Origin of the sequence: Serratia oryzae (assembly GCF_001976145.1) — a bacterium.
Lineage (GTDB): Bacteria > Pseudomonadota > Gammaproteobacteria > Enterobacterales > Enterobacteriaceae > Chania > Chania oryzae.
In genome coordinates, this window is the sequence record NZ_MOXD01000014.1 from 57,300 (window position 1) to 114,576 (window position 57,277).

At 55.0% G+C, this 57,277-nt stretch carries 55 protein-coding genes (2 of these 55 only partly in view); 22 read left to right on the top strand and 33 right to left on the bottom strand.

What is annotated here, in order from left to right; genetic code table 11:
- The 3 genes in view from BMI79_RS20245 to BMI79_RS20255 are tightly spaced (at most 1 nt apart) and all read left to right on the top strand, a layout consistent with a single transcriptional unit that may run on beyond the window.
- Positions 1–26, top strand: the end of a protein-coding gene (locus BMI79_RS20245; RefSeq protein ID WP_076943958.1) for a polysaccharide deacetylase family protein. It extends 940 nt beyond the left edge of the window; the window shows 26 of its 966 coding nt (coding positions 941–966); its start codon lies beyond the left edge, outside the window; its stop codon occupies positions 24–26.
- 1 nt (position 27) lies between these two features.
- Positions 28–1,152, top strand: a complete 1,125-nt coding sequence (locus tag BMI79_RS20250; protein ID WP_076943959.1) for a glycosyltransferase family 9 protein — start codon at positions 28–30, stop codon at positions 1,150–1,152.
- A 1-nt stretch (position 1,153) separates the two neighbouring features.
- Positions 1,154–2,236, top strand: coding sequence for a glycosyltransferase (locus tag BMI79_RS20255; protein ID WP_076943960.1), 1,083 nt, complete (start codon positions 1,154–1,156; stop codon positions 2,234–2,236).
- A gap of 41 nt (positions 2,237–2,277) precedes the next feature.
- On the opposite strand, the gene BMI79_RS20260 is transcribed toward BMI79_RS20255, so the two are convergent.
- The 5 genes from BMI79_RS20260 to rfaD are packed head-to-tail and all read right to left on the bottom strand — an operon-like array spanning position 2,278 to position 7,392.
- Positions 2,278–3,492, bottom strand: a complete 1,215-nt coding sequence (locus tag BMI79_RS20260; protein WP_076943961.1) for an O-antigen ligase family protein — start codon at positions 3,490–3,492, stop codon at positions 2,278–2,280.
- Entirely contained in the window at positions 3,480–4,403 is a 924-nt protein-coding gene (locus BMI79_RS20265) for a glycosyltransferase family 2 protein (RefSeq protein WP_076943962.1), read from the bottom strand. Before BMI79_RS20265 ends, BMI79_RS20260 begins: the two co-directional genes overlap by 13 nt.
- A gap of 1 nt (position 4,404) precedes the next feature.
- Positions 4,405–5,388, bottom strand: coding sequence for a lipopolysaccharide heptosyltransferase RfaC (rfaC, locus tag BMI79_RS20270; RefSeq protein WP_076943963.1), 984 nt, complete (start codon positions 5,386–5,388; stop codon positions 4,405–4,407).
- 2 nt (positions 5,389–5,390) lie between these two features.
- The gene (rfaF, locus tag BMI79_RS20275) at positions 5,391–6,437 is read right to left on the bottom strand and encodes an ADP-heptose--LPS heptosyltransferase RfaF (protein ID WP_076943964.1); all 1,047 of its coding nucleotides are present in this window, start codon (positions 6,435–6,437) and stop codon (positions 5,391–5,393) included.
- 22 nt (positions 6,438–6,459) lie between these two features.
- Complete coding sequence (gene rfaD, locus BMI79_RS20280) at positions 6,460–7,392, bottom strand: ADP-glyceromanno-heptose 6-epimerase (protein ID WP_076943965.1); 933 nt, start codon at positions 7,390–7,392, stop codon at positions 6,460–6,462.
- 240 nt (positions 7,393–7,632) lie between these two features.
- On the opposite strand from rfaD, the gene kbl reads away from it, so the two are divergent.
- Complete coding sequence (gene kbl, locus BMI79_RS20285; RefSeq protein ID WP_076943966.1) at positions 7,633–8,829, top strand: glycine C-acetyltransferase; 1,197 nt, start codon at positions 7,633–7,635, stop codon at positions 8,827–8,829.
- 9 nt (positions 8,830–8,838) lie between these two features.
- Positions 8,839–9,864 (top strand): L-threonine 3-dehydrogenase, encoded by a 1,026-nt coding sequence (gene tdh / locus BMI79_RS20290; RefSeq protein WP_076943967.1) that lies wholly within the window; start codon positions 8,839–8,841, stop codon positions 9,862–9,864.
- Between the two features lie 35 nt (positions 9,865–9,899).
- Here tdh and BMI79_RS20295 read toward each other — a convergent pair whose 3' ends face one another.
- From BMI79_RS20295 to gpmM, 3 genes are read right to left on the bottom strand one after another with little or no spacing between them, the layout of a single operon-like run.
- Entirely contained in the window at positions 9,900–10,850 is a 951-nt protein-coding gene (locus tag BMI79_RS20295; RefSeq protein ID WP_076943968.1) for a divergent polysaccharide deacetylase family protein, read from the bottom strand.
- 1 nt (position 10,851) lies between these two features.
- Entirely contained in the window at positions 10,852–12,180 is a 1,329-nt protein-coding gene (gene envC / locus BMI79_RS20300) for a murein hydrolase activator EnvC (RefSeq protein ID WP_076943969.1), read from the bottom strand.
- A 9-nt stretch (positions 12,181–12,189) separates the two neighbouring features.
- Positions 12,190–13,734, bottom strand: coding sequence for a 2,3-bisphosphoglycerate-independent phosphoglycerate mutase (gene gpmM / locus BMI79_RS20305; RefSeq protein WP_076944026.1), 1,545 nt, complete (start codon positions 13,732–13,734; stop codon positions 12,190–12,192).
- 295 nt (positions 13,735–14,029) lie between these two features.
- Between gpmM and BMI79_RS20310 the strand changes: the two genes are divergently transcribed.
- From BMI79_RS20310 to cysE, 5 genes are all read left to right on the top strand, one after another.
- A complete protein-coding gene (locus BMI79_RS20310; protein ID WP_076943970.1) occupies positions 14,030–14,464 on the top strand; it encodes a rhodanese-like domain-containing protein in 435 nt (144 codons plus the stop codon).
- A gap of 36 nt (positions 14,465–14,500) precedes the next feature.
- Positions 14,501–14,749, top strand: a complete 249-nt coding sequence (gene grxC, locus BMI79_RS20315) for a glutaredoxin 3 (protein ID WP_076943971.1) — start codon at positions 14,501–14,503, stop codon at positions 14,747–14,749.
- A gap of 96 nt (positions 14,750–14,845) precedes the next feature.
- Complete coding sequence (gene secB / locus BMI79_RS20320; protein ID WP_076943972.1) at positions 14,846–15,337, top strand: protein-export chaperone SecB; 492 nt, start codon at positions 14,846–14,848, stop codon at positions 15,335–15,337.
- Positions 15,337–16,356, top strand: coding sequence for an NAD(P)H-dependent glycerol-3-phosphate dehydrogenase (gene gpsA / locus BMI79_RS20325; protein WP_076943973.1), 1,020 nt, complete (start codon positions 15,337–15,339; stop codon positions 16,354–16,356). Before secB ends, gpsA begins: the two co-directional genes overlap by 1 nt.
- 100 nt (positions 16,357–16,456) lie before the next feature.
- Positions 16,457–17,278, top strand: coding sequence for a serine O-acetyltransferase (gene cysE, locus BMI79_RS20330; protein ID WP_076943974.1), 822 nt, complete (start codon positions 16,457–16,459; stop codon positions 17,276–17,278).
- A gap of 15 nt (positions 17,279–17,293) precedes the next feature.
- Here cysE and rhaM read toward each other — a convergent pair whose 3' ends face one another.
- The 5 genes from rhaM to rhaB form a co-directional block, all read right to left on the bottom strand.
- The gene (gene rhaM / locus BMI79_RS20335) at positions 17,294–17,608 is read right to left on the bottom strand and encodes an L-rhamnose mutarotase (RefSeq protein ID WP_076943975.1); all 315 of its coding nucleotides are present in this window, start codon (positions 17,606–17,608) and stop codon (positions 17,294–17,296) included.
- A 15-nt stretch (positions 17,609–17,623) separates the two neighbouring features.
- Positions 17,624–18,772 (bottom strand): lactaldehyde reductase, encoded by a 1,149-nt coding sequence (gene fucO, locus BMI79_RS20340; RefSeq protein ID WP_076943976.1) that lies wholly within the window; start codon positions 18,770–18,772, stop codon positions 17,624–17,626.
- A 165-nt stretch (positions 18,773–18,937) separates the two neighbouring features.
- The gene (gene rhaD / locus BMI79_RS20345; RefSeq protein WP_076943977.1) at positions 18,938–19,762 is read right to left on the bottom strand and encodes a rhamnulose-1-phosphate aldolase; all 825 of its coding nucleotides are present in this window, start codon (positions 19,760–19,762) and stop codon (positions 18,938–18,940) included.
- Positions 19,763–19,774: 12 nt separating this feature from the next.
- Positions 19,775–21,031: an L-rhamnose isomerase gene (locus BMI79_RS20350; RefSeq protein ID WP_076943978.1), complete on the bottom strand. Its 1,257-nt coding sequence runs from the start codon at positions 21,029–21,031 to the stop codon at positions 19,775–19,777.
- Between the two features lie 17 nt (positions 21,032–21,048).
- Positions 21,049–22,497, bottom strand: coding sequence for a rhamnulokinase (gene rhaB / locus BMI79_RS20355; RefSeq protein ID WP_076943979.1), 1,449 nt, complete (start codon positions 22,495–22,497; stop codon positions 21,049–21,051).
- Between the two features lie 322 nt (positions 22,498–22,819).
- On the opposite strand from rhaB, the gene rhaS reads away from it, so the two are divergent.
- On the top strand, positions 22,820–23,641 hold the full coding sequence (rhaS, locus tag BMI79_RS20360; RefSeq protein WP_076943980.1) for an HTH-type transcriptional activator RhaS: 822 nt from the start codon (positions 22,820–22,822) through the stop codon (positions 23,639–23,641).
- 84 nt (positions 23,642–23,725) lie between these two features.
- The gene (gene rhaR, locus BMI79_RS20365; RefSeq protein WP_076943981.1) at positions 23,726–24,583 is read left to right on the top strand and encodes an HTH-type transcriptional activator RhaR; all 858 of its coding nucleotides are present in this window, start codon (positions 23,726–23,728) and stop codon (positions 24,581–24,583) included.
- Here the strand turns inward: rhaR and rhaT are convergent.
- From rhaT to cpxR, 4 genes are all read right to left on the bottom strand, one after another.
- Entirely contained in the window at positions 24,580–25,614 is a 1,035-nt protein-coding gene (gene rhaT, locus BMI79_RS20370) for an L-rhamnose/proton symporter RhaT (protein WP_076943982.1), read from the bottom strand. The two genes, rhaR and rhaT, sit on opposite strands and share 4 nt — an antisense overlap.
- A 193-nt stretch (positions 25,615–25,807) precedes the next feature.
- Positions 25,808–26,281: a tRNA (uridine(34)/cytosine(34)/5-carboxymethylaminomethyluridine(34)-2'-O)-methyltransferase TrmL gene (gene trmL, locus BMI79_RS20375; protein ID WP_076943983.1), complete on the bottom strand. Its 474-nt coding sequence runs from the start codon at positions 26,279–26,281 to the stop codon at positions 25,808–25,810.
- Between the two features lie 57 nt (positions 26,282–26,338).
- The gene (gene cpxA, locus BMI79_RS20380; protein WP_076943984.1) at positions 26,339–27,709 is read right to left on the bottom strand and encodes an envelope stress sensor histidine kinase CpxA; all 1,371 of its coding nucleotides are present in this window, start codon (positions 27,707–27,709) and stop codon (positions 26,339–26,341) included.
- Complete coding sequence (gene cpxR, locus BMI79_RS20385) at positions 27,706–28,404, bottom strand: envelope stress response regulator transcription factor CpxR (protein WP_076943985.1); 699 nt, start codon at positions 28,402–28,404, stop codon at positions 27,706–27,708. The genes cpxA and cpxR overlap by 4 nt, the downstream gene beginning before the upstream one ends.
- Before the next feature lie 148 nt (positions 28,405–28,552).
- Here cpxR and cpxP point away from each other — a divergent pair, with 148 nt between their 5' ends.
- The 4 genes from cpxP (at position 28,553) to BMI79_RS20405 (ending at position 32,426) form a co-directional block, all read left to right on the top strand.
- The gene (cpxP, locus tag BMI79_RS20390) at positions 28,553–29,047 is read left to right on the top strand and encodes a cell-envelope stress modulator CpxP (RefSeq protein ID WP_076943986.1); all 495 of its coding nucleotides are present in this window, start codon (positions 28,553–28,555) and stop codon (positions 29,045–29,047) included.
- Between the two features lie 116 nt (positions 29,048–29,163).
- On the top strand, positions 29,164–30,066 hold the full coding sequence (gene fieF, locus BMI79_RS20395; RefSeq protein ID WP_076943987.1) for a CDF family cation-efflux transporter FieF: 903 nt from the start codon (positions 29,164–29,166) through the stop codon (positions 30,064–30,066).
- Between the two features lie 220 nt (positions 30,067–30,286).
- Positions 30,287–31,249 (top strand): 6-phosphofructokinase, encoded by a 963-nt coding sequence (gene pfkA / locus BMI79_RS20400; protein ID WP_076943988.1) that lies wholly within the window; start codon positions 30,287–30,289, stop codon positions 31,247–31,249.
- Between the two features lie 187 nt (positions 31,250–31,436).
- Positions 31,437–32,426 carry a sulfate ABC transporter substrate-binding protein gene (locus BMI79_RS20405; RefSeq protein ID WP_076943989.1) on the top strand — a complete coding sequence of 330 codons (990 nt, stop codon included), beginning with the start codon at positions 31,437–31,439 and terminating at the stop codon, positions 32,424–32,426.
- Positions 32,427–32,642: 216 nt separating this feature from the next.
- On the opposite strand, the gene tpiA is transcribed toward BMI79_RS20405, so the two are convergent.
- Together tpiA and BMI79_RS20415 are read right to left on the bottom strand one after the other, a co-directional pair.
- A complete protein-coding gene (gene tpiA, locus BMI79_RS20410; RefSeq protein WP_076943990.1) occupies positions 32,643–33,410 on the bottom strand; it encodes a triose-phosphate isomerase in 768 nt (255 codons plus the stop codon).
- A gap of 127 nt (positions 33,411–33,537) precedes the next feature.
- Positions 33,538–34,125: a DUF1454 family protein gene (locus tag BMI79_RS20415; RefSeq protein WP_076944027.1), complete on the bottom strand. Its 588-nt coding sequence runs from the start codon at positions 34,123–34,125 to the stop codon at positions 33,538–33,540.
- 226 nt (positions 34,126–34,351) lie between these two features.
- Here BMI79_RS20415 and BMI79_RS20420 point away from each other — a divergent pair, with 226 nt between their 5' ends.
- A complete protein-coding gene (locus BMI79_RS20420) occupies positions 34,352–34,771 on the top strand; it encodes a DUF805 domain-containing protein (RefSeq protein ID WP_076943991.1) in 420 nt (139 codons plus the stop codon).
- Position 34,772: 1 nt separating this feature from the next.
- Here the strand turns inward: BMI79_RS20420 and fpr are convergent, their stop codons facing one another.
- From fpr to BMI79_RS20445, 5 genes are all read right to left on the bottom strand, one after another.
- On the bottom strand, positions 34,773–35,519 hold the full coding sequence (fpr, locus tag BMI79_RS20425) for a ferredoxin--NADP(+) reductase (protein ID WP_076943992.1): 747 nt from the start codon (positions 35,517–35,519) through the stop codon (positions 34,773–34,775).
- 5 nt (positions 35,520–35,524) lie between these two features.
- Entirely contained in the window at positions 35,525–36,148 is a 624-nt protein-coding gene (locus BMI79_RS20430; protein WP_076943993.1) for a helix-turn-helix transcriptional regulator, read from the bottom strand.
- A 434-nt stretch (positions 36,149–36,582) separates the two neighbouring features.
- Positions 36,583–37,593: a class II fructose-bisphosphatase gene (gene glpX, locus BMI79_RS20435; RefSeq protein WP_076943994.1), complete on the bottom strand. Its 1,011-nt coding sequence runs from the start codon at positions 37,591–37,593 to the stop codon at positions 36,583–36,585.
- Positions 37,594–37,723: 130 nt separating this feature from the next.
- Complete coding sequence (gene glpK / locus BMI79_RS20440; protein ID WP_076943995.1) at positions 37,724–39,232, bottom strand: glycerol kinase GlpK; 1,509 nt, start codon at positions 39,230–39,232, stop codon at positions 37,724–37,726.
- A gap of 239 nt (positions 39,233–39,471) precedes the next feature.
- Entirely contained in the window at positions 39,472–40,317 is an 846-nt protein-coding gene (locus BMI79_RS20445) for an MIP/aquaporin family protein (protein ID WP_076943996.1), read from the bottom strand.
- A 550-nt stretch (positions 40,318–40,867) separates the two neighbouring features.
- Here BMI79_RS20445 and zapB point away from each other — a divergent pair.
- The gene (zapB, locus tag BMI79_RS20450) at positions 40,868–41,107 is read left to right on the top strand and encodes a septal ring assembly protein ZapB (RefSeq protein ID WP_076943997.1); all 240 of its coding nucleotides are present in this window, start codon (positions 40,868–40,870) and stop codon (positions 41,105–41,107) included.
- A gap of 61 nt (positions 41,108–41,168) precedes the next feature.
- Here zapB and rraA read toward each other — a convergent pair whose 3' ends face one another.
- The 7 genes from rraA to priA all read right to left on the bottom strand — a co-directional run bounded on the left by rraA (position 41,169) and on the right by priA (position 49,447).
- Positions 41,169–41,654, bottom strand: coding sequence for a ribonuclease E activity regulator RraA (gene rraA, locus BMI79_RS20455; RefSeq protein WP_076943998.1), 486 nt, complete (start codon positions 41,652–41,654; stop codon positions 41,169–41,171).
- Between the two features lie 75 nt (positions 41,655–41,729).
- Positions 41,730–42,647, bottom strand: a complete 918-nt coding sequence (locus BMI79_RS20460; protein ID WP_076943999.1) for a 1,4-dihydroxy-2-naphthoate polyprenyltransferase — start codon at positions 42,645–42,647, stop codon at positions 41,730–41,732.
- A 210-nt stretch (positions 42,648–42,857) separates the two neighbouring features.
- Positions 42,858–44,192: an HslU--HslV peptidase ATPase subunit gene (gene hslU / locus BMI79_RS20465; RefSeq protein ID WP_076944000.1), complete on the bottom strand. Its 1,335-nt coding sequence runs from the start codon at positions 44,190–44,192 to the stop codon at positions 42,858–42,860.
- Positions 44,193–44,204: 12 nt separating this feature from the next.
- A complete protein-coding gene (gene hslV, locus BMI79_RS20470) occupies positions 44,205–44,735 on the bottom strand; it encodes an ATP-dependent protease subunit HslV (protein WP_076944001.1) in 531 nt (176 codons plus the stop codon).
- A 104-nt stretch (positions 44,736–44,839) separates the two neighbouring features.
- On the bottom strand, positions 44,840–45,778 hold the full coding sequence (gene ftsN / locus BMI79_RS20475; protein ID WP_076944002.1) for a cell division protein FtsN: 939 nt from the start codon (positions 45,776–45,778) through the stop codon (positions 44,840–44,842).
- Between the two features lie 160 nt (positions 45,779–45,938).
- Complete coding sequence (cytR, locus tag BMI79_RS20480) at positions 45,939–46,967, bottom strand: DNA-binding transcriptional regulator CytR (protein WP_076944003.1); 1,029 nt, start codon at positions 46,965–46,967, stop codon at positions 45,939–45,941.
- A 284-nt stretch (positions 46,968–47,251) separates the two neighbouring features.
- A complete protein-coding gene (priA, locus tag BMI79_RS20485) occupies positions 47,252–49,447 on the bottom strand; it encodes a primosomal protein N' (protein WP_076944004.1) in 2,196 nt (731 codons plus the stop codon).
- Positions 49,448–49,679: 232 nt separating this feature from the next.
- Here priA and rpmE point away from each other — a divergent pair, with 232 nt between their 5' ends.
- The gene (gene rpmE / locus BMI79_RS20490) at positions 49,680–49,895 is read left to right on the top strand and encodes a 50S ribosomal protein L31 (RefSeq protein WP_076944005.1); all 216 of its coding nucleotides are present in this window, start codon (positions 49,680–49,682) and stop codon (positions 49,893–49,895) included.
- A gap of 76 nt (positions 49,896–49,971) precedes the next feature.
- Here rpmE and metJ read toward each other — a convergent pair whose 3' ends face one another.
- Positions 49,972–50,289: a met regulon transcriptional regulator MetJ gene (gene metJ / locus BMI79_RS20495; protein ID WP_024913974.1), complete on the bottom strand. Its 318-nt coding sequence runs from the start codon at positions 50,287–50,289 to the stop codon at positions 49,972–49,974.
- A 320-nt stretch (positions 50,290–50,609) separates the two neighbouring features.
- Between metJ and metB the strand changes: the two genes are divergently transcribed.
- The 3 genes from metB (at position 50,610) to metF (ending at position 55,316) form a co-directional block, all read left to right on the top strand.
- Positions 50,610–51,770 carry a cystathionine gamma-synthase gene (metB, locus tag BMI79_RS20500; protein WP_076944006.1) on the top strand — a complete coding sequence of 387 codons (1,161 nt, stop codon included), beginning with the start codon at positions 50,610–50,612 and terminating at the stop codon, positions 51,768–51,770.
- Positions 51,771–51,772: 2 nt separating this feature from the next.
- On the top strand, positions 51,773–54,208 hold the full coding sequence (locus tag BMI79_RS20505) for a bifunctional aspartate kinase/homoserine dehydrogenase II (RefSeq protein WP_076944007.1): 2,436 nt from the start codon (positions 51,773–51,775) through the stop codon (positions 54,206–54,208).
- Between the two features lie 214 nt (positions 54,209–54,422).
- Positions 54,423–55,316 carry a methylenetetrahydrofolate reductase gene (metF, locus tag BMI79_RS20510; protein WP_076944008.1) on the top strand — a complete coding sequence of 298 codons (894 nt, stop codon included), beginning with the start codon at positions 54,423–54,425 and terminating at the stop codon, positions 55,314–55,316.
- Positions 55,317–55,379: 63 nt separating this feature from the next.
- Here the strand turns inward: metF and ppc are convergent, their stop codons facing one another.
- On the bottom strand, positions 55,380–57,277 hold the 3' portion of the coding sequence (gene ppc, locus BMI79_RS20515; protein WP_076944009.1) for a phosphoenolpyruvate carboxylase. 739 nt of this gene lie beyond the right edge of the window; the window shows 1,898 of its 2,637 coding nt (coding positions 740–2,637); its start codon lies beyond the right edge, outside the window; it ends in the stop codon at positions 55,380–55,382.

Sequence of the window (57,277 nt, forward strand, 5' to 3'; positions counted from 1 at the left end):
AAAAGCAGATGAAAACTGGTTATTAACATGAAAATCAGAAAGATGAAGTATGCTCATTGGTTTTTATCTGTTTATAATTTGCTGTTTGGCAATATAAAACCGAAAAAATCGTTGAGTCCTGACTATCCATTCAAACGCATTGTAGTATATTCTACGACAGCCTTGGGGGATTTTATGTTTAATACCCCAACGATGCGGGCTTTACGCCAGCGTTACCCTGATGCCCATATTACGTTGGTTGCGGGTACCGTTAATTATGCGATGGTAAAGGATTACTCGTGTTTTGATGAGGTTATTTTCTGGAATAATAAATTCAGGGATATGATGCAGGCCGTGTGTAAAATCCGCAAGCACAAACCTGAACTGGCGGTTATTTTGCATGGCCATCTGCCTTACGATATTCTCAGTGCGGTTTTAGCGGGTTGCCAATATATCCTGAGGGATAATTATCTGACCTTGCCCAAGGAATTAGATTCCTGGGTGATCAGTTGTTCATTGAACTTTAGTGGGCATCTGATTCAGCGTAAACTGGATTTGATGCAGTTTCTTGGGGGGGATACTTCCAAGATAGAAATGGAAATCCCCTGCTCATTTGAGAGGTTGGCCAAACCCGTCGGGCGGATACGGATCGGATTTAATATGGGCGCTTCAACCCGAGAGCGTTGTTGGCCTGTGAGTTACTTCACCGAGTTGGCTAAGAGGCTTATTGATTCTCATGATGATAAGTGCGAGATCGTGATCATTGGTTCTCGTGCTGATCGCGAGCTGGCTGATACTTTACTGGCCGGTCTGAACAGTGATCAACAGCAGCGCGTGAGCAATTATGTGGGTAAAACTTCGTTGCCACAATTGATTGGCGTAATTGATTCTTTAGATGTGCTGTTGACAGGTGATACAGGTCCACTACATTTAGCCGTTGCGTTGAAAATACCGACCATCAGTCTGTTTGTTACCGCCAGCCCTAAATTTACCGGCCCTTATCAAAATAAAGAATTACATCATGTGATCGATCTCTCCTGTAGTCACCACCATGCGTTGAGCATGCATCCTGAACAGCCATTGTCGATTATTCCCGTGGATCAGGTATATGGGATATTAGAAAAAATGTGTGTTACTTCGGCAAAGAATAGTTTTGACACAGTGAAGGATTGAAATGAACATTGTGATTACAGGGTACGCTTTGAGTGGTTACGGTGGGATGGAAACCGTATGTAAAAGATTGGTTGAACTGATTGCGGTAAATAATCCTGATACTAAGGTTGATTTTGTCTTCTTCAATGAAAAAGGAGAGGTAGATGAGCAGTGGTATGCGGGATTAAACGTCCAGATGGTTGCCTCAACGGTGCGTAACACTAAGCTAAGGCGACTGCATTTTGCATTTGTCTTATCCAGTTTCCTGCGTAGAAGTAAACCGGACTTGGTTATCGCCCTAGACACCCTTTCTTGTTATATCGCCAACGTCTCTAGAAAACTGTGTCTGAGCCGATATCCTATTGCTTCTTGGTTACATTTCTCATTATATGATCTCTACAAATATACTTACATCCTCAAAGCCGACGCTCACTTGGTGATTAGCAACGGTATTAATCAGCAAGTTCGGGAGCTTGGGGTAAAAGAGAGGGATATCTATACCGTTTTTAATCCGGTGAAAAAAACTGAGGACACTATTCCAGTTAGCGTTTCACCTGCTAATTTTATTTATATTGGCCGTGTCATTTTTGAAGGGCAAAAACGGTTGAAAGACCTGCTGGATTCGCTGGTAGCCTTGCAAGGAGACTGGCGGCTGCACATAGTAGGGAGCGGTGCTGATTTGCTCCAGTGCCAGCAATATGCTGAAAAAAAAGGCCTTTCTGGTCGAGTTCTGTGGCATGGCTGGCAAGCACGGCCTTGGCTCTACGCTAAAACGAATATTGGCGATCTCAAGGCATTAGTATTGACCTCAGCGTTTGAAGGGTTACCGATGACCTTACTGGAGGCTATGGCTCACGGTGTGTATTGCGTGAGTTCAGATTGCCCAACGGGCCCTGCAGACGTTATTGATGGCATTAACGGCCATTTGTATCCGGTCAAGCAACGGGCTGAGTTGACGAAGATCTTGCAGGGCTTAGTTAATGGGGAAATCATGATTAACCAAGCACAGATCAAACAATCCATTGCTAAGTTTTACGACGATAGTTACTACTTGAATTTCAGACAGGCTCTTGACAGTATCCTGAAAAGTTACCATGGGAAATAGTATTTAGCCCGGTTCGCGGAACCCCGAACCGGGCTAAATTATCATGACTCTGGCGTTATTGGATTATTTCTTGCAAATAGTGCGATACATATCATATAGAACAGTAATGATTCTGCACTAATTAGCAAGACATCTGTTAAACCATAAACTACCATGCAGCAGCCAATCATCAGCAACGGGGTATTTCTCTGAACCAACGACTTTGTGAGGATATACCCGTAGAAAAATAGCACTGTCAGTAGGCCAACAATACCTTGTAGTGAGGCGGCCTCAAGCAGTTCGTCATGCAGGTGTGAGGTGATATAGGCCAGAGCCGTTTGATTTTTGGGATCATGAGCGACAATTTCGGCCGCTTGCTTCTGGCGAGCTTCAACGGTATTACCGAAAGGATGTTGTGAGAATATTTCTAGCCCGACACGCCATAATGAGAAACGGGAACCTAGCGATGAATCATCGTTGCCTTTCTGATACAACATGATTTCGGTGCTGGTTTGTTCGATCTTGGGCTTAATATATTTACCGTAGGAAGCGATACCCACAACCCCCACCAAGGCTATGACAATCAGTAGCGGTTTAAGATGGATTTTGCGGAAGTGGAACAACATCATCAGTAGAATAAGTAACAGATGCGAGAGTATCGCGGCGCGTGTTCCCGTCATGACTATAATCAGGAATGAGCTAATAATTATCGCCGCTACTGCAATACGATAGCCTGCATTCTGTTTTAGCTTGATTAATAGATAGATAAGCAGTATTGAAAGTGTAGAATAGATATAAGCTGCGATGGTTGCTCGGTTGGTACTGAGATCGATACGCTCAATACCATGATAAATCTGAAAGAGACCGTAGCTTGTCGCTAGTACAAAAGCCATAGTAAATGCAGCCAGTAAATATTGGCGATAGTTGAACGTAGTTAAATAATGCGAGAACTGGGTTATATAAAAAATCAACACCCCACCTACCACCAGTTTTTTACCTGCATCTAACTGTGTATCGCCATAGCCATATCCCTGCGTATGGCGATAAAGCACCAGTGTCCAGATGATTTTAACGAGCCCTATCATGATGAGAGCATAAGAAATATCCATCTTTGGTAAGCGGATATTTTTTCTTTCGATGAAAAGACCAAACATGGCAACGTAGAACGAGAAATAGAAAAGCTCACGTTGACGGGCCGTAATAATCAAAGTAAAAACAATAGATAAAATGGCCAGTATGAAACTGATGAAGTACAATCTTTGCCCTATTTTTTCCATAATAACTTTGCCGCTTTTCTCTTATAGCTGAATCTTATCGCTGGATTGATGAAAAACCCAAGACAACGAGTTTCACGTACTTTTTTACTCAAAGTATCCAACATCACGCTTTGTTTGATCCAAATTTTCTGTTTTAGTTCAATGTCTAGCCAATGGCATAATACCAAATCATGAAACTTGGGACCAAACAGTGTGTCCATTTTTTCAGTACACAAAAACAAATTATGTATTTTTTCTGCTGAGGGTGAATTCGATAGGCTTGAATTTCGCTTTATATAGAGATAATGACTCTCGCGCGAGAATACAATATGTTGGGATTGTGTGAGAATTTGTGGGAATACATAAAAATCCTCGTAGCAGGTAAACTCAGGGATCGGATTAGCTTGCAGGAGAGTGCGCTTGATAAATTGCCCAATCAAATGTGCTTGAAAATCTTTATGGACCAGGAAACGTGTAATCGCCTCATCCCGGGTCAGATATTCTGTTTGCAAACCGTGCCAGTTTTTATCTGCCTTGGTAAGATCGCGTACCTCATGCAGCTTTGTTAACAATAGGTCGGGCTTATTGTTGCCTAGAAAAGCGTTTATTTCATTCAGAGAACCGTTTTTTAGCTGGTCGTCACTGTCGAGCATAGTGATGTATTCACCATGACTGTGTGCCACGGCGAAATGACGTACTTTACCAATATTTTTGAATTCTACGCTGAAATAACGAGCTTGAGGAAGTGCTTGGGCGAAATCGGCGAGCAGTTCCCCGCTATTATCCGTTGAAGCATCATTCACCAAGAGGATCTCGCACTTCGCGATGCTTTCACCTAGCGCGTCGAGCAGGCTTTGCAGTGTGTCGCGCAGGTAGTTACCGCTATTGTGTGCAGCAATAATGATGCTGAGCAGAATATTCTGTGTGGGCATATTAGCGTATGTCCTCTAGGGTCAGGATAGGGGTTAACTCCCCCATAACCTGTTGTGCGCCGATATCAGCCATGTCGCTTCCTACTTCAGGGCGGCAGACATGCTGATTCCGCCCATACCCCCCAATCAACCCCGGGTCGGTTGGGCCGAACAGCGTAATATTCGGGCGATCCAGCGCGGCGGTCAGATGACTGAGCCCAGTATCCACCGACACCACGCCTTTTGCACCGGCCAGCACTTCGGCCACCTGCTGTAAGCTGAGTTTTGGCAGTACTTCAACATGTTCAAACCCTTCCGCCAACCGTAAAGCGCGCTGATGCTCATGCGCAGCTCCCCATGGCAGTTTGATCTTCAGCCCGGTAGCGGCGACCAACTCAATCAGTTCGCGCCAGTTTGCTTCCGGCCAGTGTTTTTCATCACGCGTGGTGGCATGCAGGAAAACCAGATATTGCCCGGCATCCGCAGGCGGCTGGCTGAGAAAGCGGGCAGCAATGGCGTAGTCACCGGTGTTTTGTGGTTTTTCATAGCCCAGGCTTTTGGCGAACAGCTCACGGATACGTTCTACCGCATGCTGCTGCTTATCTATCTGGTGACGATGATTATAGAACCAACTGGCAAATGGCTCACGGGCGCTTTTGCAGTCTGGGCCGTGCTTGCTGCCGCGGGCAATGCGGGTTACCAGCGCCGCGCTTTTCATCAAACCCTGAGCATCGATCACGATGTCATAGTTGCGTTCTTGCACCTGGCGTTTGAAATCGCAACGCTGCTGACGGGCTTCGGGGCCGAACCAGTTTTTGCGCCAGCGGCGAATGGCCACCGGAATTACGCGATCCACCGCCGGATGCCAGGTGGGGATCTGGCTGAACCCTTCTTCCACCACCCAGTCAAAACGGATGCCGGGGATGGCATGCATCGCATCGGTCAAGGCGGGCAGCGTATGAAGCACGTCCCCCATGGATGAGGTTTTGACGATCAGAACCTGCATAATTATTCCTCGCTGGCGGCAAGTAACGGCGTCAGCGCGTCTAACACCTGCTGTGGTTGAATGTCGATCAGGCTCTGGTGATAGCCCTGATCGGCATCACCCTTACGGACTTTATGATAGCCGCTGATCAGGCGGATGACTTTTGCCTTGTTGGACAGCGGCGGCGTGAAGTCTGGGCTGCTTGGGCCATACAAAGCTATCAATGGTTTGTTCAACGCTGCGGCAACGTGCATCAATCCCGAATCATTGCTGACTACTGCCTGGCAGGCAGCCAGCAGAATGACCGCCTGTTCTAACTGGGTTGCCCCGGCCAGATTGCGGCAGAAATCCCGCGCCTCTTCGGCCAGTGCGGCGCGGATCTGCTCACCGGCTTCATGATCTTTGGCCGAACCAAACAGGGCGATCTGATAGCCTTGGTCGATAAGCTGTTGTGCCAGCGCGGCGTAATGGTAGTGCGGCCAGCGTTTTGCCGGGCCAAATTCCGCCCCGGGGCAAAAACCGATAATCGGCCGGTGATCGCTGAGGTTAAAGGCGGAGGTGGTTTCGGCAATCTCTTCGTCACTCACCTGCAGTTGCGGCCACAGCAGCGGCTGTGGTAAGTCTGCGGCCCGCTGCACCTGCTGTTTGTCATAGGCCAGTGCAACATAGCGTTGCACCATCAGCGGGAAGGCGGCTTTATCCAACACACGGATGTCGTTGAGCAGGCAATAGCGCATTTCCCCGCGCCAGCCGGTGCGCTGCGGCACGTTGGCGAAGAATGGCACCAGGGCAGATTTAAATGAATTGGGCAACACGTAGGCGCGATCATACCCTTTGGCGCGCAGGCTGTGCCCCAAACGGCGGCGCTCGCCCAGCCCTAATTTACCGTGGCCCAGCGGCATCGCCAGCGCCTGGTTGACTTCCGGCATACGCGCCAGCAATGGGCGGCACCAGGCGGGTGCCATCACATCGATGTCCGCTGACGGATATTCGGCCTTCAGGGTGCGGTAGAGACTTTGCGACATCATCATATCGCCAACCCACGAAGGGCCGATCACCAGTATTTTCATACCCTTTACAGGTTCCTTCCGCTTAAGCGGTGCGATTCAACCAGGCCATATATTCTTTGACGCCTTCGGCGACCGTTTTAAACGGCGCACTGTAACCCGCCGCACGCAGTTTGGTCTGATCGGCCTGGGTATATGCCTGGTAGCGGCCTTTCAGTTTTTCAGGGAATTCAATGTATTCCACCGCACCGGTCTGGTGGTATTCCACCACCGCATCGGCCACCGCCTGGAAGGTTTCTGCCCGGCCGGTGCCACAGTTGAAGATGCCGGATACGCCGTTCTGCCAGAACCACAGGTTGACCGCCGCAACGTCACCCACATAGATGAAGTCACGCTTGAAGTTTTCACTGCCAGAGAACAGTTTTGGGTTCTCACCACGCTTAATCTGGTTGTTCAGATGGAACGCTACGCTGGCCATGCTGCCTTTGTGGCCTTCGCGCGGGCCATAAACGTTGAAGTAACGGAAACCACACACCTGTGACTCTGCCTGTGGCAGGATTTCACGCACGTATTGGTCGAACAGGAATTTGGAATAGCCGTAAACGTTCAGCGGCTGCTCGTACTGGCGCTCTTCGATGAAGTTATCGGTCCGCCCGCCGTAGGTGGCGGCAGAAGAGGCGTACAGGAACGGGATTTGACGATCCAGGCAGAAGTGCAGGATATCTTTGGAGTATTGATAGTTATTATCCATCATGTACTTGCCGTCCCACTCGGTAGTGGACGAACAGGCACCTTCGTGGAAAATGGCGTCGATATCACCCAGATCGTCACCGGCCATGATGCTGGCGATGAAATCTTCTTTGTCCATATAGTCGGCAATATCCAGATCCACCAGATTGACAAATTTGGTGCCGTCTTTCAGGTTATCCACCACCAGGATGTCGCGATATCCGGTGTCATTCAGTGCCTTTATGATATTGCTGCCGATCATGCCGGCACCGCCAGTGACGATAATCATTGGGTTCACCCCTGTATTCTGCCCGGTGACGCACAATGCCCCACCCTATATGCTGCCTATAATAGCATTTCATGCCATTGGGAACAGCGGAACGGCTCTTAATATCCTGCTCGATGGGCCTATGCCATAATGTGCCGTGATATCTGCTGCACTTTTCATATTCTCTACTGCTCATTGTCGTCAGTTTGCTGGCAAATCAGTAAAATATGTTGAAAACGACCCTATTCTGGAGATTACCGAATGTCCACGTCCTTTTATCAGCAACTGGAACAGCAGCTTGCGACTACCCGTGCCGAAGGGCTGTTTAAAGAAGAGCGCATTATCACTTCTGCGCAACAGGCTGATATCGCCGTCGCTGATGGCCGCCATGTGATCAATTTCTGCGCCAACAACTATCTGGGATTGGCAAACCACCCGGCCCTGATTGCCGCCGCCAAGGCGGGCATGGACAGCCATGGCTTCGGCATGGCATCGGTGCGCTTTATCTGCGGCACGCAGGACAGCCATAAACAGCTGGAGCAGAAGCTGGCGGGTTTTCTGGGCATGGAAGATGCGATTCTCTACTCTTCCTGCTTCGATGCCAACGGTGGCCTGTTTGAAACCCTGCTCGGCCCGGAGGATGCCATTATCTCCGATGCGCTGAATCACGCCTCGATTATTGACGGTGTGCGCCTGTGCAAAGCCAAGCGTTATCGCTATGCCAACAATGATATGAACGAACTGGCTGCGCAACTCAAGCAAGCCAAGGCCGATGGCGCTCGCCATATCATGATTGCCACCGATGGCGTGTTCTCGATGGACGGCGTGATTGCCAACCTGAAAGGCGTGTGCGATCTGGCTGATGAATATAATGCGTTGGTGATGGTGGACGACTCTCACGCGGTGGGTTTTGTCGGTGCCAATGGGCGTGGAACGCACGAATACTGCGAGGTCATGGGCCGCGTCGATATTATCACCGGCACGCTGGGTAAGGCGCTCGGTGGGGCTTCCGGCGGCTATACCGCGGCGAAGAAAGAGGTGGTGGAGTGGCTGCGCCAGCGTTCGCGCCCGTATCTGTTCTCCAACTCACTGGCTCCGGCGATCGTCGCTGCATCGATCAAGGTGCTGGAACTGCTGGAAGAGGGGGATGCGCTGCGCGATCGCCTGTGGGCCAACGCACGCCTGTTCCGTGAAAAAATGACAGCGGCAGGTTTTACGCTTGCCGGTGCCGATCACGCCATCATCCCGGTGATGTTGGGCGAAGCAAAATTGGCACAAGATTTCGCCAACGCCTTGCTCAAGGAAGGCATTTATGTAACGGGTTTCTTCTATCCGGTGGTGCCGAAAGGCCAGGCACGTATTCGCACCCAGATGTCTGCCGATCATTCACCGGAACAGATTGAGCGTGCCGTTGCTGCGTTTATTCGTATCGGTAAAGAACTTGGCGTTATTGCATAAGGTAATCCCATGAAAGCATTGTCAAAATTGAAAGCGGAAGAAGGCATTTGGCTGACCGATGTGCCTGAGCCTGAACTGGGCCACAACGATGTGATGATCAAAATCCGCAAAACCGCCATCTGCGGCACCGATATGCACATCTACAACTGGGATGACTGGTCGCAGAAAACCATTCCGGTACCGATGGTGGTTGGCCACGAATACGTCGGTGAAGTGGTGGCGATCGGCCAGGAAGTCAAAGGCTTCAGCATTGGCGATCGCGTGTCCGGCGAAGGGCATATCACCTGTGGGCATTGCCGCAACTGCCGCGCTGGCCGCACGCATCTGTGCCGCAACACCATTGGCGTAGGGGTGAATCGCCCTGGGGCATTCGCGGAATATCTGGTGATCCCGGCCTTTAACGCGTTCAAAATCCCCGACAATATTTCCGATGAATTGGCCTCGATCTTCGATCCGTTTGGTAATGCGGTGCACACCGCGCTGTCTTTCGATCTGGTGGGTGAAGACGTGCTGGTTTCCGGCGCTGGCCCGATCGGTATTATGGCCGCCGCCGTGTGCAAACACGTGGGTGCACGCCATGTGGTGATCACTGACGTAAATGAATATCGCCTGGATCTGGCACGCAAGATGGGCGTGACGCGTGCGGTTAACGTCAGCAAAGAAAACCTGAATGACGTGATGGCCGAATTGGGGATGACCGAAGGGTTCGACGTGGGGCTGGAGATGTCCGGTGCGCCGCCTGCCTTCCGCACGCTGCTTAATGCCATGAATCACGGTGGCCGTATCGCGATGCTGGGAATTCCGCCGTCGGATATGTCCATCGACTGGAATCAGGTGATCTTCAAAGGGCTGTTTATCAAAGGGATTTATGGCCGCGAGATGTTCGAAACCTGGTACAAAATGGCGGCATTGATCCAGTCTGGCCTGGATCTGACGCCGATGATCACCCACCGTTTCTCGATCGATGACTTCCAGCAGGGCTTTGACGCCATGCGTTCGGGCCAGTCTGGGAAAGTGGTATTGAGCTGGGACTAATGTAATAGGCGGAGCTGGTGCTTCGCCTATTAACCTTACGGCTTAGATTGCTCTGAACCCAACCAATACTGCCAATGATGTTTGAGCAACAGCACCACCGGTGACTGCGCCACGCTCTCCCCGATCACCATCAGCACTCGGCTGGCATCCACTTTCTCTTTCGGCAGTTTAACCTTGCATTGCTTGATGGCACCGGTAAACGGATTCTTCGGCTGAGTGGTGTGTGGCTTCGGCGGTGGAACATAGCTGCCAGCGCTTTGCTGCGGTTCATTCAGCAGAGCGCTGGGTCTGACCAGTACGATATCGCCCGGTAACGTGGCCAGCATCTGTTGCAGCACCTTCACCGTTGCCGGGCGCGGGTGGCCGATGGCAATGGCGGAACCGCTGCGGCGCGCCAAATCAACCGCACGGTTGAACTGGCGGCGGATATCGTCCGGGTTGGCGGTATCGTCAAGAAACACTTTACGTTTGATGACCTTGACGTGGGTGCCGGCTGCCGCGTGCGTCGCCTGGCTGTTACCGATGGTCATGCTGTCGAGAAAATAGAGCTGATAGCCGTCAAGCGCCTGCATCACCCGCTGCATACCGGGCAGGCTGGAGGTCATCGCGCTGCCCATATGGTTGTTCATGCCCACGGCATAGGGTACGTTATTCACCGCATTACGGATGAGGCGCTGAATTTCTTCACTGCTCATCGAGGGTTGCAGCGTATTGGGTTCCAACGATTGCTTGCTGAGCGGGGCCATCGGCATATGGATCAGCACTTCACGCCCCTGGCCGTGGGCTTTGGTTGCCATCATCCGCGCGTGCGGGGCGTTGGGCAGCACGGCGACGGAGACGGCTGTCGGCATTTGCAGCACGGCATTTTCTTCGTGCGGGCGATAGCCGACATCATCAATCACGATGGACAGCTTCCCGGCCTGTGCGAAACAGGCCAGCAACAGGAAGCCCAGCAGGGCGGCAGTACGCAATTTGGAATAGTGCACTCTATCTTCCCAACCACGGCAGTGGGTTAACGGCCTGACCCTGGCGGCGGATTTCGAAATAGAGCGATGGTGTTCCCTGGCCACCGCTGGTGCCGACGAGGGCGATAGGCTGGCCAGCGCGCACCTGCGCCCCGACGCTGACCAATGCACTCTGGTTGTAGCCATACAGGCTCATGTCGCCCTTACCGTGCTCGATCACCACTACCAGGCCATAGCCTTGCAGCCAGTCGGCCAGCAGAACGCGGCCATCGGCGATGGCTTTTACTTCACTGCCTTCTGCTGCCGAGATCACCATCCCTTTCCAGCGTAATTCACCTTGCAGCGGTTCGCCAAAGCGATGTTCGGTGTGGCCACGTACTGGCCAGATGGCCTGCCCTTCAGGGCGGCCCAAGCCGCCGGTGCGCGCCATCAATGAACGTTCGCCTTCACTTGGCTGATAGCGGGTACCGGTTTTCTTCGCCTGCTGCTCTTTAGCACGCACCTGTTCACGCACTTTGGCGGCTTCCCGGGCTTCGCGTTCTGCACGCGCACGGGCTTCGCGCTCGGCGCGGGCGATCTGGTCACGCAGGCGGGTTTCGTTCTGGCGCAGCTCTACCAGGCGCTGCTGATCTTTTTCCAGCGAGGCTTCCAGCGCCGTTAGGGTTTTCTTGCGTGCGCTACGCGCCTGTTCCAGCTTCTGCTGCTGGGTTTGCTGTTCGTCGAGTAACGATTTCTGTTGGCCCTGTTTGGTTACCAGCGTGCCTTTCTGCTTGGCCAGCTGTGCGCGGGTTTGTTTCAGCTGTTCAATCGACTGCTGGCGCGCTTCATTCAGATAGCTGAAATAGGCCAGAATACGTTCGCTGCGCTGGCTCTCTTCACCGCTGAGGATCAGTTGCAACGCGCTGTGCTGTCCTTGCCGGAACGCGGCGTCGAGCTGTTTGGCGAGCATTTCCTGCTGAGTAGACTGTTGTTTCTGCAGCTTGGCGATCGAGGTGTTCAGGCCAGAAATATCTTTGCTCAGTTCGGTGAGCGTACTTTGGGTATCTCGCAGCGAGCGGCTGGCCTGTGCGATGGTTTTTTCCTGCAGTTTGAGTTGCTCTTGCAATGAGCTGCGCTGTTGTTGCTGTTGTTTAACCGCTTTTTCTTTTTCGGCGATGCTCTGTTGCAGGTCTTTGAGCTGGGATTTGTTGTCTTCTGCCGCGTTGCTGGCTAGCGGCAATAGTAATGCGCCAGCGAAAAGCACGCTGGCGCAAACGGTGGTCAACTTCCGTAACGCAGAGCGTTCAGGCAGCGATTGGCTGCCTGAGTTTGCGCCTCGGATGACCAGTGCAAAATTCGCCTTCTCCCTCATGGAGAAGGATTATTCCACGATGAACAGCGGCTTACCAGTCATCTCTTGCGGGATCTCCATTCCCATCAGGGCCAGCATGGTTGGCGCGATGTCGGAAAGTTTGCCACCTTCAACCGCTTTGGCCGGTTTGCCGACGTAGATCAGCGGCACTGGCAGGCTGGTGTGTGCCGTGTGCGCCTGGCCGGTAGCCGGATCGCGCATTTGCTCAGCGTTGCCGTGGTCTGCGGTGATCAGCAACTGGCCGCCAACGGTTTTCACCGCATCAACCACCTGCGCGATGCAGTGGTCCAGCGTTTCGACCGCTTTGACTGCTGCTTCATAAACGCCGGTATGGCCGACCATATCGCCGTTCGGGTAGTTACAGATAATGGCGTCGTACTTGCCGCTGTGGATGGCGGTCAGTAGCTTTTCGGTCAGTTCTGCGGAACTCATTTCCGGTTGCAGATCGTAAGTTGCCACTTTTGGTGAGTTGATCAGCATACGTTCTTCGCCTTTGAACGGCTCTTCGACGCCGCCGTTATAGAAGAAGGTAACGTGGGCGTATTTTTCAGTTTCTGAAATGCGCAACTGGGTTTTGTCGTGCTTCATCAGCCACTCGCCGAAGGTGTTCGCCAGCGAAGCCGGTGGGTAGGCGCAGGCGGTCTGGATGTCGGCGGCGTATTCGGTCAGCATCACGAAATCACCGAATTTCACCACTTTGGCCCGTGGGAAACCGTCGAAATCGGCATTGACAAAGGCGCGGGTGATCTGGCGCGCGCGGTCGGCACGGAAGTTCATGAAGATCAGCGCGTCGCCGTCGTTCATCTCAACAGTGGCTTCGCCTGCTGCCTGGATCACGGTTGGCTTCACGAATTCATCGTTTTCATCGCGGGCATAGGCGGCTTGCAACGCGGCAACGGCGTTATCGGCGGTATATTCGCCTTTGGCCTGAGTCAGCAGATCGTAAGCCAGCTGCACGCGATCCCAACGGTTGTCGCGGTCCATGGCGTAGTAGCGGCCAACGATAGAGGCAATGCGCCCGGCACCCAGCTTGGCGAACTCATCACTGAAACGTTTCAGTGTGTCTTCAGCACTGCGCGGCGGAGTATCGCGGCCATCCAGGAACGCATGCAGGTAAACGGCTTTGGCTCCGCGCTGTGCGGCGAGTTTGATCATCGCCAGAATATGGTCTTCGTGGCTGTGTACGCCGCCTGGAGACATCAGGCCCATGATATGTACCGCTTTGCCCGCTTGCACTGCTTTGTCTACGGCGGCGGTCAAGGTGGCGTTGGTGAAGAAGTCACCGTCTTTGATTTCTTTGTCCAGACGGGTCAGATCCTGATACACGATGCGGCCAGCACCCAGGTTGACGTGGCCGACTTCCGAGTTGCCCATCTGGCCATCAGGCAGGCCGACATCCAGGCCGGAGGCGGCAATCAGGGTGTGCGGCTGTTGCTGCCACAGGCGATCCATGACCGGCGTTTTGGCATTCAGGATCGCGTTGTCCTGTTGTTCTTCCCGGTGGCCATAACCGTCCAGGATCACCAGAACCATGGGCTTTTTCGTACTCGACATTGCTGTAACCTCGTTATGATCGCTTAAGTTGTGAATAGCCATCAACCCATTGGAGTGATGGCTATTCACCCTCCAGAACCGAATGATTTTACAACAAAGCCGGGCAAAAAGAGCCTAGAAAGATCAAAGTTGCCCTCAACAAAGGTGACTTTTCTCGCGTGATTGCGCTAATTTCCCGGTGCAGACCGCAGTTTCTGCATTCGCGTTTGCTTATTGGCTGTATTTGCCGCATTCGGCAGGTATACTCTGAAACCTTGACTTATTTTCCCTTAACTGACGGGAGTTGTTACACCCCATGCTGCAAGAAATTATGCAATTTGTTAGCAGGCATCCCATACTAAGTCTGGCTTGGGTTGCATTGCTGGCTGCCGTGATCGTGATGACCTTCAAGAGCCGTTTCTCCAAGGTGAAAGAGATCTCCCGTGGCGAAGCGATTCGCTTAATCAATAAAGAAGATGCTGTTGTGGTGGATACCCGCAGCCGGGATGATTTCCGTAAGGGTCACATTGCCAACGCCATCAATCTGACGGCGAGTGAGATTAAAAATGGTAGCCTCGGCGAGTTGGAAAAGCATAAAGCCCAGCCGGTTATTGTGGCTTGTGCTAACGGCACCACGTCGCGCGATCCGGCAGAAAACCTGAGTAAAGCCGGTTTTGTCAGCGTTTACACTCTGAAAGACGGCATTGCGGGCTGGAGCGGTGAAAATCTGCCATTGGCTCGCGGCAAGTAATTTGTTCACGTAGTGGTAGTTTAAGGTGGTTTTTCCATGGCTAACATCGAGATTTACACCAAAGCAACCTGCCCGTTCTGCCATCGCGCCAAAGCGTTGCTGAACAGTAAGGGGGCGGCGTTTAACGAGATCGCTATTGATGGTGATAACGTGAAACGCGAAGAGATGATTGCGCGCAGTGGGCGGACCACCGTGCCTCAGATTTTCATCGGCGGCCAGCACGTGGGTGGCTGCGATGATTTACATGCACTCGATGCTCGCGGTGGCCTGGTTCCGCTGCTTTAAGCGGACAATAACCAACGTGTTGCGCGGCAACGTGCAGTATGAAGGGTATAGCGGTTACCGAGCATCAATAAGGATATTTAACTAAGGGTAATACACATGTCAGAACAAAACACCACCGAGATGGCTTTCCAGATCCAACGTATCTACACCAAGGATATCTCTTTCGAAGCGCCAAACGCTCCGCAAGTATTCCAGCAGGAATGGCAGCCAGAAGTTAAACTTGATCTGGATACCGCTTCTAGCAAATTGGCTGATGGCGTGTATGAAGTTGTGCTGCGCGTAACCGTCACCGCGTCTCTGGGTGAAGAAACGGCGTTCCTGTGTGAAGTTCAGCAGGCAGGTATCTTCTCCGTAGCCGGTATCGAAGGGACGCAGCTGGCGCATTGCTTGGGTGCATACTGCCCGAACATCCTGTTCCCGTATGCGCGCGAGTGTATCACCGGCCTGGTTTCCCGCGGCACGTTCCCGCAACTGAATCTGGCACCGGTCAACTTTGACGCGCTGTTTATGAGCTATCTGCAACAGCAACAGCAACAGCAACAGCAGCAGGCGGAAGCGGAAGGTGCCGCATCACATCAGGATGCCTGATGAACACCGTCAATGCTTCAATGACTGTTATCGGTGCCGGCTCGTACGGCACCGCATTAGCGATTACGCTGGCGCGTAACGGCCATCCGGTCATATTGTGGGGGCATATCCCCGAAAAAATTCAGATTATGCAGCGCGATCGCTGCAATCAGGCATTCCTTCCCGGCGTTGCTTTCCCTGATACCTTGCTGCTCGAAGCCGATCTGGCCCGAGCGTTAGCGGCCAGCCGCGATGTGCTGGTGGTGGTGCCGAGCCATGTCTTTGGTGACGTGTTGCGCCAGTTGAAGCCGCATTTGCGCCCCGATGCCCGCGTTGTATGGGCGACCAAAGGCCTGGAGGCAGAAACCGGGCGCTTGTTGCAGGACGTGGCACGCGAAGAGCTGGGCGATAACATTCCGCTGGCGGTGATCTCTGGGCCGACCTTTGCCAAAGAGCTGGCCGCCGGGCTGCCGACGGCGATCGCACTGGCAGCCACCGACGAGCAGTTTGCTGAGGATTTGCAGCAGTTGCTGCACTGTGGCAAGAGTTTCCGCGTGTACAGTAACCCGGATTTTATCGGGGTGCAGTTGGGGGGCGCGGTGAAAAACGTCATCGCCATCGGTGCAGGAATGTCCGACGGTATTGGTTTTGGTGCCAACGCACGCACCGCGTTAATCACCCGTGGGTTGGCAGAAATGAGCCGCCTGGGTTCCGCGTTGGGTGCCGATCCGTCCACATTTATGGGCATGGCCGGGTTGGGGGATTTGGTGTTAACCTGCACGGATAATCAATCGCGCAACCGGCGTTTCGGTATTATGCTGGGGCAAGGTATGGGCGTGAAGGAAGCACAGGACAGCATTGGTCAAGTGGTAGAAGGTTACCGTAACACCAAAGAGGTCTTGGCGCTGGCGCAACGCCATGGCGTGGAAATGCCGATTACCGAGCAGATTTACCAGGTGTTGTACTGTGATAAAAATGCCCGCGAGGCCGCATTGAGCCTGCTTGGGCGCACTAGAAAAGACGAAAAACACAGCGCGTGACCTAAGGAAGGGTTCAGGACCCGAGATAGAGTGTCTTGTGCCTCAGGATTCGATTGAGCCATCTTGCCTGCCCCTGGCAAGATGGCTAGAGAGGAAAGCCATGTCAGCAGAAGAGTTAGAGCAGGTCTGGAGCAATATAAAATCAGAAGCGAGAGCACTGGCTGATTGTGAACCGATGCTGGCTAGCTTTTTTCACGCGACGTTGCTGAAGCATGAGAATCTGGGCAGTGCGCTCAGCTACATCTTGGCCAACAAGCTGGCCAACCCGATCATGCCAGCGATTGCCGTGCGTGAGGTGGTGGAGGACGCTTACCGCTCTGATTCACACATGATTGTTGCCGCAGCCCGCGATATTCTGGCGGTGCGGCTGCGTGACCCGGCGGTGGATAAATACTCTACGCCACTGCTGTATCTCAAAGGTTTTCACGCTTTGCAGGCTTACCGTATTGCACACTGGCTATGGATGCAGGGGCGCCAGGCTTTGGCGATTTACCTGCAGAATCAGATCTCTGTTGCCTTTAGCGTGGATATCCATCCGGCAGCCACCATCGGCTGTGGCATCATGCTCGATCATGCAACCGGCATTGTGATCGGTGAGACCGCCGTGGTGGAGAATAACGTCTCCATCCTGCAATCGGTAACCCTCGGCGGTACTGGCAAAACCAGCGGCGATCGCCACCCGAAAATCCGTGAAGGCGTGATGATCGGCGCAGGTGCTAAAATTCTCGGCAATATTGAAGTGGGCAAAGGGGCGAAAATCGGTGCCGGTTCGGTGGTGCTTCAGCCCGTGCCCGCGCATACCACCGCGGCGGGGGTGCCTGCGCGCATCGTCGGGCGGCCTGAAAGTGATACGCCATCAATGGATATGAATCAGTATTTCAACGGTGTGAATCACGGGTTTGAGTACGGCGACGGGATTTGACCCGTCGCCTTATCGTTACTCCAAATAGAACACTTCACGCAGCGCCGAGCTGACCGGGCTGTGATCCGGGTTGCTTGGCATCACGTCACCCATAAAGCGCCACCAGCGCTGGCAGGCGTCAGTATTAGCTACAGCGTTCCAGCGCTCCTCCGACTCGATCTCCACATAGCCAAACAGCAGGTTGCGTGCTTCGTCCAGAAAAATAGCGTAGTGGTGTGCCCCGTGATCTTTCAGCACCTGTGCCAGCTCTGGCCAGATCGGGTTATGACGCTGTTGATATTCCGCGTGAGCATCTGGGTTAACCTGCATCACAAAGGCTTTACGGATCATAGAATTTCCTCCGAATTACAATGCGGTTAAATACAACTCACGCACCTGTTCGCGATCGGCCGGGCGTGGATTGCAGGGGGCACAGGGGTCGGCTAACGCCTTATCCAGCCAATTTTCAATATCGGCCTCTTTGATACCGAGTGCCGAGAAACCGCTTGGGATCCCCACGCGCAGCGACAGCGCGCGAATAGCGGCGATCGCCTGATGGCTGGCCTGTTCTTCATCCATTCCCTGGGTATCCGCGCCCAAAGCCTGCGCGATGCGTGCAAAACGCGCCACGGCATTGGGGCGGTTAAATGCCTCAATCACCGGTAGCAGAATGGCATTGCATACGCCGTGTGGCAGATTGTGAGTGGCACCGGGCTGATGGGCCAGCGCATGCACCAGGCCAAGCCCGGCACTGTTGAACGCCATACCAGCCAGATATTGGCCATACGCCATCATTTCCCGCGCTTGTAGGTTTTTGCCGTCGTCCACCGCCGCGGGTAGCCAAGTGCCGATCAGGCGGATCGCTTCCAGGGCCGAGTGATCGGTCAGCGGATGCGCCCCTACGGAAACATAGGCTTCTATTGCGTGAGTCAGCGCATCCATGCCGGTAGCGGCGGTCACGCTGGCAGGAATATTCAACATCACTGCCGGGTCGTCTACGGCAATATCCGGGATGATATTGGTGTCGATAATCACTTCTTTGACGTGGCGTTGGCTGTCGATGATCACCGCATTGCTGGTCATCTCGGCTGCGGTGCCAGCAGTGGTGTTGATGGCGACCAGCGGCGCACCTGCGTGTTTGACCTTGCCTACGCCGCAATAGGCGGTGGAAGGACCAGGGTTGCCGGTCAGGATTTTGATCGCTTTGGCGGTGTCGATCGGGCTGCCACCACCGAAAGCAATCAGGTAGTCACACTGGTGTTGCTTGAACGCTTGCCAACCCTTCTGCACCAGTTCTTCGGTCGGATTGGGGAATACTTCACTGAACATCGCGTAGGGCAGTGCCCGTTGGTGCAGGGCACTGAACAGCCCAGCCAGCAGACCAAGCTCAACTAACTGACCATCGGTGACGATCAGCGCTTTCCCCCACTGTTTTTGCGCCAGCAGCTTAACCATGTCTTCAATGGCGCCACAGCCGTGCAAACTGATTTTCGGTAATGCCAGCATGAAACTCATATGTATTACTCCTGAGGTGAGAAGGCATTGTGATGCGCCCATATTCCCTTCATCTTCCAAGCTCCAGCGTTGTTGGCTGCGTACATGTCCCCCAGTCACTTAGTTAGCTAAGCTCCTGGGGCTCCATATTCTTGCCGCCTAGCTGTAACTTGAAAGCTATCGGGGCTAATCCTTGAGCGCCGCTGCGAGCGGTGTAACGCCAAAGCGCTGGGCCAGTGCGGCTAACTGACTGCCTGAAATGGTCTGCTTCTTGCCGCCCATCGACAGCACTTTCACCATGATTTCGGCGGATTTTTCTGCGGTGTCGATCAGGCCAAAAGCGTCATCCAGCGTTGGGCCGGTGCCGAAGATGCCGTGGAATGGCCACAGCACCAGGCTGTGTGCCTGCATCTGCTCGGCGGTTTGAGTGCCGATCCCGTCGGTGCCCGGCACCATCCACGGCACAATGCCAATGCCATCTGGGAACACTACCAGGCATTCGGTGCTGCCTTCCCACAACAGGCGGGTAAAGCGGGCGTTGTCCAGTTCCAGCACAAAGCTCAGCGCGATCAGATTGGTCGCGTGGCAGTGCATGATGACGCGATCGCTCCCGCCGCTGACCCGCATACGCACAATGTGCGACTGGAAGTGGGCTGCCAGTTCCGAGGTGGGCAGGCCGCCTTGCGCAAGCCCCCAATGGATGTGGTAGGCGGTGCCGTTGTGGTTCAGTCGCAGCAGCACCAGATTCTCTTCTGGGGCCAACTGCACGTTGCGGAAGAATTTGCCGGATCCGGTCACCAGGAACCAGCAGTTGGCCAGTTCGCTGGCCGGCTGTGTCAGCTCTACGCAGCGCGGCTGGGTGACGAAATCGCTACGGAAGGGTTCAACGTCCTCCGCCGTCAGCCGCAGGCTGATATTGCCGCCGTTGCGTTCATCCCAGCCTTTGAGCCACATATCGCTGGTGGCTTTGATCATGCCCTGGACAAACCAGGAAGAAACTAGCTGTTGCATTGCGCTGTGTCCTTAACGTTGGCTGAGAATCTGTTGTTCGTAACGGCGTACGTTGTCGAGCCAGCTGGCATCGGCTGGCACATCGTTACGCTGGCAGTAGGTTTCCCACACCGCTTGCCACGGCAGGCATTTCTGCTCTTCCAGCAGCGCCAGGCGCGCGGTGTAATCGCCGCGTTGCTCGATCTGGCGCAACATTTCGGTTGGCTCAAGCAGGGCGCGCAGCAGCGCTTTCTTCATGTTGCGCGTGCCTATCACCCAGGCGGCGATGCGGTTGATCGAGGCGTCGAAGAAATCCAGGCCGATATGCACGCGGTTGAACAGCTTGTGGCGCACGATCTCACTGGCGATGGCCTGGGTTTCGTCATCCAACAGCACCACGTGATCGCTGTCCCAGCGCACCGGGCGGCTGACGTGCAGCAACAGACGCGGTACATACAGCATGGCGCTGGAGATTTTGTCGGAGATCACTTCGGTAGGATGAAAGTGCCCAGCGTCCAGGCACAGCGCGGTCTGGCGGCTGGTGGCGTAGCCGAGGTAGAACTCATTGGAGCCGACGGTGTAGCTCTCGGCACCAATGCCGAACAGCTTGCTTTCCACGGCGTCGATATGGTGGGCCGGGTTGAGTTTTTCAGCGATCACCTCATCCAGCGCGCTCAGCAAACGCTGGCGCGGGGCTAAGCGATCGATCGGCGTGTCTTTCATACCGTCTGGGATCCAGATATTCATCACCGAAGGCGTGCCGAGCTGTTCGCCGAAATAGGCAGAAACCCGGCGGCTGGCCTGGCAGTGCTCAATCCAGAATTGGCGAATGGCGGGATCGGCGTGCGACAGGGTAAAACCGTCCGCACTCAGCGGGTGCGAGAAGCACGAAGGGTTGAAATCCAGGCCCAGACGCTGTTGTTTTGCCCATTCCACCCAGTTTTTGAAATGGCGTGGTTCAATCTGGTTACGTGCCACCGGTGTCTCAGATTCGAGATAAATCGCGTGCAGATTCAGGCGTTTTGGGCCAGGGATCAGCGCCAGCGCCTGCTCCAGATCGGTCCGCAGCTCTTTGGCATTACGCGCCTTACCCGGGTAATTGCCGGTGGCCTGAATACCGCCGGTCAATGAGCCTTCCGGGTTTTCAAAACCGGCCACGTCATCGCCCTGCCAGCAGTGCATGGAGACTGGCAGAGTATCCATCGCCTGAATGGCGGCCTCAACGTCAACGCCAACGGCGGCAAAGCGCTGTTTTGCCAGTTCCCAGGCTTGTTCAATAGAGCTTTTCATATACAAAGTTCCTTAGGTCATTGACTCAACGACTGAAATTGCGGCCAGTGGGCGGCAAAGTCGGGATTGTCGCGAGGGGTGAAATGTTGCAGTGGGAAATTTTGCGCTACGATGCGACGGAATTGGCTGATATCGGTAACGGCGTCCAGCGCCATCAACTGGCAACCGACGTTGCCCAGCGTAGAGGCTTCGATCGGCCCGGCGCTGATGGCCAGCCCACAGGCATCGGCACACAGCTGATTGAGAAAATGGTTCTGGCTGCCGCCGCCAACGATATGCAAATGGCTCAATGGGCGGCCATGCAGGGTGGCCAGCTCCTGTGCTACCTGGCGGTAAAGCATGGCCAGGCTGTCGAAGATGCAGCGCACCAATTGTGTAGGCGTCTCCGGCACCGGCATATCCTGTTCACGGCAATAGGCCTGAATGGTGTGGCACATGTTGACCGGGTTGATAAAGCGTTCGTCATTGGGGTTAACCAACGAACGGCAGGCGGGCTGTTGCGCGGCCTGGGCGATCAGCGCCGGTAAGTCGCTGATATTCAGCTCCTGCGTAGTGCGCTGCAGCAGCCACAGCCCCATGATGTTTTTCAGCACCCGATAACCGGTGGCACCGCCCTCGTTGGTGATATTGGCCGCCAGCGAGCGGGGGTTAACAATCGGTACCGGGCTTTCTATGCCCATCAGCGACCAGGTGCCGGAACTGAGGTAAGCGGCATCGGCATCCTGCAACGGCGTGGCGAGCACTGCGCTGGCGGTATCGTGGGTGGCGACGGCAATCACCGGCACTTGCTGGCCGCGAGCGCTGGTCCAGTAACCTACGCGGTTACCCGGCGGGGTCGGCTTACCCAGCCAATGTGCAGGCACGCCCGCCCAGGCGAGCAGTTCTGTATCCCATTGGTCACTCTCAATATTCAGTAACTGGGTGGTGCTGGCGTTGGTGTACTCCCAGTTCAGTTGCCCGGTCAGCCGGAAGTGCAGATAGTCTGGGATCAGCAGCAGGTGCGCCACGCGCTTTACCAGCTCAGGCTGCTGTTCGCGCAGTGCACGCAGCTGATACAGCGTGTTGAAGGGCAAAAACTGAATGCCAGTGCGTTGATAGATAGCGCTCCGCCCGAGCGTGCGTTGGGCTTGCGCCATCACGCCCTGGGTGCGGGCATCGCGGTAAGAGACCGCCTCACCAACCCGTTGGCCCTGCGCATCCAGCAGCACAAAATCCACTCCCCAGGTGTCGATGCCGATGCTGTCGAGCACGATGCCCTGTTCATCGAGCCGATCGAGCGCCTGGCGGATGTGATGCTCCAGCGCATCCAAGTCCCAGCAATCCTGCCCACCCTTCTGTTGTAAACGGTTGGCAAAACGGCTGACTTCGCGTAGCTGGAGGCGTTGCTGTTCCGGTTGATAGCTGGCCAGCATCACCCGCCCGCTAGAGGCGCCCAGATCGATGGCTGCAATGTTGCGTGTAGTCATGAGAGAAAGCCCGTTGTTGCTTGATGACGGGCAGTGTAGAAAGTTGCGGATAGCGAAGCCTTCTCGCTACTGCCAGTGCCGAGGGCGGGTTGGCAAAATGGCAAAGGTAAAGGCGAAGCAGCTCACAGTTTGCCATTCGGCCTGCTGTGCCGCGGGTTGTGACCTTACGCGCATTTCTCAACATTGCTGCGGCTTTCTTAAAAAATGCGCAGGTTAAGCGTGTTTTTCGGTCAAAACCTTAAGGTTTCCCCTGCGCTGCTTCTCTTACTATCGTTAACCGACGTTGCGCGGTAATCCCGCCGCGCCTAGGAACGGGGGTAAGATGAATCTATTACACAGTAGTGATTTTTTCCCTTCCTGCAGCGCACCCGTGGTGATTGAGCCCCGTGAGCCGCAGCAGGCTTTTCCAGAACATCATCATGACTTTTACGAAATCGTGATTGTTGAGCAGGGGGCCGGTGTTCATGTGTTCAACGGCAGTCCTTATACCCTCAACAGTGGTTGTGTCTGCTTTGTGCGCGATCACGATCGCCATCTGTTTGAACAGACCGACGGATTAATCCTGACCAACATCCTGTTCCGTGCCCCAGATGCGTTCCGTTTTTTGTCGGGCGTGGAACAATTTCTGCCCCGCGAGCGCGACGGTATTTATCCCGCACATTGGCGTATTAACCAACAAGTATTGCAGCAGGTTAAACAGCTGATTGCATTACTGATGAAGGCACCGGCAGGTGACCAGCCAGAAGAGATTGCGCTGCATGAAAGCTGGTTTATGCAGCTACTGGTGCAGCTATGGCGTGGGTGCATGGCGCGGCAGAGCGACGATCAGGAAGGGCGCTTACACCAACTGCTGGACTGGTTGCAAAGCCATTATGCCGAACAGATTGAGTGGTCGGAATTGGCGGAACGCTTCGCCATACCGTTGCGCACGCTGCATCGGCAGTTGAAGAGCCATACCAATATGACGCCGCAGCGTTATCTGACCCACCTGCGCCTGCTGCAGGCGCGCCATCTGCTGTGCCATAGCGACAGCAGTATTACCGATATCGCATTTCGCTGTGGCTTTGGTGACAGCAACCATTTCTCCACGCTGTTCAAGCGTGAGTTTACCTGCCCACCCCGTGCGCTGCGGGGGCTGCGTTAGCGGCGGGAAATCGCGACTGCGTCAATTTTACCCGATGTACGTTCGGCAATAATGCGGAGGGTGGGCAATAGAAAAGGTGTGCAGATGAGGGAAACATTACTGTTGGAGAGCCGCGACTATCTGCCCTCGGAGCAGATGCCGGTGGCGGTGGCGGAGCGTTATCCCCAAGAGGGGTTTGCCACCCATACTCACCAGTTTTGCGAGATCGTGATCGTCTGGCGCGGTAATGGCTTGCATGTGCTTAACGATCGCCCTTATCGCATCACCTGTGGGGATCTTTTTTATCTGCGCGCCAGCGACAGCCATAGCTATGAATCCGTGCACGATCTGGTGCTGGATAACATCATTTACTGCCCTGAACGCCTGCGGCTGAATGCCCAATGGGAAAGCCTGCTGCCGCCGTTTGCTGCGGCAGACGAGCGCTACTGGCGGCTTTCTACCCAGGGCATGGCACAGGCACGGCCGATCATCACCCAGCTTTCGCAGGAGAGCCGCAAGACCGATTCGCTGTCATTGCAATTAACCGAAGCGTTGCTGCTGCAACTGGCGATCGTGCTGAAACGCCACCGCTATGCGGTGGACAAAGCGCATATGCTGCCGGATGGCGAACAGTTGGATTTGCTGATGGCGGCGCTGCAAAGCGGCATCGACGGGCATTTTGACCTGGGGCTATTTTGCCAACAGCACCGTTTAACCGAGCGAGCGCTGAAGCTGCTGTTCCGCCAGCAGACCGGCATGACCATCAACCACTATCTGCGGCAGATCCGGCTGTGTCAGGCCAAGCGGTTGTTGCGCCGCAGCGAGTTCCGCATCAGCGATATTGCGGCCCGCTGCGGGTTTGAGGACAGTAACTATTTTTCTGTGGTCTTTGCGCGTGAGGCGGGAATGACCCCACGCGAGTATCGCCAGCGGTTTGTGGCGACGGAAGAGGCCAGCCGTTAAGACGCCATTCCCAAACCCACAATGTTAGCCGCCAGAATGATCACCAGACAACCGATGCACAGAACGGCAACCGGTTTTCTGGTGCCGCATTTCCACTCTTTCAGCAGCAACCCGACAATGCCACCGCACAGCACGTAGAAGCTCATGTGAAGCATCCAGCTCATGTAATCGTATTGTGCTGGGATCTTGGCATGGCCCCAGGCGTAGAAGAAGAATTGCAGATACCACATCAGGCCTGCCAGCATGGAGAACAGCACGTTGCTGATCAGCAGCCGCTTCGGCAGCGAGAAATCTGCTTTGACCGAGAGATTGTTCAGGGTTGCCAGGCGGATAAAACAGTACCCCAGGTTGATCAGCGCGCCACCGCCCATAATCACCACGTAGCTTGGTAAGGCGACATACAGCGGATCGATCCCCAATGCGCTGGCCGCTTCGTGCATCGGTTTGGCGGCGTCCATGGCAAACGACATTCCTGCCGAGAAAATGCCGCACATCACCGCCAGTGCCAGCCCTTTCTTCAGATTGAACTCTTCGGCGCGGATGCCCATGGCCCGCTCTTTCAGCAAGCCTGCATAGCTGACGATCACCACGCCGATCAGCGCAACAAATACCCCCAACAGTGACAGGCGACCACCGGCGGTGCCGAACAGCAATTCAAAGCGGCCCTGCAGCAGCGGGGTCATCAGCGTGCCGATGATCAGCGTGATGCCGATAGCGATACCAATCCCCATCGACATGCCGAGATAGCGCATGGTCAGGCCATAGTTGATGTTACCAATCCCCCACATGGCACCGAACAGGAACACCGGCAGCAGGGTCGTGGCGCTGAAGGAGCCGTAGTAGTGCCAGAAATCAGGCAGCAGCACATAGCTGACGCCCCAAGGCAGGATGAGCCATGACATAAAGCCGCCAATCGACCACATGGTTTCCCAGGACCAGTTTTTTACCTGTTTAAAGGGGGCGTAGAAGCAGGCGGCGCTGGCTGCCCCGACTAAGTGCCAGAGTATCCCTAGCATGATGGCGTTGTTCATCTTGTTATCCTTCGTTGTTATTGACGCGGTAAGACCACGGATGAACAGGAAGTCTAAACAGAGGCGGTAAAGGGAACCTTCGGGTGGCTGCCGGATGGGGCAAGAGCATGGCAAAATTCAGCGGGTGTGTATGCCGACGATCACAGATTTAGCGCGATGCCAGCAAGGCAGGCATCGCTTTGAGGGGCTGGCTTTATTCTTTCAGCAGAGCACCCGCGTAACCTAGCTGGCGCCAGGCCTCATAGACCACCACGGAAACCGCGTTTGACAGATTCATGCTACGGCTTTGGGCCTGCATCGGGATGCGGATTTTCTGCTGCGCAGGTAACGCATCAAGGATGCTGGCGGGCAGGCCACGGGTTTCCGGGCCAAACAACAGATAGTCTCCAACCTGATAACTCACCGCGCTGTGCGCCGGGGTGCCTTTGGTGGTCAGGGCAAACAGCCGCTGTGGGTTTTCACTGGCAAGAAACGCGGGGTAATCGGCATGACGCTTGATGCTGGCAAATTCATGGTAATCCAGCCCGGCGCGGCGCAGGCGCTTGTCATCCCACGGAAAGCCCATCGGCTCGATCAGGTGCAACTGGAAGCCGGTATTGGCACACAGGCGGATAATATTCCCGGTGTTGGGGGGAATTTCGGGTTCAAATAAAACGATATTCAGCATGTAACAGGCCCCTCATGATGAGGGGCGCAGAATAACAAACTCTTGGCGCGCTGGCGATTAGCGCTGATGCAGCGGTAACCACAGCACCAGACGCAATCCCCCTAACGGGCTGTCTTCGGCCTTCACCCAGCCGCGATGCTGGGCGACTGCGGCTTCGACGATCGCCAACCCCAGGCCAGTGCCGCCGGATTCACGATCGCGGGCTTCATCGGTGCGGTAGAACGGGCGGAATATCTGTTCGCGATCTTCTGCACTGACGCCGGGGCCGTCGTCATCGACCACGATGGTGACTCCCTGATTATCGGCGCTGAATGCCACCGTGATGTGCGTATGGGAGTAACGCAGGGCATTGCGCACAATGTTTTCCAGCGCGCTGTCCAGTGCCCCTGCGTTGCCGTAAATCGTCCAGGGGCCTGGAGGGGCGGTGACCTCCAACTGTTTACCCATCTGCTCGGCTTCGAAGCGGGCATTGTCCAGCACTTCGGCCCACAGTTCGTTCGTTTTCAGCAGTTCACGCACCAGTTCACTCTTCTGCTGCCCGCGTGACAACAGCAGCAGATCGTTGATCATCGAGTCCAACCGTTGGGTTTCGGTTTCAATACGCGCCAGTTCGTGCCCTTCGCCGTGACGGCGGCGCATCAAGGCCGTTGCCAATTGCAGACGCGTTAACGGGGTGCGCAGCTCATGGGAGATGTCGGAAATCAGCCGTTGCTGCGCCGTCATCATTCTTTCGAGGGCGCTTACCATTTGGTTGAAACTGGCACCGGTGGCGAGAAACTCCTGCGGCCCGGACTCCAGTTCTGGGTGCTGTTTCAGGTTGCCGCGGGCGACATCGTCGGCGGCATTTTTCAGCTTACGTGCCGGTTTCGCCAGGCTCCACGCCAGCCACAACAGCAGCGGAGCGCTGATCAGCATGGTGACGATCAGCAGCAACAGCGGGCGATCGAACATCAGGTTGATAAAATCGGATTGTGGGCTGTTCGCCGGGCGGATCAGGTAGAGCTGGTAGTTGTCTTCACCATCGCGCACCGAGAACGGGCCGACCAGCTCAACGCGGCCATACTTTTTCTTTTTTGGGAAATCTGCGTTATCCGACTGGCCGATAAAGTTGCGCACAATCTGCATTTCGTTGCGCTGGGCGCCGATCACCCGCCCTTCGCTGGTGACCAGAATCAGGCGCTGGCCTGGAGGGGCCCACTTATCGATAGCGCGAAACAGGCGGCGCCACCACATCAGATCGTTGGCCGGATCGTTTTGCAACTCGGCCTCAACGTGCTGTTCCAGCATCAACCCCTGCCGCTGCTCGCTGTCCAGCAGCGAGGTGATCTGGCGGGAGTCAAGCTTAGGCACCATCAGCACCAACATCAGCACCAGGGCTAATGTGAACCAGAAAATGGCGAAGATGCGTGCCGTCAAACTGTTGATCATGTTGCTGATACCATCAAATAACCCCGTCCACGCAGGGTTTTGAACCATGGGTGGCCGTCTTTGCGATCCGGCAGCTTACGCCGCAGGTTGGAAATGTGCATGTCAATGGCGCGGTCAAACGGCGTCAGGCGCTTGCCTAACACTTCTTGGCTCAGTAATTCACGTGAGACAACCTGGCCGAGATGCTGTGCCAGCAGGTAGAGCAAGGTAAATTCGGTGCCGGTGAGATCGAGGGTTTGCCCGTCAAAAGTGGCTTCCTGGCGGCCAGGATTAAGCTGCAGGCCGTCCACATCCAAAGTCGGGGCGCTGGTATCCACATTCTGCTGCTGTTCGCTCCAGTTGGAACGGCGCAAAATAGCGCGGATGCGGGCCACCAGTTCACGATCGTTAAAGGGTTTTGCCAGATAATCATCAGCACCCAGTTCCAGGCCAAGTACCCGATCCAGTTCACTGCCGCGGGCGGTCAACATGATCACCGGGGTTTGGTGATGTTGGCGCAGTTCTTTCAAGGTGTCGATACCGTTTTTTTTCGGCATCATGATGTCGAGCAACAGTAGATCGATGGAGCTGTCCAGCAACGACAACGCCTGTTCACCGTCGTGGGCCACAACGATGTTAAAGCCTTCCATTTCAAGCAGTTCTTTCAGCAGCGAGGTTAACTCGCGGTCATCGTCAACTAACAGAATTTTGTTCATTATGATTTACCTCCTGACGCAAAATACGTCATCAACTGTTGACATTCCATGACTTTACGTAGTTTTACATGCCCTGACGCATGTTTGCAGGTGCAGCAGTACACTGTTTCTCGTTGATTCGCAAAGAGAGAATGGCTGAGGAGTTCAAATGCGTAAGTTGACCACGGTAGTGATGGCATCAATGCTGGCGATGGGTTCTTCCGCTGTTTTGGCTGCCGATACTACACCGGAAACTGCTCAGTCTCTCGCCCATGATGCGATGATGAGAACCCCCGGGCAATACCATATGTTTGAAGGTGTCAGCCTGACCGAACAGCAGCGCCAGCAAATGCGCGATTTAATGCGCCAGGCACGTTACGATCTGCCCGGTGTTGCGTTAGCGGAAATCGAAGCCATGCACCGGCTGGTGATTGCCGACAAATTTGATGAAGCCGCCGTGCAAGCTCAGGCGGAGAAGATGGTTCAGGAACAGGTTAAGCGCCAGGTCGAAATGGCCCGCATCCGTAACCAGATGTATAACCTGCTGACGCCAGAGCAAAAAAGTGTTTTAGATCAGAAGCATCAGCAGCGCATGCAGCAGATGGAGCAACAAATTTCTGGTTTGCAACAAACTTCTGCCCAGAAGTTGAGTACGACAAAGTAGTCCCCTGTTTTTTCCTTGCCATAGACACCATCCCTGTCTTCCCCGCCTTTACGGCGGGGCTTTTTTTACCCGACATTCCGTTATACTAACGCCATGAGTGTTCGTCGGGGTTTTTTATGGAACAGCAATATGCGCGTCTGGTGAAATCCGCTGCTTTAGCGGCCACCGCGATGGCTTCTGTCTTGCTGCTGATCAAAATCATTGCCTGGTATCTAACCGGGTCGGTGAGCCTGCTGGCGGCGCTGGTGGATTCTCTGGTCGATATCGCTGCGTCGTTAACCAACCTGTTGGTGGTGCGTTACTCACTGCAACCCGCCGACGAGGAACATACCTTTGGTCATGGCAAGGCCGAGTCATTGGCGGCGCTGGCACAGAGCATGTTTATTTCCGGTTCTGCGCTGTTCCTGTTCCTGACCGGTTTTCAGCACCTTTATTCACCACAACCGCTCAACGCTCCCGGTGTTGGTGTGGCGGTGACGCTGGTTGCGCTGGCGAGCACCCTGATCCTGGTCACCTATCAGCGCTGGGTGGTAAGAAAAACGCGCAGCCAGGCGGTACGAGCGGATATGCTGCATTATCAGTCAGATGTCCTGATGAACGGTGCTATCCTTGTGGCGCTCGGGCTGAGTTGGTATGGGCTTCACCGCGCAGATGCGCTGTTTGCGTTAGGGATCGGGGTCTATATCCTCTATAGCGCGTTGCGTATGGGGTATGAAGCGGTACAATCCTTGCTAGATCGGGCCTTGCCGGATGAAGAGCGCAAGGCGATTATCGACGTGGTATCCTCTTGGCCAGGAGTGAGAGGGGCGCACGATTTGCGCACCCGGCAGTCCGGGCCGACACGTTTTATCCAGTTACACTTGGAAATGGACGATTCGCTGCCGTTGGTGCAGGCTCATATTCTGGCCGAGCAGGTTGAGCAGGCGCTATTGCACCGTTTCCCGGGGGCTGATGTGATTATTCACCAGGATCCTTGCTCTGTGGTGCCGGTAGGCCGGCAGGGCCATTGGGAACTATAATTAGCTGAAGTGGGTCAATAGGGGAGCGGTTGCGGGAGGATTGCGTTAGCTCGGTGTGCTATATGCCGCTTTTTCCTTGACATAGCGTGACCTGAATCAATTCAGCTAAGTCATTTTGTTATAATATCCAGCAATAAAAGCCGGAAAGCTGGTTTTCCCCGGTTGGGAAGAGCCCAGGCAATCGGCGAATACAGAATTCTTTACAAGTTCAGAGGTAGTCATGATCAAGAAAATCGGTGTACTGACGAGTGGCGGCGACGCGCCAGGTATGAACGCTGCCATCCGTGGCGTTGTACGTGCTGCACTCACAGAAGGTCTGGAAGTTTTTGGTATTCACGATGGCTACCTTGGTTTGTACGAAGATCGCATGGAAAAATTGGACCGCTACAGCGTGTCTGACATGATCAACCGCGGCGGCACTTTCCTGGGTTCTGCGCGTTTCCCTGAATTCAGAGATGAAAACGTACGCGCCAAGGCGATTGAAAACCTGAAAAAGCATGGCATTGATGCGCTGGTGGTTATTGGCGGTGACGGTTCCTACATGGGGGCGAAACGCCTGACCGAAGAAGGTTTCCCTTGCATTGGTCTACCGGGCACCATTGATAACGATGTGGCGGGAACAGACTACACCATCGGTTACTTCACCGCGTTGGAAACCGTGGTTGAAGCGATTGACCGCCTGCGCGACACTTCTTCATCGCACCAACGTATCTCTATTGTTGAAGTGATGGGGCGTTACTGTGGCGAATTGACGTTGTCTGCCGCGATTGCCGGGGGCTGTGAATTTATCGTGCTGCCGGAAATTGAATTCAGCCGTGACGATCTGGTTGAAGAGATCAAAGCCGGTATTGCCAAAGGTAAAAAACATGCCATCGTGGCGATCACTGAGCATGTCTGTGACGTTGATGAACTGGCGCGCTACATCGAGCAGGAAACGTGTCGTGAAACTCGCGCTACCGTGTTGGGGCACATCCAGCGTGGCGGTTCGCCGGTAGCTTATGACCGTATTCTGGCTTCCCGTATGGGCGCATACTCCATTGAACTGCTGCTGCAGGGCTATGGTGGCCGCTGTGTGGGTATTCAGAACGAGAAGCTGGTGCACCATGACATCATTGATGCTATCGAAAATATGAAGCGTACGTTCCACCTCGACTGGCTGGAAACGGCGAAAAAGCTGTACTGATAAGTATCTGTTTACTGCCAATAAGCCTCCCTCACAGGAGGCTTTTTTATGCGCTGCCTTTCATATTCCAGAATGGTCTAGCCAAAAATTTTTTATTCTTTAATGGTGAAGGGAATTTCTGGCAGGCTCTCAGTTAATGCTAAATCAACCTGCTGAGGTTGCGGTCATTTTTCTGGGGGAGTGTGTAATGCGTAAATGGGGTGTAGGTGTGGCTTTACTGCTGTTGGCATCCGGTGCCATAGCGAAAGATATTCAATTGCTGAATGTTTCATACGATCCAACCCGCGAGTTCTATCAGGAATATAACACGGCCTTCGGTAAATACTGGCAACAGCAGACCGGTGATAAGGTGACGGTACGCCAGTCGCACGGCGGCTCCGGTAAGCAGGCCACCTCGGTGATTAACGGTATTGAGGCGGATGTGGTTACGCTGGCACTGGCTTATGATGTAGATGCTATCGCCGAGCGCGGCCGTATTGAGAAAGACTGGATCAAACGTCTGCCTGACAACTCAGCACCCTATACTTCCACCATCGTATTCTTGGTACGCAAAGGCAACCCGAAACAGATCCACGATTGGCCCGATCTGGTGAAGCCAGGCGTGTCGGTCATTACGCCGAATCCTAAAACTTCCGGCGGTGCTCGCTGGAACTATCTGGCGGCCTGGGGCTATGCCTTGCACCACAATAATGGCGATAAAGCCAAGGCGCAGGAGTTCGTTAAAAGCCTGTATAAAAACGTTGAAGTGCTGGATTCCGGTGCGCGCGGTGCCACTAACACCTTTGTTGAACGTGGCATCGGGGATGTGCTGATCGCCTGGGAGAACGAAGCGCTGTTGGCAGAAAAAGAGCTGGGTAAAGACAAATTTGAAATCATTACCCCAAGCGAATCGATCCTGGCTGAACCGACCGTGTCGGTGGTTGATAAAGTGGTCGACAAGCGCGGTACGCGCGATGTGGCTAACGCCTACCTGAAATACCTGTATTCCACCGAAGGCCAGACCATTGCCGCGAAGAATTACTATCGCCCGCGTGATGAGGCTGTCGCCGCCACATTTGCCGAGCAGTTCCCGAAACTGAAGTTGTTCACCGTGGATGATACCTTCGGCGGCTGGGCCAACGCCCAGAAGGTCCATTTTGCTACCGGCGGTGTGTTTGATGAGATCAGCAAACGGTAATTTGTGCAGGTATAAACAAAAAACCCCGGCAAGCCGGGGTTGAGGTTGATGACAAAGTCGCTTTTGAACCCGAGATACTCGGGCCTAGCGCGCCGAGGGGCGCTCCGGCGGCTTACGCCGCTACGACCCCTTCTGCACGCTCTCCCTAATAACGGGCTTTGTCAGCAGTCTGAAAACCCCGGCAAGCCGGGGTTTTGCTATTTCAGGCCGGATAAATCAGGCTTTTTTCGCTGCGGCAGCGGCTTTGACGATCACGGCGAAAGCGTCAGCTTTCAGTGATGCACCACCTACCAGGGCACCGTCGATATCTGGCTGAGTAAACAGTTCTGCGGCATTTTTGTCGTTTACAGAACCGCCGTACTGGATGATCACTTCAGCGGCTACGGCAGCATCCTGCTTGGCGATATGATCGCGGATAAATTTGTGTACTGCCTGCGCCTGCGCAGGGGTGGCAGATTTGCCGGTACCGATGGCCCAGACTGGCTCATAGGCGATCACGGTGCCTTTGAACGCTTCCGCACCCTGAGTCTTCAGCACGGCATCCAACTGGCGTGCGCAAACTTCTTCCGTTTTACCCGCTTCGTTTTCTGCTTCGGTTTCACCGATGCACAGCACAGGGATCAAGCCTGCTGTTTTCAGCACGGCAAATTTCTCGGCGATCGCAGCATCACTTTCTTTGTGATAAGTCCGGCGCTCTGAGTGGCCGATAATGATGTATTGTGCGCCGATGTCTTTCAGCATGTCGGCAGAGATTTCACCGGTGAAGGCACCAGACAGATTCACATCTACGTTTTGGGCGCCCAGTGCGATGCGGCTGCCAGCCAGTGCGTGTTTGGCCTGATCCAGATACATCACCGGAGGTGCGATAGCAACGCCACAACCATCAACGCTGCTCAGTTCTTTGCGCAGGCCAGCGATCAGTTCGTTGACCATGTTGGTGCTGCCGTTAAGCTTCCAGTTACCCATAACTAATGGATGACGCATGTGTTTTTCTCCAAAATAAAGACGCGAGAGTCGAAATAACCACTGCCGGACCGGCAATTTACCTGCCCAACAGTATAGAGATGAATAAGCGCAAAGGCTTTGCTTTTTGTCATTAATTGCCGGGGTATCAGGGCTCAGATAGTGCTAGCTTAATCGGTTCAACAGCGAAAGTTACCCCTTTATCGCCGTTATCTGCAACCACATAACGTATTGCCCCCACCTGATGCTGATAAAAGTGCAGGCCTTTACCTTTTTCCAGCAGATTGTTCACCTTGATGATGCTTTCTTCCATGGTAAGCGCCGGTTCAAATTGGCGCATCAGCGCTGCCATGTAATTGACCGCGATCGCCCGAGCGGCTTTTTCTTCATTACCCTGCACCGGCAAATGGGTGATTTGCAACGTTTTGATTTTGCCGGTGCCTTTTTCCAGCGCGGTGGAGGCATACAGGTTTTCATTAAGCTTACTGGCGGCGCGGGTCAGCAGAGGGGAGTCATCTTCCTGTGAGGCAATAGCGCGGAACTCACCGATCGGCAATGCCGGATTATCGCGGTTATATTTTTCGCGGAATTGCACCACCGTCAAATCAAATGTTGGTGCTCCGGCCAGCAGATAAGGCACGTTTGATGGCGCACCAGCAACGGCATCTGGCGGATCGGCCCAAGCATTACCGAGACCGAATAACAGGCAGGCAATAACGATGATTTTTCTCAGCATGATAGGCGGCATCGGTAACAAGGATTACTCCGATTAAAGCGATATACTCGTCATACTTCAAGCTGCATGTGCAACGGCCCGCTTTCTACCGGGCAGAAATCTCAACCTGAGATGGCCTATGGTACACTGCGCCGCAGAATATATGCCCTGATGAGTTGGCGTTGCAGCCAATGGCGCTGCCGCTTCGGGTAATCAGGGGATGGGTAAGCCAAGAGAGTATGAATTAATGACCTTACAACAGTGGTGTTTTTCATTTAAGGGCCGCATTGGGCGGCGTGATTTCTTGCTCTGGATCGGTATCTGGCTGGCGCTGATGGCGGTTGCTTTTACGTTGGCGAACTATCAACTGGTCGCGATCCAGTCGATTGCCTTTTTTATTGTGGTTCTGCTGTGGCCAACGGCGGCGGTGTTGGTGAAACGCCTGCACGATCGCAACAAGGCTGGCTGGTGGGCACTGTTGCTGATTCTGGCATGGGTACTGGCGGCGGGGAATTGGCAGATGTTGGCACCGATCTGGCAGTGGGGCGTTGGTCGTTTTATCCCGTCGCTGATTATGGTGATGATGGCGCTCGATCTCGGCGCTTTTGTCGGCACACCGGGGGAGAACCGTTTCGGCCCGGAGCCCGAGCCGGTAAAGTTTCGCTGAATTACCAGTAATGTTCGCTGGTGATATGCCCCGGTTTGCGGCGCAGGTGCTTGCGCATCTGATGGCGCTCTTTCAGTATTTGCTGGGTGTCACGCACCATCTGCGGGTTGCCGCACAACATCACATGGCTGGTTTCGGCATCGAGGGTTAGCCCCACCGCCGCTTCCAGCCGCCCATCTTCGATCAGGCCCGGCACACGCCCGGTTAACGATCCTGCCACCTCTTCACGGCTGACCACGGTTTGAATGCGTAATTTGCCGTGATAGCGCTGCTGCAGTTGCTGCATTAATGGCAGGTAGCTGAGATCGCGGGCAAAGCGTGCCGCATGAACCAGCACCAGGTTGTTGAATCGCTCCAGGCCTTGGCCTTCCTGCAGCATCGACAGATAAGGGCCAATGGCGGTGCCGGTAGCCAGCATCCACAGTGTGTCGCAATCCGGCACTTCTTCCAGCACAAAGAAACCGGCAGCCTCTTTGGTGACTTGCACCTCTGCACCCGGTTGTAACTGCTGGAGTTGCGGGCTGAGTTTCCCTTCTGGCACCGTGACCAGATAGAACTCCAGGTTGGGATCGCTGGGGGCGTTGACATAAGAGTAGGCGCGCTGAATACGTTCACCGTCGATCTCCAGCGCCAGTTTGGCAAACTGCCCGGCGGTGAAGTTGTCGATCGGGGCATTGACGGTGATGCTGAACAAGCCATCCGTCCAATGTGTGACCTGCGTGACTTTGCCATTAACCCATTCAGCCATACTGTTTAAAGCTCCTGCGTTTGAATCAAATATGCACAATGTCGTGAGCCGGAAATGGCATGGGCCGTGCGCTCTATCTGGTACCCCTGGCCAAGCAGACGATGGAACAGTTGCAACTCTGAGTTGCACAATTTGCTGCACGCATTGGCGGCCACGCCAATCGGGCAATGATTTTCCACCAACAGCTTACCCTGTGGATGATCGAGCAGTTCCGCCATGTAACCGTCGTGCTGACGCAGGCGCACCAGGCGAGAAAGCTTGCCGAGAGGGTTTTCTTCCTTTGCTAACTCTTCCGCATAGCGGCGGAAGAGCTTTTCTTCCCGTGCCAGAATCAGCCGCTCTATACCTTCGGTGCCGAACAGCTCGTGGGCCGACTCCAGCAATGTTTTCGCCAGCCGGTCATGGCTATTGGCGAACTGGGCATGGCCCTGCTGGGTGAGCGACCAATAGCGCGTCGGGCGGCCGACTTTAGTGCGCGTTTCCTCGTAACAAACCAACTCACGTTTTTCCAGGGATTGCAGATGCTGACGGATCCCCATCGGCGTGATCTCAAGCCGTTCAGCCAACATTTTGGCAGAGTGGGGGCCTAAGGTTTTTAGCTGCAATAAAATCAGTTCTGGTGTTTTCATAAACCCAATCCCTGTGGCAGTCATATTATTTCAAATTGATGAAAATAATTATCGATTAAATGCTAAAGCCGGGCTACTACATTTACCCTGACATTCTTAACCCTTTTTTATTATACGTACAGTTTAATTTACGATATTTCAGGTCATTTCTGCCCGTTTTGCAATGATCGTTCTTGGCTTAAAATACGCCAAAAATTCAGATTTATTAGATTATGTGGAGTAAAGATGATGTTCTATGGTTTATCTCTGGCACTTTTGCTGTAAATAGGTGTAGTGATGAGTTAACACTTTAGAAAAGTTAATGATAGTGGCCGAAAGTTTCACTTTGATGGCGAGGCAGGGGTTGTTGTTGGTCGCTATCTGGCCGTATGGCGCATCAAGGGCATACGGCCAGACAGAAAAGTGAGTATGGGCACGGCCTGTGCCCTTGGGTGTTACAGCAGGAATTCGTGCAGCGTAGCGTCTTTGCGATCCAGATAGTGGGTTGAACGAATGCGGCGGATGGTGCGCGATTTACCGCGAATCAGTAGGGTTTCGGTGGTGGCGATGTTGCCTTTGCGGGTGATGCCTTCCAGCAGATCGCCCTTGGTGATGCCGGTGGCGGAAAAAATCACGTTATCGTTGCGCGCCATGTCATCCAGAATTAGCACGTTACCAGCCTCGATGCCCATCTCTTGGCAACGCGCCAATTCCTGCTCACCGATACGGCGGTTTTCTGCGCTGTCGCCTTTCACCTGGTGGCGCGGCAGCAAGCGGGCCTGCATGTCGCCATCCAGCGCGCGGATTACGGCGGCGGAGATAACGCCTTCCGGCGCGCCACCGATGCCATACATCACATCCACTTCGCTATCCGGCATGCAGGTTAAAATAGAGGCGGCCACGTCACCATCGGGAATGGCGAACACCTTCACGCCAAGCTGTTGCATCTGGGCGATTACCGCGTCGTGGCGGGGTTTTGCCAGCGTGATCACCGTCAGATCTGCCAGCGGTTTGCCAAGGCGGATGGCAATATTGTGCAGGTTTTCTGCCAGCGGCAGGTTGAGATCGATAGCCCCCCGAGCCTGCGGGCCAACCACCAGTTTTTCCATGTACATGTCAGGTGCATGCAGGAAAGCCCCGCGATCGCCTACGGCTAACACCGCCAGTGCGTTGGATTGGCCCATGGCGGTCATGCGGGTTCCTTCGATCGGATCGACGGCGATATCAACCGCGTCTCCTTGACCAGTGCCGACCTGCTCACCGATGTATAGCATCGGGGCTTCATCAATCTCACCTTCGCCGATCACGATCCGGCCATCGATATCCACTTTGTTGAGCATAATGCGCATGGCATTGACGGCAGCGCCATCGGCAGCATTTTTGTCGCCGCGCCCCAACCATTTGTAACCCGCCAGAGCGGCGGCTTCGGTAACGCGGGAAAATTCGATGGCTAATTCACGTTTCATGGCAAACCTGTGAGTGATTAAAGGGAAGAAAATATCCGCAAAGTTTACCACAGGGTGGCGGCGGTAGAGCCAGGCAAAAAAAACGCTGCCCGTGGGCAGCGCATGTGTTCAGGATAAACAACCAGTGAGCTTAGTCGTGATCTTCCCACGCCTGCGCACGGGCCACGGCTTTTTTCCAGCCGCTGTAACGGAAATTGCGCTCGGTGGTTTCGATACCTGGGCGGAATTCACGCTCAATGTTGGCTTTGCTCTTCACTTCATCCAGATCGTTCCAATAGCCGATCGCCAAGCCTGCCAGGTAAGCGGCACCCAGCGCCGTCACTTCACGTACTTCAGGACGCTCAACACGGGTGCCGAGAATGTCAGACTGGAACTGCATCAGGAAGTTGTTGGCGACTGCGCCACCGTCCACACGCAGCGATTGCAGACGGGTATTGGCATCGGCCTGCATGGCATCCAGCACGTCGCGAGTCTGGTAAGCGATAGATTCCAGCGTCGCACGGATAATATGGTTGCTGTTCACGCCGCGCGTCAGGCCGAAGATGGCACCACGGGCGTAGGGATCCCAATAGGGGGCGCCCAGGCCGGTAAAGGCGGGCACCACATACACCCCGTTGCTGTCTTTGACCTTGGTGGCAAAGTATTCGGAGTCGGCCGCGTCGCTGATCAGTTTCAACTCATCACGCAGCCACTGGATCGAAGCGCCACCGATAAACACCGCGCCTTCCAGCGCATAGTTCACTTCACCACGCGGGCCGCAGGCGATCGTGGTCAGCAGGCCATGGTTGGAGCGCACGGCTTCGGCACCGGTATTCATCAGCAGGAAGCAGCCGGTACCGTAGGTATTTTTCGCCATACCCGGTTGCACACAGAGTTGGCCGTACAGCGCCGCCTGCTGGTCACCGGCGATCCCGGCAATCGGAATACGCGTGCCGCCTTTACCCCCGATGTTGGTCTGGCCGTAAATTTCGGAAGACGGGCGAACCTGCGGCAGCATGGCGCGTGGAATATCCAGTTCCTCCAGCATACGTTCGTCCCAATCCAATTGGCGGATGTTGAACAGCATGGTGCGCGAGGCGTTGGTGTAATCGGTCACATGCACCCGCCCTTGGGTCATTTTCCATACCAGCCAGGTGTCGACGGTGCCGAACAGCAGTTCGCCGCGCTTGGCTCGCTCGCGGGCACCTTCGACGTGATCGAGGATCCATTTGACTTTGGTGCCCGAGAAATACGGATCAACCACCAGCCCAGTGTTGTGGCGGATATACTCTTCCAGCCCGTTACGCTTGAGCTGTTCGCAGATCTCCGCGGTACGACGGCACTGCCAGACGATGGCGTTATAAATCGGCTTGCCGGTCTCTTTTTCCCAGACGATGGTGGTTTCGCGCTGGTTGGTAATACCGATACCGGCGATCTGATCCGAACTGATATCGGCTTTGGCCAGCACTTCCACCAACGTAGAGCTCTGTGAGGACCAGATTTCCATCGGATCATGTTCTACCCAGCCGGGCTTAGGGTAGATCTGGGTAAATTCACGCTGTGAGACTGCAACAATGTTGGCATCGTGATCGAGCACTACGGCACGTGAACTGGTGGTTCCCTGATCGAGAGCGACAATGTATTTTTTTTCTGTTGTCATGAGCTTAATCCTGTTGTTGTTAACCGTTATACCCGTCGTCTTTCAAGTTGCAGGGTTGTTGGCTGCCCTCGTTCACCCGAATCACTTACCTGAGTAAGCTCATCGGGATTATGAGCCTCATTCTTGAGGCTCTCTCTACGGGCCAGCGCAAGCGCTGTTCAAATCGGTTAATCACCGATTTGTCACTCAGTTGCCGCCTACCTGCATCTTGAAATCCATTGGGTATAGAACTATGCCAATCACGCATTACGCTGTTCTGGCTTGGCGGCGGGCTGATCTTCTTCAACGCAAACGTCGCAAGGCAGATGGCGACCAATCAGGGCGCGGTAGCCAAAGGCACCCAGGCCAGCACCGACGATAGGGCCGAAGATCGGTACCAGGAAGTAAGGGATGTCGCGCGCACCGGTAAACGCCACGTTGCCCCAGCCAGCCAGATAAGCGAACAGTTTCGGGCCGAAGTCACGGGCCGGGTTCAGTGCGAAGCCGGTTAATGGTCCCATAGAGGCACCAATGACGGCAATCAGAATACCGATCAGCAGTGGTGCCAGCGGGCCACGAGGTATACCGTTGCCGTCGTCGGTCAGGGCCAGAATCAGGCACATCAGGATGGCGGTGATGACCGTTTCCACCAGGAAAGCCTGGCCGACGGAGATGTGGGCGTTCGGGTAGGTAGAGAAGATACCGGCCAGTGCCAGGCTTTCGTCACTGCCGCGCACCATCTGATGGGTAGTTTCAAAATCGAAGAACAGGTTGTAATACAATCCGTAGACCAGTGCCGCAGCGCAGAAGGCACCGGCAATCTGCGCCACAATGTAAGGGAGCACTTTGCGGCCATCAAAACAGGCGAACAGCCAGAGCGCTAGCGTCACTGCCGGGTTCAGGTGTGCGCCGGAGATCGCGGCAGTCAGATAGATGGCCATGGCAACGCCTAAGCCCCAAATAATACTGATTTCCCACTGGCCGAAGCTGGCTCCGGCCAGTTTTAGTGCTGCAACGCAGCCTACGCCAAAAAATATCAACAGAGCGGTACCGAGAAATTCCGCGATACACTGGCCCCTTAAAGTCGGACTGGTGGTTTGGCTCATAATATTATTGTCCTGCAGACGGCGTTTATAGGTTTCAACCTGTTGGGGTATACAGGCTTGGCATATTGCGTGCAGAGCCTGTGAATACAGTTATCTTTCATCTCGTCCACTAATGGATTGAGGATGTGATGTAAATTTATCGTTAACGAACATAAACGAGAAATAGCGAAATCAAAATGTGTGTGGCTCGTCATAAAATTGAGCGTATTCGCGTTATTTAGTATCTTTTATGAACCATGAAAGTGTGATCTGACCACTGATTTGATTGCCGTTTGTTAACAACAGCGAAGTGGTAAAAGTGGATTTTCTGTTTTTTCTGCAAGTGGCGGCAGGAAAATTGCAACAGACTGCGTGTTGGGCCGGTATGTTGCTAGACAGTGGGAGGCAGGCTACATACAATCGTTTTTATTGAAAGAAGCGTTTTATTGAGACAAGCGCGTTTTCCATAATCGCGCGTGTCATTTGGCGCGATGCATATTCGCAGTAGCTGCAACCGACGTTGCGGCGCTACTTATAGATGTACGCCTTGCTACCATGAGGGGACTGAAGAATGTCATTTGAAGTATTTGAAAAACTGGAAGCAAAAGTTCAGCAGGCGATTGATACCATCACGTTGTTGCAGATGGAAATTGAAGAACTGAAAGAGAAAAATAATGCTCTGTCTCAAGACGTTCAGAACGCTGCGGGTAACCACGAAGCGCTGACACGTGAGAATCAGCAACTGAAAGAAGAGCAGCATATTTGGCAAGAACGCTTGCGTGCACTGCTGGGCAAGATGGAAGAGGTTTAATTCCCCGTCCATTAGCCACGATCGAAAAGGGCGCCGAGGCGCCCTTCTTCATATTCTGCAGTTACTCGATATCAAGAGGATCTTCAGAAAGAATGATACCGGTATTGTCGGCGTAGAGGTGATCGCCAGAGAAGAAGGTGACGCCCCCGAAGTTGACGCGGATATCACTCTCACCCACGCCTTCACTGGTTGCCCCCACCGGGATTGCCGCCATAGCCTGAATACCGATGTCCAACTCTTCCAGATCGTCCACCTGGCGTACCGCACCGTAAACCACGATGCCTTCCCATTCATTCTGGGTTGCCAGGCGTGCCAGTTCGGCGTTGATCAAGGCGCGGCGCACAGAGCCCCCACCATCGATCAGCAACACGCGGCCACGGCCATTTTCTTCGAGCAGTTCGAACAGCAGGCCGTTATCCTCGAAGCATTTCACCGTGGTGATTTGCCCGCCAAATGAAGTACGCCCGCCAAAATTAGAGAACAGAGGTTCAACTACGTTGACCTCTTCCTGATAGATATCACAAAGTTCGGAAGTATCGTATTTCATAGGATTTTACGTCAGTTTGCCGCTGGAATAGTCAGTATATCCCTTTATGCGCCCTGTTGGCAAAATCATCAGTTTTTAACTGAGCACCACACCGATGGCGAATAACAGATTAGCCAGCAATGCCGCCTTGACCATGTGCTCCAGCATCGGGCGCATACCGATGGCGGTGGGATCGCGCAGCACGCGCATGCCGTGGCGCAACAAGAGCGGTATGGCCAGCACAAACAGCCAGCCCCACAGGCTGTGCAGGTTGAGCAGGGTAAACAGGGCGAAGCACACCACTGCGGCGATCAGCAGGAAGGCATGATAATAGCGTGCTTTCTGCGGCCCGAGGCGCACCGCCAGGGTATTTTTACCGTTGAGGCGATCGCTTTCGATATCGCGCAGATTGTTGATGTTGAGCACTGCCGCCGCCAACAGACCACAAGCGGTCGCTGGCAACATCACAATGCTGTCAAAGGTGTGTGTCTGTAGGTAATGCGAGCCTGCCACGCTGAGCCAACCGAAAAACACCAGCACCGAAATATCGCCTAACCCTAGGTAACCATAGGGTTTATTACCCACGGTATAGGTAATGGCTGCGACAATCGCCAAGCCACCCAAGACCAGGAAGCCCACCACATCGCTGGGTTTTTCGCAGGCGATAGCAATCAGCCAGCAACCGGAAATGGCAATCAGGATCACCGTCAGCACTAGAGCCCGCTTCATCTGAGCCTGGGTGATCATCCCTTTCTGCATACCGCGCAGCGGGCCGATACGATCTTCCTTATCACTGCCTTTTATTGCATCGCCGTAATCATTCGCCAGATTGGAGAGGATCTGTAACAGGCCAGCGGTCAGCAGCGCCAGCAGGGCGACACCCGGCTTGAGGCTGCCTTGCCAGGCGGCGATGGCGGAACCGACAACGATGGAGGCAAACGCCAACGGCAGGGTGCGCGGTCGTAAACTTTCCAGCCAGGCTTTAGCCGGGGTGGTGGGGGTTGATAAGCTCATGTTTCGCTTCAGTAAGTCAAAAGGCGGTGTCCGTTCGAAATAAATGTGGGAGGCAGAGCCTCCCACACATATCCTTGATCTTTCACGCAGCTAGAGGGCTGGCGGCGATGCTCAATGATCGACAGGACAGTGATATACCCATCGCCCTTCACGTTGCAGGGGAGGGTTGACCGTCTTCCTACAACGTGAAGCCACTTGGGGATAGCGCGATTATAGGATAAAACGACTCAGATCTTCATCCGCTACCAGTTCATCCAGGTGATTGCGCACGTAATCGGCGTCAATTGTAATGGATTGACCGTTAATTTCACTCGCATCGTAGGAAATATCTTCCATCAGACGCTCCAGCACGGTATGCAAGCGGCGTGCGCCGATGTTTTCGGTGCTTTCGTTCACCTGCCAGGCGGCTTCGGCAATGCGGCGGATACCTTCGGCAGTGAAGTCGATCGTCACGCCTTCGGTGCCCATCAGCGCTTTGTACTGCTCGGTCAGCGATGCGCTGGGCTCGGTCAGAATACGCTCGAAGTCTTCCGTTGTCAGCGCTTGCAGCTCAACGCGGATTGGCAAGCGGCCCTGCAGTTCCGGGATCAGATCGGAAGGGCTGGCGGTCTGGAAAGCGCCGGAGGCGATAAACAGGATGTGATCGGTCTTCACCATACCGTGCTTGGTAGACACCGTGCAGCCTTCCACCAACGGCAGCAGATCGCGCTGCACGCCTTCGCGGGAAACGTCCGGGCCGGAGCTTTGGCCACCACGCTTACAGATTTTGTCGATCTCATCGATAAACACGATGCCGTGCTGCTCAACGGCTTCCACCGCCTGCTCTTTCAGCTCTTCCGGGTTCACCAGCTTGGCGGCTTCTTCCTCCACCAGCAGTTTGAAAGCCTCTTTGATCTTCAGCTTGCGTGGTTTCTGTTTTTGCCCGCCGAGGTTCTGGAACATCGACTGTAACTGGTTGGTCATCTCTTCCATGCCCGGAGGAGCCATGATTTCGACGCCCATCGGTGCGGCGGCGAGATCGATTTCGATCTCTTTATCATCCAACTGGCCTTCACGCAGCTTTTTGCGGAATGCCTGACGTGCGGCAGAAGGTTCATGCTGTTCTTCTGGCTGGCCCCAGTTGTTTTTGGCCGGTGGGATCAGCACGTCGAGAATACGCTCTTCGGCCATTTCTTCGGCACGGGCACGGTTTTTCTCGATCGATTGCAGGCGCACCATCTTCACCGCGGCATCGGTTAGATCGCGGATGATGGAATCCACTTCTTTACCAACATAGCCCACTTCGGTGAACTTGGTGGCTTCTACTTTGATAAACGGCGCATTGGCCAGTTTGGCCAAGCGGCGGGCGATCTCGGTTTTACCGACGCCGGTCGGCCCGATCATCAGGATATTTTTTGGGGTCACTTCGTGACGCAGCGTCTCGTTGAGCTGCATCCGGCGCCAGCGGTTGCGCAGGGCAATGGCAACAGCGCGCTTGGCCTTGTTCTGGCCAATGATGTAGCTGTCGAGTTCGCTGACGATTTCGCGCGGGGTCATTTCAGACATAGTATTCGATCCTTACGCTTTGGAAGGTAATTCTTCAATAGTGTGGTGATGGTTGGTGTAAATACAGATGTCACCGGCAATGTTGAGGGATTTCTCAACGATCTCGCGGGCGCTCAGCTCAGTATTTTCCAACAGCGCGCGGGCCGCCGACTGGGCGTAAGGGCCGCCGGAGCCGATGGCGATCAAATCATTTTCTGGCTGCACTACATCACCGTTACCCGTGATGATCAGCGAAGCGTTTTCATCCGCCACCGCCAGCAGCGCTTCGAGTTTGCGCAGCATACGATCGGTGCGCCAGTCTTTCGCCAACTCAACGGCGGCTTTCACCAGATGGCCCTGGTGCATCTCCAGCTTGCGCTCAAACAGCTCGAACAGCGTGAAGGCGTCAGCAGTACCACCAGCAAAACCGGCAATCACTTTATCGTTATACAGGCGACGGACTTTCTTGACGTTACCCTTCATGACCGTGTTGCCCAGTGTGGCCTGGCCATCGCCACCGATCACTACCTGGCCGTTGCGGCGTACGCTTACAATTGTTGTCACGAGCAGACCCTCGTTGCAGACGGAAAGAAGACCCCGTTGTCTCTGCTGAGGCATAAGCAACGGGGCATATATTGAAAGTATAGTTGGGGGAGTGGTGGCGCTTTTCAACCCCCAACGGCGAGGGGAATGCAACTTGACATGCCGGAAGCCTTCAGGCGGGCCAGGGTTTTGTCTGCGGCCGCGCGGCTGCTGTAGGGGCCCAACATCACACGGTTCCAGCCGCCGCCTGAGGTTATGCGGCTTTCAATGCCTTCAAATGCCAGTTGCGCGCGTACCGATTCTGCCTGATCCGTAGCACGGAACGAACCACACTGCACCATCCATTTCTGTTTCTGCTCGGGTTTGGTTTCCTGCTTGGCCGTTTCCGGTTTTGCCTCCGGTTTCACTTCCGGCTTTGGTTGAGGCTTCGGTTCCGGTTGCGGTTCTGGCTGCCGGGTGGGGGCCGGTGGCGTGACCGTCTGCGGCTTCGGTTGGTGCTGCTGCACCGGTGCCACACCGTTATTGAACGGATTGCGCGGCGGGTTCGCCTGTTGTTGCATCGGTTGCTGCTGCATTTGTTGTTGCACTGGCTGTTGCGGTATCTGTTGCTGGTGGCCATTATTGCGCGGTTGTGATGGGCCGTTATAAGGCACCTCAGACAACTGCGTCGGGCGCTGTTGCATATCGGCCTGCATCTGCTCCAGCAGTTGGCGCTGTTCGTCGGTCAGTTGGGTTTTAGAGTTGATCTCACCGCCGGCCGTAGGTTCAGTCGGTGATTGCACGCCAATCTGGCGATTCTCCAGCTCTTTGATATAGCGCCAACGCTCTTCCGGCTTCGGCGGCAGGCTGTTACCCGGGCGGATACCATGCGCAGGCAGGAGCGGCGCGTCGTCCGGTTTGTTGTGCGTAATGAAATAGAGGCCACCGATAAAGACCACCAGAAGGGCGACAGCGAGCGCCACCACGGTTTTGGATACCTTAGGGGAACTGCGTTTTTTACGGCTGGGGGTCTTGCGCCGCGCTGCTCCTGAGCGCCCGCGGCTTACATAGTCTCTCTGTGCCACTCTAATTCCGCTGTGTTCTGATGAGGTTAAAGCCTATCCTCTAGGCTGACGGGTCATGCTTGCCTGGCAGTGAATGCTTTGGCAGCCGCGACCACAACAATAATTATACCTATTTGATAGGCTTTGGGTCCGCCATGTTACTTAACCCAAAAATGTTTGACTAGCGTTTCGGGGCCGCTGTGCTGCCACGGATAATCAATTCGCTGTCCAACAGGCGCGATCCGCTGTTTACCGTTTGCCCGTGCAACTGTTCCAGCAGCAGCAACATTGCTTGCTGGCCGATCTGGAAGCGCGGTTGTGCCACGGTAGTTAAAGGGGGATCACAATACTGTGTCAGTTTGATATCGTCAAAGCCGACAACGGAGAGATCCTGCGGTACCCGCAAGCCCAGTTTTTTAGCCTGATATAACACCCCAATTGCCATGACATCGTTGTGGCAGAAGATGGCGGTAGGGGGTTTTGGCAGCGCCATCAGCGTTTTCAGTGCCTGAGCGCCTGCTTCGTAGGTGAAATCACCCCGGGTAATATAACTGCTTTCAACGCCAATACCATTACGGCGTAGTGCCTGAATGTAACCTTGCAGCCGGTAGTGGCTCAACGGCATATGTTCCGGCCCCGCCACGCAGGCGATCTGCTTGTGGCCAAGCTGGTGCAGATAGTGCACGGCTTCGAAGGCGGCGGTCAGGTTATCGATATGCACCGTTGGCAGCTCCAGCTCCGGCGCAAATTCGTTGGCCATCACCATCGGTGGCAGGTTGCGCTGCTCTTCCTTGCTGGCGTCAAACGGCAGGTTGGAACCGAGCAGCAGCATACCGTCAATTTGTTTGGTGATGATCAAGTTAACGAAGGTGCGTTCCTGCTGATTCTGTTGCGCGCAGTCGCCGATCAGCACCAGATAACCCTGTTGTGCTGCAGTTTGCTCGATCCCCTGGATCACGTCGGCAAAAAACGGATCGCAGATGTCGGGGACGATCACCAGGATGGTGCGGGATTCATTGCGCTTGATGTTACGTGAGAGGGCATGAGGGGAGTAACCCACGGCCAGCACGGCCTGTTCCACTTTCTGGCGCGTCGGCGTTGACACCTTTTCTGGATTCATCAGCGCACGCGACACGGTTGCCGTTGAAACGCCAGCCATTTCAGCGACGTCTTTCATGGTGGCCATGGATAGTTCTTTCTTGTGTTCCAACGCCTTTCTCCTTGCGTTAGCCACATGCCAACGCGACAACTGGGATTGACTCATACATTCTGGCGTGCGGTGGTGTTGTTATTGTTAGCGCCATCCACGTTTAAAGCTTTCATCAGGTTGTTCGGGTGAAAGAAATCCCCGCACAGACATTCTAAACAGATTACGGCCTGCTTTTGTTACCTAAATTTCATAAAAAGTGTGACATAAGGAGGTTTTTTCGCGTTAGCTCGCAATTTCCAGGGTAAACGTTTGCACACCAGTTGCTGAATCAGATTGCTCCGGGTTCAACTGTCGATGGGATCAACATCCAGCATCCATTTTACTTTCCGCGCCTGTGGCAGGGTGCCGATCAGCGGCAATGTGGTTTTCATCAGATGCTGCAGCAAACGCCGGGAAGGGTGTTGCAGCAGCAACTGCCAGCGGAAACGGCCACCACGTTTCGACTGCAATGCCGGAACCGGGCCCATGACCCAGAGCGAGTCGTCCTTCAGCGGGCTGGCTTCCAACAGATTGCGCAGCTGTTGTAAGAACAGCGGGGCCTGCTGGTTATCGTGATCTTCCGAACGTACGATAATATGGCTGGTATAAGGCGGCAGAAATACGCTGCTGCGCTCCGCCAGCGTCTGTTTGGCAAAGGCATCGTAGCCTTGTTGCAACAGGATCTGCAGCAGAGGGTGTTCCGGGTGATGGGTTTGCAACAGCACCTCTCCCTGTTTGCCAGCACGCCCGGCCCGGCCAGAAACCTGGGTATACAGCTGGGCGAAACGCTCGGCAGAGCGGAAATCGGCGGAGAACAGGGCACCGTCAACGTCCAGCAGCGCAACCAGCGTCACATCGGGGAAGTGGTGGCCTTTTGCCAGCATTTGGGTGCCGATCAGGATGCGCGGGCCACCGCGGTGAATATCGGCCAGATGTTGTTCCAGCGAACCTTTGCGGCTGGTGGTATCGCGATCGATACGGGTAATGGCTGTTTCTGGGAACAGCGGCGCCAGCTCGTTCTCCAATTGCTCGGTGCCTACGCCGACCGAGACGAGATGCGTGGATCCACACTGTGGGCACTGGTGCGGCACTGGGCGCTGGCTGTCGCAGTGGTGGCAACGCAGCTGGCGTTGATTCTGATGAAGGGTGTAGTAGTGGTCACAGCGCTGACATTCGGCGATCCAGCCGCATTCGTGGCATAACAACGCAGGAGCATAACCACGGCGGTTGAGGAACAGCATCACCTGATTGCCGTTCTTCAAATGGTGCTGCATGCTTTTCAGCAGGGGTTGTGATAACCCGATCTTCAGCGGCAAACCTTTCAGATCGATCAGGTGTTGATTGGCTGGTTTGGCATTACCCGCCCGCTGAGTCAGTTTTAGCTGGCGATATTTGCCCAGTTGCACGTTGTGCAGCGTTTCCAGTGCCGGAGTGGCAGATCCCATCACCATGGGGATGTTTTCTTCATGGGCACGGAACACCGCCAGATCACGGGCATGGTAGCGCCAGCCTTCCTGCTGTTTATAAGAGCTGTCGTGTTCTTCGTCGATGATAATCACCCCAAGGCGCGAAAATGGGGTGAACAGCGCCGAACGGGTGCCGATCACAATGGCGGCCTCACCGCTGCGGGCGCGCAGCCACACTGCCAGCCGTTCGCTGTCGTTCAGGCCGGAATGCAGCACGTCTACCGGCGCGTTAAACCGTTCGCGGAAACGAGCGATGGTCTGCGGTGTCAGGCCGATTTCCGGCACCAATACCAGCGCCTGCTTGCCTTTTGCCAGAATATTTTCCAGTACGCTGAGATAGACTTCGGTCTTACCAGAGCCTGTCACCCCGGCCAGCAGCCAGGCGGCGAAGCGATCGTCCTCACTGCGGATAGCGCCGACCGCAGTGGCTTGCTCGGTATTGAGCCGCAGCCGTTCGCCGAGGACCTCAAAGCTGGGCCGCCAGTCTTGCGTTGCCAGCGCTTGAGCACGGAGATCGCTCAACCCTTTGGTACGCAATGCCTGTAGCGCGCTTTCGGTTAAGGCCAGTTCGCTGACCTGGTGACGATAGATCGGGCGTTGCAACAATGCCGCCAGCGCTTGTTGTTGCTTGGGGGCTCGTTTGAGGCTTTCCGGTGGTGTGGCACGCCCTTGTTCGGTGGCAAACCATTGCCACAGCGGGGCTGTTTCAGCCGGTTTACCCTGACGCAGCAGGATCGGCAATGCATGGAACAACACTTCACCGATCGGGTAATGGTAGTACTCGCTGGCCCACAACAGGATGCGCCACAGGCTGGGGGAGAACAGCGAGCCGTTATCCAGCAGGCTGTCGATGGGTTTCAGCTTTTCCAGCGGCAGTTCGCTGGTTTCGCTGCAACCGACCACAATCCCGATCGCCCGTTGCGTTCCCCAGGGCACGCCAACGCGCGCGCCGATGACCGGCTGCACACCTTCTGGCAGCAGATAATCGAAGGTACGAGCGAGGGGAACCGGTAAAGCGACCTGTACAACGGGCATGTGGCGATCCAGATAGAAAAAAGTGTTGGCTAGTTTACACCGCAGGCCACGATACCCTAAATAATTCGCGTTGCAGGAAGGCGGGTATAAATGTGCGGTTCCGTTTGCGCAGTCCATTTAATTCTGTATAATTTGCCGCCTTTGATATAATTCCGTATCAAAATTTATCAACCACGTGTGGTGTCTGGCGGAACAGGGCTGGATAGCGACACGGCCTTAACTGAGGTTTCCCATGAAACAAGGTATCCACCCAAAATACGAAGAAGTTACTGCTAGCTGCTCTTGCGGTAACGTGATCAAAATCCGCTCTACCGTGGGTCACGATCTGAACCTGGACGTTTGTGGCGAATGCCACCCGTTCTACACTGGCAAGCAGCGTGATGTTGCTACCGGTGGCCGCGTAGACCGCTTCAACAAGCGTTTCAGCGTACCAGGCACTAAGAAATAAGATTTCTTACTGTCAGTTGAAAAAGGCGCCCTCGGCGCCTTTTTTCGTTCCTGCTACCAGCATGGGCAGGCCGGGCTCAATAATCCCAGGTATCGGGATCCACACCCAGTTCACGCATCAGCACCTTCGCGGCTTCCGGGATTTCATCGCTGCGCTCTTTGCGCAGATCTTCATCGTTTGGCAGCGGCTGGCCGGTAAAGGCGTGCAGAAATGCTTCGCACAGCAATTCGCTGTTGGTCGCGTGGCGCAGGTTGTTGACCTGGCGACGGGTTCGTTCATCGGTCAGGATCTTCAGGACCTTCAGCGGAATGGATACCGTGATTTTTTTTACTTGCTCGCTTTTTTTACCGTGTTCAGCGTAAGGGCTGACATACTCGCCGTTCCACTCAGCCATGGGATACCTTAAAAAAATTGTCAGAAAAATGACTACATTCTAGAAACCGGCCAATTATGCCCGATCTTCACTGTTCTCACTAATAAATGTCGATTCTGCGCGATAAGATTCACCGAATTGCGACTCTTGCTAAACCTGACAGCGGTATTTTTGCCTTAACATCTTATCGCCATAACAAACCGCTACAATTTTAGCGGGTATTGCGGCTTTGCTCAATCTATACGCAAAGAAGTTTAGATGTCCAGATGTATTGACGTCTATTTTCGCCACAGGTAATCTTTAGGCCTCACTTACCCACTTTCCGAGAGCCGAGCCACCCTATGACGCGTAAACCAGCCACCATTGCCGTGCGTAGCGGCCTGAATGACGACGAACAGTATGGCTGCGTCGTCCCGCCGATCCACCTTTCGAGCACTTATAATTTCACCGATTTCAACCAGCCCCGCGCCCATGATTATTCACGCCGTGGTAACCCGACGCGCGATGTGGTGCAACGTGCGCTGGCGGAACTGGAGGGCGGGGCTGGCGCGGTGATGACCGGTAGCGGGATGTCGGCGATCCATCTGGTGACGACCGTGCTGCTGAAACCGGGCGATCTGCTGGTGGCTCCGCACGACTGTTACGGCGGCAGCTATCGCCTGTTCGATAGCCTGAGTAAGCGCGGTGCCTATCGCGTGCTGTTTGTCGATCAGGGGAATGAGGCCGCGTTGCAGCAGGCGCTGGCGCAAAAGCCGAAGCTGGTGCTGATCGAAAGCCCAAGCAATCCACTGCTGCGCGTGGTGGATATTGCAGCCATCTGCAACGCGGCGCATGCTGCCGGTGCGCTGGCGGTGGTGGATAACACCTTCCTCAGCCCGGCCTTGCAACAGCCGCTGGCGTTGGGTGCCGATCTGGTGGTGCATTCCTGTACAAAATACCTCAACGGCCATTCTGACGTGGTTGCCGGCGCAGTGATTGCCAAGGATCCGCAACTGGCGGTGGAACTAGCGTGGTGGGCGAATAACATTGGTGTTACCGGCGGTGCATTCGACAGCTATCTGCTGCTGCGCGGCATCCGTACCCTGTCACCGCGCATCAAGGCGGCACAGCACAACGCCGGGGCGATTGTCAGCTATTTACAGCAGCAACCGCTGGTCAAAAAGCTGTATCATCCTTCTCTGCCAGAAAACCCTGGCCATGAAATTGCGTGCCGCCAGCAACGTGGGTTTGGTGCCATGCTCAGCTTTGAACTGGACGGTGACGAAGCGCTGTTACGGCGTTTCCTGTCGGCGCTGGAACTGTTTACGCTGGCGGAATCATTGGGTGGGGTAGAAAGCCTGATCTCGCACGCGGCGACCATGACTCACGCCGGGATGGCACCAGAAGCACGTGCGGCAGCCGGTATTTCCGAAAGCCTGCTGCGTATTTCCGTGGGTATTGAAGACTGTGATGATTTGATTGCCGATCTGGAACAAGCCTTCCAGGCGGCGGCAACGAGGTAAGCATGAATGCAATTGCGGTAGCAGGGGCGGTGAACGGGCGTCAACTGCACAAATTTGGTGGCAGTAGCCTGGCTGATGTGAAGTGTTATCTGCGGGTCGCCGGGATTATGGCCGAATATAGCCAACCTGGTGACATGATGGTGGTTTCGGCCGCCGGTAGCACCACCAACCAACTGATTAGCTGGCTGAAGCTGAGCCAGAGCGATCGTCTTTCCGCGCATCAGGTGCAGCAAACGCTGCGCCGTTATCACAGCGAACTGATCGGCGGCTTGTTACCACCGGAAACGGCCGAGCCATTGATTGCCGAATTCATTCACGATCTTGAGCGTCTGGCAGCCTTGCTGGACGGTAAAGTCGATGATGCGGTGTATGCCGAAGTGGTCGGTCACGGTGAAATCTGGTCGGCACGCCTGATGGCCGCCGTGTTGAACAAGCAGGATATGCAGGCCGTATGGCTGGATGCGCGTGATTTTCTGCGTGCTGAACGTGCGGCGCAACCGCAGGTGGACGAAGGCCGCTCCTACCCTTTATTGCAGCAACTGTTGGCACAGCATCCTGGCAAACGCCTGGTGGTGACCGGTTTTATTTCTCGTAACGACGCCGGTGAAACCGTGCTGCTCGGGCGTAACGGCAGTGACTACTCGGCTACGCAGATCGGTGCTTTGGCCGGTGTGGCGCGCGTCACCATCTGGAGCGACGTCGCCGGGGTGTACAGTGCCGATCCGCGCAAGGTGAAAGATGCCTGCCTGCTGCCGCTGTTGCGCCTGGATGAAGCCAGCGAACTGGCTCGCCTGGCGGCGCCGGTACTGCATACCCGCACGCTGCAGCCGGTTTCCGGCAGTGACATCGATCTGCAACTGCGCTGCAGCTACCAACCGGAACAAGGGTCGACACGCATCGAACGCGTGCTGGCTTCGGGTACCGGTGCCAAAATCGTGACCAGCCATGATGACGTTTGCCTGATTGAATTCAGCGTGGCCCCGCGGCACGACTTCAAGCTGGCGCAGAAGGAGTTGGAACAGGTGCTCAAGCGTGGGCAGGTCAAACCGTTAGCTGTGGGTATCCATCCTGACCGTAACCTGATCCAACTGTGCTACACCTCGGAAGTGGTGAACAGCGTCTTACGTATTCTGCAAGAGGCGGCGTTACCGGGTGAGCTGCAACTGCGTGAAGGGCTGGCGCTGGTGGCGCTGGTGGGGGCGGGCGTGTGCAAGAATCCGCTGCACAGCCATCGTTTTTACCAGCAGTTGAACGATCAGCCGGTGGAGTTTATCTGGCAGGCAGAGGATGGCATCAGCCTGGTGGCGGTGCTGCGCCAGGGGCCGACTGGGCTGCTGATTCAGGGCCTGCATCAGACGCTGTTCCGTGCGGAAAAACGCATTGGTCTGGTGTTGTTCGGCAAGGGCAACATCGGTTCACGCTGGCTGGAACTGTTTGCCCGCGAGCAGAAAAACCTCTCGGCGCGCAGCGGCTTTGAATTCACATTGGCAGGCGTGGTGGACAGCCGCCGCAGCCTGCTGAATTACGAGGGGCTGGATACCAGCCGCGCGCTGGCGTTCTTTGAAGAGGAAGCCCAGGAACTGGATGAAGAGTCGCTGTTCCTGTGGATGCGTGCCCATCCGTTTGACGATCTGGTGGTGCTTGACGTGACCGCCAGTGACAATCTGGCAGAACAGTATCTGGATTTTGCCAGTTACGGTTTCCACGTCATCAGTGCCAACAAACTGGCGGGGGCGTCAGGCAGTGGTAACTACCGCCAGATCCGTGATGCGTTCGCTAAAACCGGTAGCCACTGGTTGTATAACGCCACCGTGGGTGCCGGTTTACCGGTGAACCATACCGTGCGCGATCTGCGCGACAGCGGCGACAGTATCCTGGCGATCAGCGGTATTTTCTCTGGCACCCTATCCTGGTTGTTCCTGCAGTTTGACGGCACGGTACCGTTCACCGAACTGGTGGAGCAGGCCTGGCAACAGGGCCTGACGGAGCCGGATCCACGTGTGGATCTCTCCGGGCAGGATGTGATGCGCAAGCTGGTGATCCTGGCGCGTGAGGCGGGTTACGACATTGAACCGAATCAGGTACGTGTGGAGTCTCTGGTGCCTGCCGGAGCGGAGCGAGGGTCCATCGATCAGTTCTTTGAAAACGGCGATGCGCTGAACCAGCAAATGCTGCAACGCTTCGAAGCCGCCAGCGAAATGGGGCTGGTGCTGCGCCACGTCGCGCGTTTTGACGCCAACGGTAAGGCACGCGTCGGCGTCGAAGCTGTGCGGCCGGAACACCCGTTGGCTTCGCTGTTGCCGTGCGACAACGTGTTTGCCATCGAGAGCCGCTGGTATCGTGATAACCCGTTGGTCATTCGTGGGCCAGGGGCGGGGCGCGATGTGACTGCCGGTGCGATTCAGTCGGATCTTAACCGCCTGGCGCAACTGCTTTAATCCTCAACGGGCGCAGCATACGGCGCCCGGTTTTTTTCCCGCCGTTAGCACGATCATGAAACTCTCTCATGTTGTGTGAGGATTACTCATCGTATCCCCCTCATTTTCCTGTTGACTCTTTAGGCCACATACGGCATTTTCTATCTAGACGTCTAAACGTATAGACGCTTACTAAAATAAAGCAAAATAGTGATCGATAAGAGGCGGACAGGGTATGAGTTTTTTTCACGCAAACCAGCGGGAAGCGCTGAATCAGAGTCTGGCGGAGTTAAGCGGCCAGATTAATGTGTCGTTCGAGTTTTTCCCGCCGCGTACTAGCGAAATGGAAAACACCCTGTGGCAGTCGATCGATCGTCTGAGCAGCCTCAAGCCTAAATTTGTCTCCGTGACCTACGGTGCCAACTCCGGTGAGCGCGATCGCACCCACAGCATCATCAAAGGTATTAAAGAGCGTACCGGTCTGGATGCCGCACCGCATCTGACCTGTATCGACGCCAGCCCGGCGCAGTTGCGGGATATTGCTGCCGATTACTGGAACAGCGGTATCCGTCATATCGTTGCCCTGCGCGGCGATCTGCCACCGGGCAGCGGCAAGCCGGAAATGTACGCTGCCGATCTGGTCACGCTGCTGAAAGACGTCGGCGATTTTGACATCTCTGTTGCGGCCTATCCGGAAGTGCACCCGGAAGCGAAAAGCGCTCAGGCGGACCTGATCAACCTGAAGCGCAAAATTGATGCGGGTGCCAACCGGGCGATTACCCAGTTTTTCTTTGACGTAGAGAGTTACCTGCGTTTTCGCGATCGCTGCGTGGCGACCGGGATTGATGTGGAAATTGTGCCGGGGATCCTGCCGGTTTCCAACTTCAAGCAGTTGCAGCGCTTTGCCGCCATGACCAACGTGCGCGTGCCAAGCTGGATGACCAGCATGTTTGCCGGGCTGGATGACGATCCGGAAACCCGCAAAATGGTTGGTGCCAATATTGCGATGGATATGGTGAAGATCCTCAGCCGCGAAGGGGTGAAGGATTTTCATTTCTATACGCTGAATCGTGCGGAAATGAGCTATGCCATCTGCCACACCTTAGGTGTTCGTCCGGCAATTGCCTGATATTTTGAGGGTTATTGAAAAGCGCGGTGCATTCACCGCGCTTTTTGTCGACCTGTGGAATAACTAACCCGTATTACGCATCCCGGCGGCCACGCCGGCGATAGTCACCATCAGCGCCTGTTCAACCCGCGCGTCCGGCTGCTCCTGCTGGCGTAAACGGTGCAACAGTTCGGCCTGCAGCACGTTGAGCGGATCGGTGTAAACGTTACGCAGCGCGATGGATTCGGCGATCCACGGCAGATCTGCCATCAGGTTGTCGTCGTTGGCAATGGTCAGCACCACTTTGATATCGCTTTCCAACTGATCGCGCAGCTGTTTACCCAACGGCCACAGTGATTTATCCACCAGGCGCTGATCGTAGTATTCCGCCAGCCACAGATCGGTTTTGGAAAATACCATTTCCAGCATCGCGATACGCGTCGAGAAGAACGGCCAGTTGCGGCACATGGCTTCCAACTGGTTTTGCTTGCCGGCCTTCACCGCTTCCTGCAAGCCTGCACCGGCACCCAGCCAAGCGGGCAGCATCAGGCGGTTCTGCGTCCAGGCGAAGATCCACGGAATAGCGCGCAGGCTCTCAACGCCACCGTTCGGGCGGCGCTTGGCCGGGCGCGAACCCAACGGCAGTTTGCCCAGTTCTTGCTCCGGCGTTGCGGCGCGGAAATAGGGCACGAAGTCTGGGTTTTCACGCACGTAACCACGATACATTTTGCACGAGGTTTCGGACAGCTCATCCATCAGCGAACGCCACTCTGTTTTCGGCTCCGGCGGCGGCAACAGGTTGGCTTCCAATACTGCACTGGTGTACAGCGCCAGGCTGCTGATGGTGACTTCTGGCAGGCCGAACTTGAAGCGGATCATCTCGCCCTGCTCGGTGACGCGCAGGCCGCCTTTCAGGCTGCCCGGCGGTTGCGACAGCAGAGCAGCATGGGCTGGTGCGCCGCCACGGCCAATCGAACCGCCACGGCCATGGAACAGCGTCAGCGCCACACCGGCTTTTTCACAGGTTTTGATCAACGCGTCCTGTGCGCGGTACTGCGCCCAGGACGCCGCCATCACGCCAGCGTCTTTCGCCGAGTCGGAATAGCCGATCATCACCATCTGTTTGCCCTGAATAAAGCCGCGATACCAGTCGATATTCAGCAACTGAGTCATCACGTCATCGGCATTGTTCAGATCGTCGAGGGTTTCGAACAGCGGTGCTACCGGCAGCGCGAAGGGGCATCCGGCCTCTTTCAGCAGCAAATGTACCGCCAGCACGTCAGACGGCGTGCGTGCCATGGAGATCACATAGGCGGCGATCGAACCCTGTGGCGCTTCCGCGACCACGCGGCAGGTTTCCAGCACTTCCTGAGTATCGGCACTCGGTTCCCACTTCAGCGGCACCAGCGGGCGCTTGGAGTTCAGTTCGCGGATCAGGAAGGCCTGCTTATCGGCTTCAGACCAGCTTTCGTAATCACCCAGCCCCAGATAGCGGGTCAGTTCAGCGATGGCTTCGGTATGGCGGGTGCTTTCCTGGCGCACGTCGATGCGCACCAGCGGCACGCCGAAACAGCGCACGCGGCGCAGGGTGTCTAACAGTTGACCGTTGGCGATGATCCCCATGCCGCAGGCCACCAGCGATTGATAACAGGCGTACAGCGGTTCCCATAGCTGCTCATTGTTTACCAGCAGGTCGTGCGGACGCAGCACGCGTTCGCCTTTCAGCCGCCCTTCCAGATACGCCTGGGAGCTCATCAGTTGGCTGCGCAGGCGTTTCATCAGTTCGCGATACGGTTCTTGTACGTCGGCACCACCGGCCAATTCACGCAGTTCCGGGGTACATTCGGTCATCGACAGCTCAGAGACCAGCACCTGAATATCGCGGGTGAACAGGTCACAGGCTTTCCAGCGGCTTAAAAGCAGCACATGGCGGGTGATTTCAGCCGTGACGTTCGGGTTACCGTCGCGGTCGCCGCCCATCC

Bases quoted from the DNA above. Each gene is read 5' to 3' on its own strand.
- BMI79_RS20250 (WP_076943959.1), top strand. From the start codon at position 28: ATGAAAATCAGAAAGATGAAGTATGCTCATTGGTTTTTATCTGTTTAT.
- BMI79_RS20255 (WP_076943960.1), top strand. From the start codon at position 1,154: ATGAACATTGTGATTACAGGGTACGCTTTGAGTGGTTACGGTGGGATG.
- BMI79_RS20260 (WP_076943961.1), bottom strand. From the start codon at position 3,492: ATGGAAAAAATAGGGCAAAGATTGTACTTCATCAGTTTCATACTGGCC.
- BMI79_RS20265 (WP_076943962.1), bottom strand. From the start codon at position 4,403: ATGCCCACACAGAATATTCTGCTCAGCATCATTATTGCTGCACACAAT.
- rfaC (WP_076943963.1), bottom strand. From the start codon at position 5,388: ATGCAGGTTCTGATCGTCAAAACCTCATCCATGGGGGACGTGCTTCAT.
- rfaF (WP_076943964.1), bottom strand. From the start codon at position 6,437: ATGAAAATACTGGTGATCGGCCCTTCGTGGGTTGGCGATATGATGATG.
- rfaD (WP_076943965.1), bottom strand. From the start codon at position 7,392: ATGATTATCGTCACTGGCGGTGCCGGCATGATCGGCAGCAATATCATA.
- kbl (WP_076943966.1), top strand. From the start codon at position 7,633: ATGTCCACGTCCTTTTATCAGCAACTGGAACAGCAGCTTGCGACTACC.
- tdh (WP_076943967.1), top strand. From the start codon at position 8,839: ATGAAAGCATTGTCAAAATTGAAAGCGGAAGAAGGCATTTGGCTGACC.
- envC (WP_076943969.1), bottom strand. From the start codon at position 12,180: ATGAGGGAGAAGGCGAATTTTGCACTGGTCATCCGAGGCGCAAACTCA.
- gpmM (WP_076944026.1), bottom strand. From the start codon at position 13,734: ATGTCGAGTACGAAAAAGCCCATGGTTCTGGTGATCCTGGACGGTTAT.
- BMI79_RS20310 (WP_076943970.1), top strand. From the start codon at position 14,030: ATGCTGCAAGAAATTATGCAATTTGTTAGCAGGCATCCCATACTAAGT.
- grxC (WP_076943971.1), top strand. From the start codon at position 14,501: ATGGCTAACATCGAGATTTACACCAAAGCAACCTGCCCGTTCTGCCAT.
- secB (WP_076943972.1), top strand. From the start codon at position 14,846: ATGTCAGAACAAAACACCACCGAGATGGCTTTCCAGATCCAACGTATC.
- gpsA (WP_076943973.1), top strand. From the start codon at position 15,337: ATGAACACCGTCAATGCTTCAATGACTGTTATCGGTGCCGGCTCGTAC.
- cysE (WP_076943974.1), top strand. From the start codon at position 16,457: ATGTCAGCAGAAGAGTTAGAGCAGGTCTGGAGCAATATAAAATCAGAA.
- rhaM (WP_076943975.1), bottom strand. From the start codon at position 17,608: ATGATCCGTAAAGCCTTTGTGATGCAGGTTAACCCAGATGCTCACGCG.
- fucO (WP_076943976.1), bottom strand. From the start codon at position 18,772: ATGAGTTTCATGCTGGCATTACCGAAAATCAGTTTGCACGGCTGTGGC.
- rhaD (WP_076943977.1), bottom strand. From the start codon at position 19,762: ATGCAACAGCTAGTTTCTTCCTGGTTTGTCCAGGGCATGATCAAAGCC.
- BMI79_RS20350 (WP_076943978.1), bottom strand. From the start codon at position 21,031: ATGAAAAGCTCTATTGAACAAGCCTGGGAACTGGCAAAACAGCGCTTT.
- rhaB (WP_076943979.1), bottom strand. From the start codon at position 22,497: ATGACTACACGCAACATTGCAGCCATCGATCTGGGCGCCTCTAGCGGG.
- rhaS (WP_076943980.1), top strand. From the start codon at position 22,820: ATGAATCTATTACACAGTAGTGATTTTTTCCCTTCCTGCAGCGCACCC.
- rhaR (WP_076943981.1), top strand. From the start codon at position 23,726: ATGAGGGAAACATTACTGTTGGAGAGCCGCGACTATCTGCCCTCGGAG.
- rhaT (WP_076943982.1), bottom strand. From the start codon at position 25,614: ATGAACAACGCCATCATGCTAGGGATACTCTGGCACTTAGTCGGGGCA.
- trmL (WP_076943983.1), bottom strand. From the start codon at position 26,281: ATGCTGAATATCGTTTTATTTGAACCCGAAATTCCCCCCAACACCGGG.
- cpxA (WP_076943984.1), bottom strand. From the start codon at position 27,709: ATGATCAACAGTTTGACGGCACGCATCTTCGCCATTTTCTGGTTCACA.
- cpxR (WP_076943985.1), bottom strand. From the start codon at position 28,404: ATGAACAAAATTCTGTTAGTTGACGATGACCGCGAGTTAACCTCGCTG.
- cpxP (WP_076943986.1), top strand. From the start codon at position 28,553: ATGCGTAAGTTGACCACGGTAGTGATGGCATCAATGCTGGCGATGGGT.
- fieF (WP_076943987.1), top strand. From the start codon at position 29,164: ATGGAACAGCAATATGCGCGTCTGGTGAAATCCGCTGCTTTAGCGGCC.
- pfkA (WP_076943988.1), top strand. From the start codon at position 30,287: ATGATCAAGAAAATCGGTGTACTGACGAGTGGCGGCGACGCGCCAGGT.
- BMI79_RS20405 (WP_076943989.1), top strand. From the start codon at position 31,437: ATGCGTAAATGGGGTGTAGGTGTGGCTTTACTGCTGTTGGCATCCGGT.
- tpiA (WP_076943990.1), bottom strand. From the start codon at position 33,410: ATGCGTCATCCATTAGTTATGGGTAACTGGAAGCTTAACGGCAGCACC.
- BMI79_RS20415 (WP_076944027.1), bottom strand. From the start codon at position 34,125: ATGCTGAGAAAAATCATCGTTATTGCCTGCCTGTTATTCGGTCTCGGT.
- BMI79_RS20420 (WP_076943991.1), top strand. From the start codon at position 34,352: ATGACCTTACAACAGTGGTGTTTTTCATTTAAGGGCCGCATTGGGCGG.
- fpr (WP_076943992.1), bottom strand. From the start codon at position 35,519: ATGGCTGAATGGGTTAATGGCAAAGTCACGCAGGTCACACATTGGACG.
- BMI79_RS20430 (WP_076943993.1), bottom strand. From the start codon at position 36,148: ATGAAAACACCAGAACTGATTTTATTGCAGCTAAAAACCTTAGGCCCC.
- glpX (WP_076943994.1), bottom strand. From the start codon at position 37,593: ATGAAACGTGAATTAGCCATCGAATTTTCCCGCGTTACCGAAGCCGCC.
- glpK (WP_076943995.1), bottom strand. From the start codon at position 39,232: ATGACAACAGAAAAAAAATACATTGTCGCTCTCGATCAGGGAACCACC.
- BMI79_RS20445 (WP_076943996.1), bottom strand. From the start codon at position 40,317: ATGAGCCAAACCACCAGTCCGACTTTAAGGGGCCAGTGTATCGCGGAA.
- zapB (WP_076943997.1), top strand. From the start codon at position 40,868: ATGTCATTTGAAGTATTTGAAAAACTGGAAGCAAAAGTTCAGCAGGCG.
- rraA (WP_076943998.1), bottom strand. From the start codon at position 41,654: ATGAAATACGATACTTCCGAACTTTGTGATATCTATCAGGAAGAGGTC.
- BMI79_RS20460 (WP_076943999.1), bottom strand. From the start codon at position 42,647: ATGAGCTTATCAACCCCCACCACCCCGGCTAAAGCCTGGCTGGAAAGT.
- hslU (WP_076944000.1), bottom strand. From the start codon at position 44,192: ATGTCTGAAATGACCCCGCGCGAAATCGTCAGCGAACTCGACAGCTAC.
- priA (WP_076944004.1), bottom strand. From the start codon at position 49,447: ATGCCCGTTGTACAGGTCGCTTTACCGGTTCCCCTCGCTCGTACCTTC.
- rpmE (WP_076944005.1), top strand. From the start codon at position 49,680: ATGAAACAAGGTATCCACCCAAAATACGAAGAAGTTACTGCTAGCTGC.
- metJ (WP_024913974.1), bottom strand. From the start codon at position 50,289: ATGGCTGAGTGGAACGGCGAGTATGTCAGCCCTTACGCTGAACACGGT.
- metB (WP_076944006.1), top strand. From the start codon at position 50,610: ATGACGCGTAAACCAGCCACCATTGCCGTGCGTAGCGGCCTGAATGAC.
- BMI79_RS20505 (WP_076944007.1), top strand. From the start codon at position 51,773: ATGAATGCAATTGCGGTAGCAGGGGCGGTGAACGGGCGTCAACTGCAC.
- metF (WP_076944008.1), top strand. From the start codon at position 54,423: ATGAGTTTTTTTCACGCAAACCAGCGGGAAGCGCTGAATCAGAGTCTG.